The organism is Bradyrhizobium sp. Kon56, from assembly GCF_055807635.1.
In genome coordinates this window covers 57,672-113,794 of sequence record NZ_JBVVOU010000006.1, presented here as the reverse complement: position 1 = coordinate 113,794, position 56,123 = coordinate 57,672, and the positions used below count along the sequence as shown (strand labels likewise).

Sequence of the window (56,123 nt, the reverse complement as noted above, 5' to 3'; positions counted from 1 at the left end):
CCAGGACGACCACTCACTCCAGATTGGTATTGAACTCGTACGACTTCTCCGGTCCGACCAGCGTGAACTTCAGCGCTGCGCCGCCGGGCTGGGCGCCCGGCGGCAGGCCGTCGAGTTCGAAAGAAAATCGCTTCACGCCCGGTGGGCTGGGCTCGACCGGCGCCGGGATGGGCAGCGCCCAATCGGGCGTCGGACCTTCCACGAACAGACTGACGGTGCGCGCATCCGGAACGACCACGTCGACCACCACATTCTTGGGCCCATCACGCTTCACGTCGCGGATGGTGAGCGGATTGGGATCGCCGATGGCGGCAGGTTTGGGCACGGTGTCGAGCGCTGCACGCAAATTGGCGTCCTCGGTCGAGGCGACGCTGTTGAAGCCAAGCTCGGCGCGGGCCTCGACGGGAATGCAAAGCTTTTCGCACACCGCATAATTGATCTCGGCGCGCAACGTCACCGGCTTGTCGGCCGCCTTGGCGATGATGCGCAGGGGCAGCACGATCTGGTCGTGATAGCCGATCGAATGGCCGCCCGCGCCGTCGTCGAATTTCTGCGGGGCCGGCCACATCACCGTCACCGCTTCGACATTGTCGGACTTCGAGAAATCGAAGCGCGGCGGAACGCCGGAATCGCCCGGCATGCGCCAATAGGTTTTCCAGCCGGGCTGGATCTGGAAGGCGATACCGCCGAGCAGGACGGCGCCGCTGCGCGATCCTGCCAGCAACCGCACCGCGGAATGTCCGTCGCGCTGCCACGGCGATGCGTCGTCGGCATGGGCCGCAAGCGCCAGCGAGGACGCGAGCAGGGTTGTCGCGACGCCAATCGCCGCACGCCGGGGAACTCTTGTCAGCATGGTACGTCTTTACAGGGTCGCCCGGCGGCAAACCATTGAATTGCTTGTGATGGATGCACTTGAATCAAGTCCCTGAAAGCCTTGATTTGACAGCGGCCCGGCCCGACATCAGGATAGGAATTGAAACCGGAGTGCTTCACCGATGGCTCCCACAGGCAAGAGGACGGGCGAAAGCACCCGCAAGCCAGCCCCCGCGCTCCCGAGTTCGGCGGGCTACCTCGACGGCCAGCTGTTGATCGCCATGCCCGTGATGGGCGACGAGCGCTTCGAGCGCTCGGTGATCTATCTCTGCGCCCACTCCGCCGAAGGCGCGATGGGCATCATCGTCAACCATCCGGCCGGCAGCATCGACTTCCCCGAGCTGTTGCAGCAGCTCGGCATCATCAACAAGGGCGAGCACATCAAGCTGCCGGAGAATGCCGAAAGCATGAAGGTGCTGCGCGGCGGTCCGGTCGATACCGGCCGCGGCTTCGTGCTGCATTCCAGCGATTTCTACATCGAGAATGCGACGCTCCGGATCGACGACGGCGTCTGCCTCACCGCGACCGTCGACATCCTGCGCGCGATCGCCAACGGCTCCGGCCCCAAGCACGCCATCCTGGCGCTCGGCTATGCCGGCTGGGCGCCGGGCCAGCTCGAGACCGAGATCCAGAGCAATGGCTGGCTGCATTGCGACGCGGATTCGGATTTGATCTTCGGCGACGACGTCGACGAAAAATACGGACGCGCGCTGCGCAAGATCGGCATCGATCCCGGCATGCTCTCGAACGAGGCGGGGCACGCGTAGCGCCTCAGTGTCGTCCTGGCGAAGGCCAGGACCCATTACCCAGGCTGCAATTGTTGAAGCAGGCTGGCAACCACCAGCCTTCGCCGAACTGGACACCGGTGGTAATGGGTCCTGGATCGGCGCTGCTTCGCTCGCTGGTCCAGGACGACTGGAGAACTACTCCGCCGCCTGCTGCTGCACCGTTGGCTCCGTGCCCGCCACCGTCGCGCGGCGCATGTCACGGGGCTGCGACTGGTCGTAGCGGCGGACGCGGTGCATGGTCTGGCGGTTGTCCCACATCACGAGGTCATGCAGCTTCCATTTGTGGACGTAGACGAACTCGCTTTGTGTGGCGTGCTCGTTGAGATCGCGCAGCAGCAGCCTTCCCTCGGGGACGCTCATGCCGACAATCTTGCCGGCATGCGATGAGAGATAGAGCGACTTGCGGCGATGGACCGGGTGGGTGCGCACGAGACGTTGCATCACCGGCTTGAACATCTCCTTCTCCTCGTCGGTGTATTCTGTGAAGCCCAGCGATCCCCGCGAATACATCAGCGAGTGCTCGCAGACGAGATCCTCGATCTCCGCCTTGGTCTCGTCGTCGAGCGCGTCATAGGCCGCCCGCATGTCGGCGAATTCGGTATTGCCGCCCTTCGGGTTGAGCACGCGGGCCGACAGCAGCGAGAATTTTGCCGGGATAGGGCGGAACGAGCTGTCGGAATGCCACAAGCAATTGCCGAGGTTGAACAGGTGCGCGCGGCTGTCCTTTGCCAGCGGCTTGCCGTCCTTGCCGAGATTGGAAACGTCGTTCAGGCCCGATTGGAGCCGGTAGTCCTTCTCCTTCGTGACCGTGCCGCCGCGCGCGTCCTCGCGCTGGCCGAAGTTTAGCGCAAAGGCCATCTGCTGTTCGTCGGTGATGTCCTGGTCGTGGAACACCAGCACTGCATATTTGTCCATGGCGGCTTCGATCTCGCGCGCCTCGGCCTCGGTGAGAGGTTGCCGCAGGTCGAGGCCCGAGACCTCGCCGACAAAATGTTTGTGAAGCTGCCGGATGGCGATCGTCATGACGTTTCTCCCGCGAACCGCGAGCGGTTGGTCCCGCTCTGTCGAGGAAAAAGTTACTCCCGTAACAAGCGATGTCAACGCTGGGCGCGCATAGCTGCCCGTAGCCCGGATGGAGCGAAGCGTAATCCGGGGAGTCTTCCTGCGATGTGAGAACCCCGGATTGCGCTGCGCTCCATCCAGGCTACGCACCTTTGGTGCCGCTTACGCGTTGCGCGCCATCAGGCCGCCGTCGACAGGGATGACCGCGCCGGTGAGGAAGGACGCTGCCGGCAGGCACAGGCTCAGCGTCATGTGCGCGACCTCTTCCGGATCACCGTAGCGGCCGAGTGCCGTGCGGCGCTTGGCGTAGATGGTCTTGTGCTCTTCCGAGATCCGGTCGGTGATGGCGGTGCGGATCGGCCCCGGGCAAATGCAGTTGACGGTGATGCCCTCGCGGCCAAGCTCCACCGCGAGCGAGCGGGTGAGGCTGGCGACGCCGCCCTTCGCCGCCGAATAGGGGCCGTGCAATGCGGTGGCGCCGAGCGCCTCGGTCGAGGCGATGTTGACGATGCGCGGGCTCTTCGACTTGCGCAAGTGAGGCAGCGCGGCGCGGATGATGCGCGGATGCGCCGTCAGCATCACCGCGAGGCCCTTGGCCCAGGCTTCCTCATAGGCGTCGTCGTCGATCGCGACGCGCACGGAGATGCCGGCATTGTTGACGATGATGTCGAGTCCACCGAAATGTGCAGCGACGTCGCCGACCACGCGCTTGATCTTATCGCCGTCGGCAACGTCGAGCTTCCAGGCTTTCGCGGCGCCGCCGCTTGCCACGATCTCCTTCGCGACGGCCAGCGCGCCCTGCTCGTCATAATCGGTGACGGCAACGTTCGCGCCCTCAGTGGCAAACACGCGCGCCGTCGCGCGTCCCATGCCGCTGGCCGCGCCGGTAACGAGAACGGTCAGGCCCTTCACGGACCGGCTGAGTTGTTTGAAATCGGCCATGCTGTTTCCTCTGAGCCCTGCTTGTTCTTGTTGTGATTGACAAGGCTGTCATCGATCCGCAGACAGGTCAAACAAGCAAGACAATGAGGGAGGCCAGCGATGACGAACGAGCTCGATTTCTCAGGCAAGCAGGTGCTGGTTGTCGGCGGATCCAGCGGCATCGGCAACGGCATTGCGCAAGCCTTTCGCGTCAGGGGCGCGCAGGTTGCGGTCTGCGGCACGCGTGCTCACGCGAAGGAATATTCGCAAGCTGAAGGCTCGGATCTCACCGGTCTTTCCTATGCGCAGCTCGACGTCGGCAATGCCGGAGCGGTCGAAGCGTTCAAGCCGTCGTTCGATCGGCTCGATATCCTGGTGCTCGCACAGGGCGCGGTGCTCTATCGCCGCGGCGAGTTCGAGATGGCGGGCTTTCGCAAGGTCGTCGAGGTCAATTTGATGAGCCTGATGGCCTGCGCCACGCGCTTCCATCCCATGTTGCGGGACGCGCGGGGATCGCTGATTATGGTGTCCTCGACCGCGGCCTATCATTCCACCATGGGCAATCCCGCTTACAACGCGTCGAAGACCGGCGCGGTCGGACTAACGCGGACGCTGGGCGAGGCCTGGGCCGAAGATGACATCCGCGTCAACGGCATCGCGCCCGGTCTGGTCGACACCAAGATGACGAAGGTGACGACCGACAATCCCAAGCGGCTCGAAGGTGCACTTTCACGCATTCCGCTGCGGCGATTGGGCACCCCGGCTGACATGGCGGGCGCGGCGCTGTTCCTGGCATCGCCGCTGTCGTCCTACATCATCGGCCAGACATTGGTCGTCGACGGCGGGCTGATTCTCTGAGTCCAATTTCAAGTCAGATGGAACTGCGCCGCTCCTGATCGGTTACTTGGGCTGACCCCCGAGGAGGAGCATCATGGATAAGGATCGGATTGTCGGATCGGCCAAGGAATTCGCCGGACGCGCGGAAGGCGCTATCGGAGATTTGGCTAGCGATACGCAGACACAGGCGTCCGGCAAGGCACGCGAAGCCGCCGGCAGTGTGCAGAATCTTTACGGCCAGGCCAAGGATGCCGTACGTGACGCCACGGACACCGCGGCAAGCTATGCCAAGGACGCCTACGACAAGCCGGCCGAAACCTTGCGTGACGGCTCGCAGGCGATTGCCCAGAAGGTGCAGGACAACCCGATGGGCGCGCTGCTGGTCGCCGGCGGCATCGGCTTTGCACTGGCACTGCTGATGGCGCGGCCTTCGCGCCGCCCGCCGCCGCGCTGGCGCTACTAGGCTAAAGCCAACGCGCGATAAGCATCAGGGCCCCGGACGCAGCGCGGCGCGTACGCCGCGTTGCCGAGCCGGGGCCCATTCTTTTTGTGACTGTCGGACGAGCTGGGTCCCGGCTCTGCGCAGCAGCGTTTCCCGCTGCAGCGCGTCCGGGACACGAGAGCTCAGCTTAGAAAATTATCGGAACACTTCCGCCGATCGCCCGACGTTGCCAGGCGGACGCGGGATCGCAGGGTTGGGATTCGGATTGCGCGGCGCCGGCGCCAATTGACGCGGCGGGGGCGGCGGCGAGCCAAAGCCGAAGAAATCGCGCATCGATGGCGCTGCCTGTGCCGGTTGCTGCGGCGCCGGTGGCTTCTTCGGCGCAAGCTTTGGCGGGGCGATCGCCGCGGCCGCACCCGGCGTACCGCCATCGGGTGTCGTCGTGGCGACCGGCGTATCGCCCTTGGCCTGCTCGCGGCCGACTTCGCGGCGCGGCCAGGCATAATCGTCGGCGCGGCCGGCGGGCGCAGCCAGTGGCTCGCCCTTCACCATCGTCTTCGCAGCGAGCGCATCGACGGCGGCAGGACGTGAGCCCGGCCCACCCAGCAATTGATCGGTCGAGATCGAGGCCGCAACCAGCGGCACGATCGGACCGGCCAGCGGCCGCGGCGCGGGCTTGCCGGGTTCGGCACTGGTGTCGGGGGTCGCCGGTTCGCTCGGCAGCGCGATCGGGCCGGAGCGCCCGGCGAGCAGGCGGGTGATCTCGCGCTCGACATAGTGGGCGAGCTTGCGCGCGCCGGGTTTCGTGAAATAGACGCCGTCACCGCTGCGGAGCTGACGGATCTGGCCTTCGAAGTCCGGGCCCTTCTGCAAGAAGCGGCCGGCTTCGTCGACAAAGCCGTCCCAGACGTCGACATAGGTGATGCCGGCCTTGGCCGCGCCTTCGCGATAGAGCGAATCCAGGAACAGCATGTCCGCGGTGCCCTTGGGGCCACGGATGGCGGGCAGGCCGACCCAGAGCACCGGCACGCCCTTGAACTTGAGGACGTTGGCGAGCTCCTCGATCTTCTTGCCGTAGAGCTCGACCCAGCGCTCGTCGCGGAATTCGTAGAGGCCGTTCGGGTTGCGCGCGGTCTTCTCGGGCGCGGCGACCGCCGGTGCGTCAGCGTTGTCGGCATCATCCTGCGGCAGGTCGGCATCGGCCGGCTTGTCATCCGGCTTCGCGGCGGTGTCGCCGGGCTTGGCATCGCCAGGCTTGGCCGGTGGTTTGCCGCGCGCGCCCTTGTCGTTCTTCTTGTCCTTGTCCGTCGCCTTGTCCGATTTATCGGGTGCTGCCGCCTCGCGGATCGCGATGCGGTCGTTGAGGCCGAGCATCACCACGATCACGTCGGGCTTCTCGGTCTCGAGAATGCCTTTCGCAGCAGCGGTCCAGTCCGAGGGCTCGCCCTTGGGCTGGTACTTGATTAGGCCCGACGTGGTCTTGTGCTTGCGGATCACGCCCATGTCGGGCTGCTCGGTGTAGGCGTCCTCCAGGCCGTAGGCGAGCCAGTCAGCCATGGCGTCGCCGATCACCAGCACGTTCCTGTCGGGAATGGTGTCGCGCTTGGCCGGCGCCGGTGCGCGCGAAAAATCCTGGCGCGGCGCTTGCGGCTGTTGCTGCTGGAACGGCGCGAAGAAGTCGCCGCCGAACCATCCGCCGCCTCCGCCTCCGCCGTTGCGCGGCGGCGGCGGAGCCGAGCGCTGCGGCGGGCCGCCGAAGCCGGGGAAGTTGAAGAACTGCGCCGAGGCGGGTCCCGCGACCGACACCAGAATCGCAAGCGCCGTCCCCAGCGCGATCAGCGGGCCGGTCTCGGTCAGCACCTTGAACAGGGACTTCTTCGACATGCGATCTCGGCACGTGCAATAGGGATCAGGACAGGCTCGATATAATAACGGAATCGGGCGCCAAACGGGCAGATTCTCTTTCAGATTCTCTTCAGATCCTTGAGATTCTGGGCCCAGATTCTCGGCCCAGAATTATTGGCCCATACACGGCGAACCGCCGCCCCGGTCAAGACTGCCGGCCAAAATCCCTGTTCAGGGTTACTTTCGGCGCGATTTTACTGCCCCCGCAGCCGATTCAGCGCGTCGGAGGAGGGAAATCCATCCGCGGGGACCCCGATCGAGGCCTGGAAGTTGCGCAGGGCTTCCCGGGTCTGGCCGCCGAACTGGCCGTCGGGGGTGCCCCTGTAGAAGCCGCGCTGGGCCAGCAGCTGCTGGAGTTCCAGCCGCTCGGTCCGGGACAGCTCCCGTTCCTGCCGCGGCCAGGGCTGAACGAACGGCTGGCCGCCGCGGAGGCGATCGGCGAAATGGCCAATCGCCAGCGCATAGGCCTCGGCCGGGTTGTACTTCATGATGACCCGGAAGTTCTGCAGCATCAGGAAGCCGGGCCCTTGGGCACCGGCCGGCGCCAGCAGATAGGCCTTCTCGGCTGGATGCGGGAAGGGCTGGTTGGTCGGGCGCTTGAGGCCGAGCTTCTCCCACTGCGCTACCGTCATCGCCTTGGCGCGGTCGGCCAGCATGTAGTTGAAGCCTTGGGGCACCACGACCTCGTAGCCCCAGGTCTGGCCGGCCTGCCAGCCGTCCTTCTTCAGATTGTTGGCGGTCGACGCAATCAGGTCGGAGGGATTGTCGACGACGTCACGCCGGCCGTCGCCGTCGCCGTCCACGGCAAAGCGCTTGAACGCGGTCGGCATGAACTGGGTCGGGCCGAAGGCGCCGGCCCAGGAGCCGCGCAATTGTTCGGGCCTGAGATCGCCGCGGTTGAGGATCTCCAGCGCGGAGAGGAATTCGTCCTTGAAGTAAGCCTGGCGGCGGCCGATGCAGGCGAGCGTCGCGGTCGATTGCAGCACGCTGCGGTCGCCCATCTGCGTCGAGTAGTTGGACTCGATGCCCCAGATCGAGGCGATGACATAACGATCGACGCCGGTGGCTTTTTCGGTGGCCTCGAACTGCGCCTTGTATTTGGCCAGGACCTCGCGGCCCTTGGCGAGGCGGTTGTCGTTCACGAGGATGTCGAGATAATCCCAAATCGACTTGGTGAACTCGGGCTGCGAATCCATCAGGTCCATGATGCGCAGATCGGGCGCGAGGCCTGCCGTGAAGCGCTGGAAATTTTCCTGCGTGATGTTGCGCCGTGCGGCATCGGGCCACATGCCTGCGACGCAATTGTTGAAGTTACCCGCGGCCTCTCGGATCGCGGCGGCTGTCATCAGCGGATGCCCGGAGGCGCCATCCTCGCCGGTCCAAGGTTGAACTCCCGTTTGAGCGCCGCTGGACCCGGGCGCTGCTGGCGAAGGCGCCTGGTTCGGGCCGGAGAAAATACCGCCGAACAGATTGGACAAACCGTTCTGAGCCTGCGCGCTGGCGGGAAGTGGGAACAGCAGGGCGGTCGCAATCATCGTCGCACCGGTCACGGACCCGCCCCGTTTTGCCAGCCCTGCCATTGATTGCATCATGTCCACACCTGTCCGGCCAAAATCCGCCCTCAGGAGGCCTGGTTACGGTTGCCAACAGCTTAACAAAGGTGAAATTTTGATGGTGGCCTTTTTCTTAACTCTGTGAGGATGAGGCCCCACATCCGCCTTTGTTGGCGGCTGCAAACAAGCTAGCAAGATGCCATTGCTCCCTTCACGTGTTCCTCAGGTATTCGATCAATCCCATGAAAATCCGCAAAGCCGTATTTCCCGTTGCCGGCCTCGGCACTCGCGTCCTGCCCGCCACCAAGGCGATGCCGAAGGAAATGCTGACGATCGTCGACAAGCCGCTGATCCAGTACGTCTATGACGAGGCGAGGGAAGCCGGCATCGAGCACTTCATCTTTGTCACCGGCCGCAACAAAAGTGTCATCGAAGATCATTTCGACCGGATGTTCGAGCTCGATGCGACGCTGGCCGCGCGCGGCAAGAAGACCGAGCAGGACGTTCTGGCGCAGAACCAGCCGGAGGCCGGCGCCGTCAGCTTCACCCGCCAGCAGGCGCCGCTCGGCCTCGGTCACGCGGTCTGGTGCGCGCGCGATATCGTCGGCAACGAGCCGTTCGCGGTCGTGCTGCCGGACGAGCTCGTGCTCAATTCGCCCGGCTGCCTGAAGCAGATGATCGACACCGCCAGCAAGCTCGGCGAAAAATCCAATGTCATCGCGGTCGAGGCGGTGCCCGACCATCTGACCCATCAATACGGCATCTGCGGCGTCGGCAAACGCACCGGCAAGATGTTCGAGGTCGACGGCATGGTCGAGAAGCCGGCCAAGGGCACCGCGCCCTCCAACCTCTCGATCACCGGCCGCTACATCCTGCAGCCGGAGATCTTCAAGATCCTGGAGACCCAGGAGCGCGGCGCCGGCGGAGAGATCCAGCTCACCGATGCCATGATCGGCCTCGCCAGATCGCAAAGCTTCTACGGCGTCGAGTTCGAGGGCGAGCGCCATGATTGCGGCTCCAAGCCCGGCTTCCTCCGCGCCAACATCGCCTACGGCCTGAAGCGGCCGGAGCTGCGTGACGGGCTCATTGCGGAAATGAAGAAGTATTTGGGGCAGTAGCGCTCCGCTCGTCATTGCGAGGAGCGAAGCGACGAAGCAATCCAGGCTGTCTTCGCGGAGACAGTCTGGATTGCTTCGCTTCGCTCGCAATGACGGAACGAAACCCTCACGCCACCAGCGACAGCTTCGGCAAGCTTGCGACCACCGACTGGTTGCGGCCGCCGGCTTTTGCGGCGTAGAGCGCCTTGTCGGCGGCGGCGACCAGGATCGGCCAGTCCATGCCGGTGGTGGGAACGAGGCTCGCGATGCCGCAGGACACCGTCGAGCTCGTGTGGTTGTCGGACCATCCCTGCACCTTGGCGCGGATCGTCTCGGCCACCAGGAGGGCGTCCGTGACCGAGGTGCCCGGCAGCAGCACGGCGAATTCCTCACCGCCATAGCGCGCGGCGCAGTCGCCGGCGCGGCTCACCGAATCGGAAATGCAGATGGCGATGCCGACCAGCACCTGGTCGCCGGCCTGGTGGCCGAACGTGTCGTTGTAGGCCTTGAAGTGATCGGCATCGATCATCAACAGCGCGATCGGCGTCTGCTGCCGCATCGCGCGGCGCCATTCGACGTCGATCACCTGGTCGAACTTGCGGCGGTTCTTCAGGCCGGTGAGCGCGTCGGTCGTCGCCATCTCCTCGAGCTTGCGCTCGGCCTCGGCGCGCCGGCCGATCTCGCGCGCGAGCACCAGCGTCGATGCCAGCATGAACAGGCTGAGCGCCACGACCACGGCGCCGATGCGGTAGGCTTCCCTCTGCCAGAGCTCGAACACGGTGTTCAGTGGCTTACCTGCCACCACGAATAGCGGGCTGGTCCCACCGCTGCGGACATAGAGCCGCGGCGTGCCGTCGATCGGCCCCTGTCCGGCGAATGCGCTGCCGACCTTCAGATTTTCGGCCTTCCAGACCGGCCGGTCGGCCAGATTCGTGCCGATCACGTCGAGATCAAACGGCCGCCGCATCATGACGGTACGGTCGCGCCTGAGCACGGTGATGGTATCGTCGGGATCGAGGCTCAGCCGCTCGAACAATTCGTGGAAATAGCTGAAGCGGATCGATCCGGCGACGACGCCGAGAAAGCCGCCGTCGGTATCGCTGATGCGCCGGCTCAGCACGATCGAATAAGCGCCGCGGAACAGCATGGGACGGCTGATGAAGAGCCCGGCTTGCGGATTGTCCCGATGGGCCTTGAAGTAATCCTCGTCGCCCCGGTTCACGACAACGGGATCGAGCGTCGAGGCGTCAATGGTCAACCGGCCGTCGGCGTCGAACACCTGGATCGCGCCGAAATGCCTCGCCGTGGTCGAATGGTCGAACAGGATGAGGTGACGGATCGGCTTCGAGACCGTGGCGATTTCCGGCAGCAGCATGTTGCTGGCGACCGCCTTAAGGGCCAGATCGTAGATCTCGATGTTGCGGCTGACGTCGGACTCGATGGTCGTCGCCAGGTTTTCCAGCGTCTGGCGGGCGAGCGCCTCCTCGCCTCGGCGCATGTCCAGCATGACGTTGACGCAAATGGCGGAAAAGCCGATCACCGTCACCACGGACGAGATGATCAGCAGCTTCGCCGAAAGCCGCCATGGCCGCCGGGCCGTGACGTCGCGCCATCGAGACAACATCGTTTGCTCCCGACACCAGTGAATGCGCCCGAAAGCTTGAGCAGTGTTTAAGCCGGGACGGCGCTGCCGGAATGAGTTAAAAATTGGTTTCCGCGGCTCACGTTTTTGGGCAAAGCGGAGCTTCGACCAGCGAAGAGGACAGCGGTGAACGACTACGACGCGTTGCGCGATTATCTGATGCGGCAGAAGCAGGCGGAATTCGTGCTGACCTATGAACAGATCGAAGAGATTATCGGCGCGGCCCTGCCGCGCGCGGCGAATCGTGCCTCATGGTGGGACAGCCTGCGCAGCCCGGATATCCAGATGCCGCAACGCGAAGCCTGCCTCGCCGCGGGTTTCAAGGCGATGCGGATGCCGGACGGTGCGAGCGTGCGGTTCACCAAGCTGAAGAGTGACCGGCGCAGGCCTGGGTGAGGCGAAGGGAAGCTAGCTCGCCGCTTCCAGGCGCACTTCCGTGAGCAGGCGCATCGCGGCGTCGGCATCCATGGGTTCGCCAAAGGCGAACCCTTGCGCGTATTCGCAGCCCATCTGGTAGAGCTCGACCGCGTCGGAATCGGTCTCGGCACCTTCGGCGACCACGTCCATGCCGAGGTCGTGCGCGAGCGCGATGATGGACTTCAGGATCACCGGGCGGGTGCCGCGGTTGGTGGTGCGCACGAAGGACTGGTCGATCTTGATGGTGTCGAACGGGAAGCGCTGCAGATAGGCCAGCGACGAATGGCCGGTGCCGAAATCGTCGAGCGACAGCCCGGTGCCGAGTTCGCGGATGCGCGTCAGCATCTGCGCCGCGTGCTCCGGATTCTCCATCACCAGCGATTCCGTCAATTCCAGCTTCAGCGTGCCGCGCGCGACCGAGGAGCGCGACAGCACGGTGCGGATGTCGTGGATCAGATCGTGGCGCAGCAATTGGCGCGAGGAGACGTTGACCGATGCGAAGATCGGCTCGCGCGAGCGCATCGCGCGCTGCCAGATCGAGAGCTGCTTGGCGGTCTGGTCGAGCACGAACATGCCGAGGTCGATGATCAGGCCGGTCTCTTCCGCGATGGTGATGAATTCCGAGGGCGCCATGCGTCCGAGCTTGGGATGATCCCAGCGCACCAGCGCCTCGAAGCCGGCGACCGAACGGTCTTCAAGCCGCACGATCGGCTGGTACAGGATCGTGAGCTCCTGCCGCTCGATGGCGCGGCGCAGTTCGCTCTCCAGCGTCAGCCGGTCGGTTTTTCGCGCGCGCATCGCGGACTTGTAGACGTCGATGCGGTCGCCGCCGATGCGCTTGGAGTGATACATCGCGAGCTCGGCGTCCTTGATGATCTCGTCCGTGAGCTGAACTTGCGGATCGGACAAGGCGAGGCCGATCGAGGCCGTGAGAAAGATTTCGCGTTCGTTGAAGGCGATCGGCGCGCGGATGGTCTTGCGGATGGTCTCGGCGAAGGCGGTGATGCGGGCGGGGTCCTGCTCCGAGAGCAGGATCAAGCCGAACTGGTCGCCGGCGAGCCGCGCCAGCGTATCCTGCGGCTTCAGGATGCGGGTGAGGCGGCGGGCCAGCGTCAGCAGGATGGAATCGCCGACCGCGATGCCGACGGAATCGTTGACCTGCTTGAAGCGGTCGAGGTCGATCACCATCAGCGTCGGCCGCAGCGTCGGCATGGTCTTGGCGAAATGCGCGACGGCGCCGAGCCGGTCCATGAACAGCTTGCGGTTGGGCAGGCCGGTGAGATTGTCATGCACCGAATCGTGCAGCAGGCGCTCCTCGGCGTTGCGCAGCTCGGTGACGTCGGTGAGGGTGCCGACCACGCGCGAGACCTCGCCGTCGGAGCCGACCACCGGGCGCGCCTTCAGCGCGAACCACATGAAGTGACCGTCCGGCGTGCGCAGGCGGAAATCCTGCACCAAGCGGCCGCGGCGCTGGTCGAGCACGCTGTCGAGCGCGGCGCGGAAACGGTCCTGGTCGAGCGGGTGCAGCACTTCGAGCCAGGAGGCGGCCGGGCCTTCCAGCGTGCCGCGCTTGAGGCCGAGCAGGGCCTCGGTCTCAGGGCTGGTAAAGACCTTGTCGGCGGACACGTCCCAGTCCCAGATCAAATCGCCGGAACCGGCCAGCGCCAGCGCGCGGCGCTCGATGTCGGAGACGACGCCGGTGGTGGCGCCGCCGCCGGCGAACGCATGCTGCATCACCGTGAAGCCGATCAGCATCACGATCAGCACGAGGCCGCCGAGCAGCGCAGGGCCGACGATGTCGTTGGTGACGGAGCCTGCGACCGTCATGCCGGCCGCGACCACCCAGACCACCAGCAGGAACCAGGTCGGGATCAGCAGCACAGCGCGGTCGAAGCCGTGGGTGGAGAGATAGACGATCAGCGCGAAGCCGGCGAAGGCAATCAGCACCAGCGATATGCGCGCGATGCCGGAGGCCACCGCAGGGTCGAACAGGGCCAGCGCCACCAGTGATCCCAGGAACGCGAGCCAGCCCACGGTGATGTGGGAATAGCGCACGTGCCATCGACTGAGATTGAGATAGGCGAACAGGAATACCAGCAGCGTCGCCGCCAGGATCGCCTCACCCGCCGCGCGCCAGATGCGCTCGGCGTTGTTCGACATGTCGAGCACCTTGCCCCAGAAGCCGAAATCGACGCCGATATAGACCAACACCGCCCAGGCCAGCGCCGCGGCGGCCGGGAACATGATGCTGCCCTTGACCACGAACAGGATTGTCAGCACCAGCGCCAGCAAGCCGGAGATGCCGATCACGATGCCCTGGTACAGCGTGAACGAGTTGACCTTGTCCTTGTAGGATTCCGGCTCCCACAGATAGAGCTGCGGCAGCTTGTCGGTGCGCAGCTCCGCGACGAAGGTGACGACCGCGCCGGGATCGAGGGTGACGCGGAAGACGTCGGCGGTCGGGCTCTCCTGCCGCTCCGGCCGGTCGCCGGTCGAGGGCGTGATGGTCGCGATGCGCGACAGCCCGAGGTCGGGCCACAGCAGCCCCGAGGAGACGATACGGTAATGCGGAGCGACGATCAGGCGGTCGAGCTGGTCGTCGGTGTTGTTGGCGAGCGCGAACACCACCCAGTTCTGGCCGCCTTCGCGGGCGCGCACCTCGATCCGGCGGACGATGCCGTCGGTGCCGGGCGCGGTCGAGACCTGGATGCGGTCGGCGTCGCTGCGCTGATGCTCGAGCACGCCGGTGAGGTCGATCGCGGGCGCGTCACCGCGGACGCTGACAGCGTCCAGCGCGCGCGCCGGGAACGCGCAGACGAGAATCATGAGGCCCAGCGCTATGGGCGCGAGGCATCTGATCAGACGCAAGGTCAGTTCTCCGCGTTCGACGCAAACTCTTCGGTGCAGGCTCTTCGGTGCACGGCGTTTTCCGAACGGAACAAAGTGGTTCGGTGCGTCGCGATAGATGCCACGAAAGCAAGGAAAATCAAAGGGTTTCCGGCTTGCCCTGTGGGCCGTTGGCCTAGACCTCCAACACAATTTTGCCAATATGTGCCGAGGTTTCCATCCGCCGGTGCGCGTCGGATGCCTTTTCCAGCGGGAAAGTGCTGTCCATCAGCGGCTTGACGCGGCCTTCGCGCAAAAGCGGCATCACTTTCGCCTCGATCGCGGCCACCATCGCCGCCTTGTCCGCATTACTACGGGGGCGCAGCGTCGAGCCGGTATGGGTCAGGCGCTTCACCATCACCTTGGCGATGTTGACGGTGACCTTGGGCCCGTTGAGGGTCGCGATCTGCACGATGCGGCCGTCGAGCGCTGCGGCGTCATAGTTGCGATCGACATAGTCGCCGGCGACCATGTCGAGGATCAGATTGGCGCCGGCATTGTTGGTCTCCGCCTTGACCACGGCGACGAAGTCTTCGGTCTTGTAGTTGATGGCACGATCCGCGCCGAGCTTGAGGCAGGCATCGATCTTGTCCTGCGATCCCACGGTGACGATCACCTTGGCGCCGAAAGCTTTTGCGAGCTGGATCGCCATGGTGCCGATGCCGGAAGAGCCGCCGTGGATCAGCAGCGTCTCGCCGGCCTTCAGGGCGCCGCGCTCGAACACATTGTGCCAGACCGTCATCAGTGTTTCCGGCAGTGCGCCGGCTTCCTTGATCGACAGCGACGGCGGCACGCTCATCGCCTGACCGTCCTGCGCGATGCAGTACTGCGCATAACCGCCACCGGCGACCAGCGACATCACCTTGTCACCGATCTTGTGCCGCTTGGCGTTGCTGCCGACGGCCACCACTTCGCCGGCGATTTCGAGGCCGGGCAGGTCGCTGGCGCCGGGCGGCGGCGGATAGGCGCCGGAGCGCTGCGCGACATCGGGCCGGTTGACGCCGGCGGCCTGCACCTTGACCAGGATCTCGTCGGGGCCGGGCTGCGGCAGCGCCCGTTGTTCCGGCACCAGCACCTCCGGTCCGCCGGGTTTCGAGATGGCGACCACGGTCATTTGCGCGGGCAGCTTGTCCATGATGTGTCCTTGAGCAAAGGTGCGGGATGGAACGAGGCCATTGCTTAGCCAGCGCGGTGCAGGCTGGCAACCGCCTCAGCCGCTTGTGAGGCGAACGCAGGAGGAACCAGGATGGCGATGGAAGACGACGACCGCCCGCGCAAGAAGATCAGCCATGACATCGGACAGGATCTCTCACTCTTGTCGGTGGAGGAACTGACCGACCGCATCGCGCTTCTCAAGGGCGAGATCGCAAGATTGGAAGAAGCCGCAACAAAGAAGCGCGCCTCGCGTGATGCGGCCAACAGCGTTTTCAAGAAGTAGCGGATTGGAAGAGGAGCGCCAGCCACTTCCACGGCGTCATGGCCGGGCACGTCCGAAGGACGGCGTCGCTTCCGCTCGCCTATGTCCCGGCCATCACGTTCTTGATCTTTCGCCGAAGGAGAGGACGTGGAAGCCCGGGCATGACGGGCAGTTTGTTCCGCGGGCCCACTCGGCCACTGACCGACATGGCTAACGAACCCTCAAGATAATCGCTCGTTTACTCCACATTAAGCTTTCGAGTTTATGACTGGGAACTGTCCTCGTTTGGACACCGAGTGGCTCCTGTCCACTCTGTTTGACGCCTCCCTGTTATCAACTTTCAAAGCCGCCGGTTTTCCGGCGGCTCTTTTTTTGCGCCCAGCTCCGCCTTTTTGCGTCTCGCCGCGGTTGAATTCCGGGCAAAGACCCGCGGAAACCATATCCGCGCTTGTCACTGGACTCGGCGTCTCGCCCGCGCAATGATTTGTTCATCATAAGCCGGTGCCAAAGCCGGGCAGTCAGACAGTTGCGTAAGGGGCGTTAACCATGGAACGTTTGCAAGCCGAAGGCGCTCTCGTTCAACTCAGCGAGCGGTTCACCAATTCTGCGGCGTTCGGCGTCCTGTTCCGCGAGGGCATGGACTTGGTCGAGGAGACCGCCGCCTATCTCGATGGCGCCGGCCGCACCGAGGCCAAGGCGCTCGATCGTGCCGTCAGCCTCACCTATGCGACCGAGAGCATGCGTCTGACCACCCGCCTGATGCAGCTCGCCTCGTGGCTGCTGCTGCACCGCGCCGTGAAGGAAGGCGAGATGACGCTGGGCCAGGCCAATCGCGAAAAGACCAAGGTCAAGCTCTCCGCCGCCGATCCCGGCTCAACCGACACCATCGAGAAGCTGCCGTCGCAGCTCCAGGACCTGATCCATCGCTCGATGAGCCTTCAGACCCGCGTGCGCCGCCTGGACAACACCATCCACACCCCGCCGGTCGATCATTCCTCGATCGGCAACCCGCTGGTGCCGCATCTCAACGCGTTGAAGGCGGCGTTCGAGCGGTAAGCTCCCGTCATCGCGACGAGCGCCCCCAAAACAAAAAACGCCTCCGGCTCTCCGGGGGCGTTTTCGTCTCCAGCCTCGAGGGGCCGGATCAATCCTTTTTGAGAAAGCCCGAAAACTTCTTCTGGAAGCGCGAGACGCGGCCGCCGCGATCCAGCAGCTGCGCGTTGCCGCCGGTCCAGGCCGGGTGCGACTTGGGGTCGATGTCGAGGTTCAGCGTGTCGCCTTCCTTGCCCCAGGTGGAGCGGGTCAGGTACTCGGTTCCGTCGGTCATCACGACCTTAATCGTATGATAGTTCGGGTGAATTTCGGCTTTCATGGCAATTCCTCGGCGCCCCGGCGCCTCACTTGAGTGGCTATCGAATGACGGATTTGGCGGGGTCTATACCCCACGGGCCCCTGTAAAACAAGCCATTGCAAGCCTTTTGAGGGCCTTAGCGGGCCGGGCTGCCCCCTAAGGGACATCCCGGATTTGCCACTCCCGCTCGCCCGGCCTATCTGGAGCGGAGCACCTCTCTTTGTCTTTTGGTCGGATCTCATGAGCGCAGTAGAACGGCTTGAAACCGGGTCCGCGGAAGCCCCGTCGATCGAGGCCGACCTGATCGAGGCGCCGGCGAAGAGCCGCGCGAAGCTGCGGCCGCTGTTGGCGCTCGCGCCCTATGTCGCCCGCTATCGCGGCCGGGCGGCGCTGGCCTTCGTCGCGCTGACGATCGCGGCACTGACCACCCTGCTGGTGCCGGTCGCGGTGCGCAGGATGATCGATTTCGGCCTGACGCCTGAGGGCATCGAGCTGATCAACAGCTACTTCTCGGTGATGATCGCCGTCGTCGCCGTGCTCGCGCTGGCGAGTGCCGCGCGCTACTACCTCGTGATGACGATCGGCGAGCGCATCGTCGCCGATCTCAGGCGTGACGTCTTCGCCCATCTGCTGTCGCTGTCGCCGGCCTTCTTCGATTCCGCGCGCAGCGGCGAGCTGGTGTCGCGCCTCACCGCCGACACCACCCAGATCAAATCCTCCGTCGGCGCCTCGGTCTCGATCGCGCTGCGCAATCTGATGATGTTCTTCGGTGCCGCGGCGATGATGGTGATCACCAGCCCGCGGCTGTCGGGCTTCGTGCTGCTCGCCATTCCCCTGATCGTGCTGCCGCTGGTCGCCTTCGGGCGCTGGGTGCGGCGGCTGTCGCGCAATGCGCAGGACACGCTGGCCGAGGCCTCCGCCTATGCGAGCGAGCTGGTCGGTGCGATCCGTACCGTGCAGGCCTATACCAGCGAGAGCCTCGCCGAGAAGCGCTTCGGCGGCGAGGTCGAGCAGGCCTATGAAGCCGCGCGCACCTCCACGCAGGCCCGTGCCGTGCTCACCGCCATCATCATCTTCATCGTGTTCGCAAGCGTGGTCGCGATCCTCTGGATCGGCTCGCACGACGTGCTGACCGGCACCATCACGCCGGGCCGGCTCGGCCAGTTCGTGCTCTATGCGGCCTTCGCCGCGGCCGGCCTCGGCCAGCTCAGCGAAGTCTGGGGCGAGATCTCGGCGGCATCAGGCGCTGCCGAGCGCCTGTTCGAGATCCTGCATGTGCAGCCCGACATCACGGCGCCCGCTTCGCCGCGCGCGCTGCCGGTGCCGGCGCGCGGCGAAGTCGGCTTCGACCATGTCAGCTTCGCCTATCCGGCGCGGCGCGACGTCAATGTGCTCGATGCCGTGTCGTTCGCCGTGCGTCCCGGCGAGAAAGTCGCGATCGTCGGTCCGTCCGGCGCCGGCAAGAGCACGATCTTTCATCTCTTGTTGCGCTTCTACGATCCGCGCAGCGGCGCGATCTCGCTCGACGGCGTGCCGGTCAAATCCGCCGATCCCCGCGAATTCCGTTCGCGTATCGCGCTGGTGCCGCAGGAATCCAACGTGTTCGCGGCCAGTGCCCGCGACAACATCCGCTTCGGCCGACCCGATGCCACCGATGCCGAGGTCGAGCGCGCGGCCGAGCTCGCGCACGCCGCCGAGTTCATCCGCCGTCTGCCCGAAGGTTTCGACACCCCGCTCGGCGAGCGCGGCGTGACGCTATCCGGCGGCCAGCGCCAGCGCATCGCGATTGCGCGTGCGATCCTGCGCGATGCGCCGCTGCTGCTGCTCGATGAAGCCACCTCCGCGCTCGATGCCGAAAGCGAGACGCTGGTGCAGACCGCGCTGGAAGAGCTGATGCGCCACCGCACCACGCTCGTCATCGCGCACCGCCTCGCAACCGTCCTGTCGTGCGACCGCATCCTGGTGATGGATCAGGGCAGAATCGTCGAGCAGGGCACGCATGCCGAGCTCGTGGCTGCGAACGGGCTCTATGCCAGGCTGGCGAGGTTGCAGTTCGAGGGGGCGTGAGGCGGAGTACTCCGGACTGCTGCCCCACTCACAGTGTCATCGCCCGCGAAGGCGGGCGATCCAGTACTCCGAGACGGAAGGGATCAAGGGATAAGCCGCGGCGTACTGGATTCCCCGCCTCCGCGGGGAATGACAGCGGAGCTTTTGGCGAGAGCGTCGCACCACGTGGTCTCCCTTCGTAGCCGGGTCGATAGCGGACATTTGTCGATCTGATCGGCTGCGCGATTCGAATCGGCCACATCGTAAGGTGATCGATGGAAGCGGCGCTGCTGGCTGTCGCAGAACATGGGCGTCGTCGTTTTGATGAGTTTCGGAATGCTCGTCGTTGGCTTCAGGAATTTCGGACAGCGTTGGCGCGCGCGGAGGGAGTGGACGGCCGCGGCTGCTGAAGCTAGGGTTCGGGCCGACCCAGGAGACGCCAAATGCCTTATTCGACAGCCGACCAGACCCGAGGCGAGCGCAACGGCAAGCTTGTCGCCGACGTCTTCTGCGCGCTCTTGCTTGCTACCTTTTCCGTGGTCTTCTTCGGTTGGCTCGGCGGTCTGGCCGCCTTCATTGTCGTCGAAAGTTGCCTGCTCGCAATCGATTGGGTGGTTCCTAGCAAGAACGATGCGGCAGGCGTTGTTCGTTGAGCTGACGGAGTGGACGGTGTTGTGAATGATTGTTCTGATCGGTCCGGTACTGTTCATCCTCCTCATCCTGTTCGCTATTCGACAGCAAAAGCGCGGCCTTGCGGGGTGGAAAGCGGCGCTGCTTGTTGTCGCTGGTAGCGGCGTCATCGTTGTGCTGAGTTTCGGATTGCCCATCGTGGGCTTCCGGAATTTCGGATAGGGCAGCCCGCGCCCCTGAGCCGAGTGGATGAACCTTGCAGTTCCCCCGGATGTGGCGCCTAATCAGGTATCGCCGGCCAAAGGCTCGTCCGTAGGCGTCGGTGCCTGAGAGATGATTTGTGCTCCCGCCTCAATGGGAGTGCGCCTCATGGCCCCGCCATTCAGCAAGGAAACCCACGAACTTTTGGAGCGGGCGCAGCGAGCGATCGATGAGTCGATCCGGCTTCGCGAAGACAGCCAACGCGCGATCCGCCAAGCCGAAAGCTGGCAGTTCGAGCTTGAACTCCGCTTGAGCCGAGAGCGCACCGCGGCGAGTTGACGGCAGCACTGCTTAACAGCACTTCGGCGACAGCGCCGGCACGTTCGGCCATGGCCAGTTCTTCCAGCTCCCGTCCTCATCAACGCAGGCCGATGGCCCAAGGCCATTCGTCGGAGCACTCGTCGTCTTGACCGGCGTGGCGAGGTGCTGGTCGACATAGCTCGTCGAAACATATCCGGCGACGATGACGCCGAGCAGGACCGAAGACCCCTTGGCCAGATCGCTCAATTTCATCGGTCATCTCCATCCGCTTGCCGGCGCAACTTGCGGGCACAACGACTAGCTGACGTCCTGGGATCCCGACGTGACGGCCGTCACGCGTCCAGAATCAAGATCGCCAGAATCTAAGGTTGCCAAATCATCTTCAGCACCGGACGTCCCGAGGTCGGGTTCACCTCGTCGCCGGCATGCGCGAAGCCTTTGCGCTCGTAGAAGCGGATGGCGCGGCTGTTGTCCTTGTTGACAAGCAGCGTCACGCCCGCCGGTGACAGGCGCTTGGCCTCATCCACCAGCAGCCGCGCCGCGTCCGAGCCCCAGTGCGCGGGATCGACCACGAGCTGGTCGAGATAACCGTCGCCGTCGATGGTGACGAAGCCGGTCAGCGCGCCGTCCTGCTCCGCGACCACGATCGAAGCCTTCGGCACCAGCTCCTTGCGCCAGCGCTCGCGCCACCAGTCCAGGCGGGCCGCGAAGTCGATCTGCGGATAGGCCTGCTGCCAGGTGCGATGCCACAGGTCAATCGAAGCGGCCTCGTCCTCGGGACGGTAACGGCGGAGGTGGAGGGCGCTCACTACCGCTCCGTCAGCTTCAGCTCGATGCGGCGGTTGCGCTTGTAGGCTTCCTCGGTGTTGGCCGTGTCGAGCGGCTGGAATTCGCCGAAGCCGGCGGCGACCAGGCGCTGGGCCGGCACGCCGAGCGAGATCAGGTACTGCACCACGGAGATCGAGCGCGCGGCCGAGAGGTCCCAGTTCGACTTGAAGTTCGGACCGTTGACCGGGCGCACGTCGGTATGGCCGTCGACACGCAGCACCCAAGGGATCTCGTTCGGGATTTTCTTGTCGAGATCGATCAGCGCGGTTGCGAGCGTGTCGAGCTCGGCGCGGCCTTCGGGCAGCAGCACTGCCTGTCCGGTGTCGAAGAACACTTCGGACTGGAATACGAAGCGATCGCCGACGATGCGGATGTCGGGGCGGTTGCCGAGGATGGCGCGCAGGCGGCCGAAGAATTCCGAGCGATAGCGCGACAATTCCTGCACGCGCTGCGCCAGGGCGACATTCAGGCGAGAGCCCAGGTCGGCGATGCGATTTTGCGATTCCTTGTCGCGCTTCTCGCTAACGTCGAGCGCCTCTTCCAGCGCGGCCAATTGCCGCCGCAGCGCGCTGATCTGCTGGTTCAGCACCTCGATCTGCGCCAGCGCCCGGGCCGAAACCGCCTTCTCGGAATCCAGCGCCTTGCCGAGCTCGGAGGACTTGCCTTGCGCATCGTTGCCGGCCGCGGCGAGCCCCTCATAGAGGCCCTTGATGCGGTCGCGCTCGCTCTCGGCCGAAGCGAGGCCGGCTTTCAGCGACGAGACCTGGTCGTCGAGCGTGAGCTTGCCGAGCTTCTCCAGCGACAGTAATTCGTTGAGCTGCGCGATCTTGGCGTTGAGCTGCTCCAGCGCCTTGTCCTTGCCGGTGACCTCCTGCGACAGGAAGAACTGCACGACCAGGAACACCGACAGCAGGAACACGATCGACAGCACCAGCGTCGACAGCGCGTCGACGAAGCCGGGCCAGTAGTTGAAGGAGGTATCGCCGCGGCGACCGCGCGCCAGTGCCATGTCGCTAACCCTTCTCGGGCTGACGCGCGATGCGCTCCAGCAGGCGCCGGATCTCGCGGTTCTGCTCGCCCTGGCCGTCGGCCCATTCGCGGATCATCTGCTGCTCGGTCCGCATATGCGAGACCAGCGCCTGAATGGCTTCGGCGAGGCTCGCCATCGCCGCGGTGGTGCCGCGGCTGCCGCTGCCTTCCTCGAGCACGGAGCGTAAGCGCTCGACGACGGCCTGAAGCTCGCCGCTGGCAATGCCACCGCCAGTGCCGGCAACAGCCACCTCGCCGCTGCCATATTCGCGCACGGTGGTGGCAAGCCAGTCTTCGAGGTCGGTGTAGAAACGGTTCTGCGCCTGGCTCGATTGCAGGTCGAGGAAGCCCAGGATCAGCGAGCCGGCGAGGCCGAACAGCGAGCTCGAGAACGAGATGCCCATGCCGCCGAGCGGGGCGGCCAGCCCCTCCTTCAGCGTGTCGAACAGGGCGCCGGAATCGCCGCCGACCTTGAGCCCGTCGATCACCTTGCCGACCGAGCCGACCGTTTCGATCAGGCCCCAGAAGGTACCGAGCAGGCCGAGGAAGACCAGAAGCCCGGTCATGTAGCGGGAGATGTCGCGGGCCTCGTCGAGGCGGGTCGCGATCGAATCGAGCAGGTGCCGCATGGTGGTCTGGGTGATCGACATCCGCCCGGTGCGCTCGCCGCCGAGGATCATCGCCATCGGCGCCAGCAGCTTGGGGTGGCGGGCGGGCGCAAGGCCGGGATCGGCGATGCGGAAATTGTTGACCCAGGAGACTTCGGGATACAGCCGGATCACCTGGCGGAAGGCCAGGATGATGCCGATGAACAGCACGCCGCCGATCAGGGCATTGAGGCCGGGATTGGCGAAGAAGGCCTGGATGATCTGCTTATAGAGCACCACGCCCACCAGGGTGCAGAGCACCAGGAAGACCAGCATCCGCACCAGGAAGACGCTGGGCGAGGATAGCTTGGTGTATTCGATGTCGAGGGAGGAGCGGGGCGAGGCGCCTGGCGGCATGGCCGGTATCATCCGTTAACTTGCTTGCGGCGCGCACTATGGCACAGCGCCAGCCCAAAAAAAGCGCCGGATGCGCCGATTTCGGGGAGAGCTGGGGAACCCAAGGCTGAAACCGGCTTTGGTAAGGACGTACTTTGCAAATCGTCGGCATTCCACAGGTTCAAGTCGCACTTTTCCCCTGGCGCCAAAACCCGCCGCCCAAGACGGAGTCGTCGCATGAGCGTCGTGTCCGCGATCATCGGGACTGCCGAACGGGTGCCGTTGCCTGATGTCGTGATCCGCGCGGCGATCCAGCGCCTGTGCTCGCGCACGGTGACGCGCCTGTCCGCGCTGGGCGGGGCGGACGATGCCGCCTTCGCCGGGCGGATGATGCTGCGGCCGATCGCCGAGGACGCGGATGCCGGGCACGACGAGGTGCCCGCTTCGTTCTTTGCGAAGGTGCTCGGCCCCAACCGCAAATACTCCTGCTGCTTCTACAAGACCGACGCGACCACCTTGCGGGAGGCCGAGGAGGAGGCGCTGCGCCAGACGGCCGAGCATGCCGCTCTCGCCGATGGTCAGACCATCCTCGAGCTCGGCTGCGGCTGGGGCTCGCTGTCGCTGTGGATGGCGCGGCAGTTTCCGCACGCCAAGGTGACGGCGGTGTCGAGCTCGCAGGCGCAGCGCGCCCATATCGAGGAAGAGGCGCGGCTGCGCGGTCTTCTTAATCTGCGGGTGGTCTGTGCGGACATCAACGTGTTCGCGCCCGACGGGCAATTCGACCGCATCGTGTCGGTCGAGATGTTCGAGCACGTGATGAACTGGCGCAAGCTGATGACACGCCTGCGATCATGGCTCGCGGCGGAGGGGCGGTTCTTCATGCACATCGTCGCTCATCGCTCCGGCTCTCACCTGTTCGACCGGGCCGATCGCGACGACTGGATCGCGCAGCGCGTCTCCACGGGCGGGCTGATGCCGAGCCATCACCTCGTCAGGCAATTCGACGATATCTTCACGGTCGAGAAGGAATGGTGCTGGAGCGGCACGCACTATCAGCGCACCGCCAACGACTGGCTCGCAAATTTCGACGCGCATCGCGACGCCATCGAGGCGGCCTTACGCAACATCCATGGCGAGGAGACCGCCCAGCGAATGCGACGCTGGCGCTGGTTCTTTCTCGCGACCTCGGGCCTGTTCGGCTATGCCGACGGAACCGAGTGGGGCGTCAGCCACTACCGGATGAAGGCGGCGGGGTAATTGCGGTCTTCTGACGCAGCACGCGGTGATGGAACCGGACTCACAATCGGGTGAGACGCGAAAAACGCCGTGAACTCAGCACCCTAGGCCGTGTGACATTGGGCCGCCCGCAAGGTGCGTTGCGTCGCAGCACGTCCGCTCTATTTTGACCGCATCAGCCGCGTGCCATGGCCCAGAACGGGCCTCGCGCGGAGCGTGATCGGTTTCAACAATATCGGGGCACCCCATTTCATGTCAGGACTTCGCGCGCGATCGGCATGCGTTGCAATGATGCTCGCGGCCTTTACGCCGCTGTTGGCGGGCTGCGACGAATCCAGCTCCGCCATTTCAGCCGCCCAGCCCAACGACCCCGACGTCAGCATCGTCATCGTCAAGCCGCAGCCGCGTGCCGTGGTGCGCGAGCTGCCGGGCCGCATTGCGCCGACGCGCGTCTCCGACGTGCGGCCGCGCGTGTCCGGCATCGTGGTCGAGCGCCTGTTCCGGCAGGGCAGCGAGGTGAAGGCCGGCGATCCACTGTATCGGATCGATCCGCGTCCGTTCGAGGTCGAGGTGATGGCCAACGAGGCTGCGGTCGCCAAGGCCGAGGCCGCGTTGATGCAGTCCCAGCAGCAGGCGCGCCGCATCGCCACGCTCACCAGCCAGCGCGCCGCGCCCGAAGCCGAGAACGAGAAGGCGATCGCGGCCGAGCGCCAGGCCCATGCCGAGGTCGAGGGCCGCAAGGCCGATCTCGCGCGCGCAAAGCTCAATCTCGACTATGCCACCGTACGCGCGCCGATCGACGGCGTCGTCGGTGCCGCCCTGGTCAGCGAGGGCGCGCTCGCGGTTCAGAACGAGACCAATCTGGCCACCATTCAGCAGCTCGATCCGATCTACGCCGACTTCACCCAGTCGGTGAACGAGCTCAACCAGCTCCGCCGCGCCTTCGAGAGCGGTGACCTCGAGCGCATCGCGCCCGACGCCGCCAAGGTGCATCTCGTGCTCGACGACAACACCCTCTACTCGCTCGACGGCAAGTTGCTGTTTTCGGATGCCAAGGTCGACGCCAATACCGGTCAGGTGACCTTGCGTGGTGAGTTCCGCAATCCGAAGCGCGAGCTGCTGCCGGGCATGTATGTCCGCGTCCGCATCGACCAGGGTCTCGATAGCGATGCGATCGCCGTGCCGCAGCAGGCGATTCAGCGCAATGGCGGCGGCGGCAGCGAGGTGTTCGTCGTCAAGGACGACAATCGCATCTCGGTGCAGCCGGTGCGCACCGGTTCGGTGCAGGACGGCATCTGGTTCGTCACCGACGGCCTGAAGGCTGGCGACAAGGTCGTGGTCGAAGGCTTCCAGAAGTTCGCCGCCGGCGACAAGGTCAAGCCGCAATCCTGGTCGGAAGCGGATGCGACCGCCGACAACCGGCACGCCCAGAAGCTGATGCGGTAATAGACCATGGCGAGCTTCTTCATCGACAGGCCGATCTTCGCCTGGGTCGTCGCGCTGTTCATCTGTCTGGTCGGCGCAATTTCGATTCCGCTGTTGCCGATCGCGCAGTACCCGATCATCGCGCCGCCCTCGATCTCGATCTCGACCAGCTATCCCGGTGCCTCGCCCGAGAACCTCTACAACAGCGTCACGCGGCTGATCGAGGAGGAGCTCAACGGCGCCTCCGGCATCCTCAATTTCGAATCGACCAGCGACTCGCTCGGCCAGGTCGAGATCATCGCCAATTTCGTGCCGGGCACCGATACCAGCGCCGCCTCGGTCGAGGTGCAGAACCGCATCAAGCGCGTCGAGGCGCGGCTGCCGCGCGCGGTGATCCAGCAGGGCATTCTGATCGAGGAGGCCTCCAGCGCGGTGCTCCAGATCATCACGCTGAACTCGACCGACGGCAGCCTGGATGAAGTCGGCCTCGGCGACTTCATGATCCGGAACGTGCTCGGCGAGATCCGCCGCATCCCCGGCGTCGGACGCGCCACACTGTATTCGACCGAACGCAGCCTGCGCGTCTGGGTCGATCCGGCAAAGCTGGTCGGCTATGGCCTGACCGCCGACGACGTCAACAAGGCCATTGCCGCGCAGAACGCGCAGGTCGCTTCCGGCAGCATCGGCGCCGAGCCGTCGACCTCGACCCAGCGCACCTCCGCGCTGGTGCTGGTCAAGGGCCAGCTCTCGTCCCCGGATGAATTCGGCACCATCATCCTGCGCGCCAATGCCGACGGCTCGACCGTGCGGCTGCGCGATGTCGCGCGGATCGAGGTCGGCGGCCTCAGCTACCAGTTCAACACCCGTCTCGATGGCAAGCCGACCGCCGGTCTTTCCGTGCTGATGTCGCCGACCGGCAATGCGCTGGCGACCGCGAGCGCCGTCGAAGAGAAGATGAAGGAGCTGTCTCGCTTCTTCCCGGCCAATATCGGCTACGAGATTCCATACAACATCACGCCCGTGGTCGAGGCCTCGATCAAGAAGGTGTTGTCGACGCTGGTCGAAGCCATCGTGCTGGTGTTCGTGGTGATGTTCCTGTTCCTGCAGAACATCCGCTACACCATCATTCCGACCATCGTGGTGCCGGTGGCGCTGCTGGGCGCCTGTACCACGCTGCTGCTCGCCGGCTATTCCATCAACATGCTCTCGATGTTCGGCATGGTGCTCGCCGTCGGCATCCTCGTCGACGATGCCATCGTCGTAGTCGAGAACGTCGAGCGCATCATGGCCGAGGAGGGCCTACCGCCCAAGGAAGCGACCCGGAAAGCGATGTCGCAGATCACCGGCGCCATCATCGGTATCACGCTGGTCTTGATGGCCGTGTTCGTGCCGATGGCGTTCTTCCCGGGCTCGGTCGGCATCATCTACCGCCAGTTCTCCGTGACCATGGTCGCCGCGATCGGCTTCTCGGCCTTCCTCGCGCTGTCGCTGACGCCGGCACTGTGTGCGACGCTGCTCAAGCCCGTCGCGGCCGGTCATGGCCATGCCAAGAAGGGCGTGTTCGGCTGGTTCAACCGCATGCTCGACGGCAGCAAGGAGGGATATTCCCGCACCGTCGGCTTCTCGCTGAAGCGCACCGGCCGCTTGATGCTGGTCTATGTCGCGCTGCTCGCCGGCCTGTCCTGGGCCTTCGTCAATCTGCCCGGCGGCTTCCTGCCCGTCGACGACCAGGGCTTCGTCACCACCGACGTGCAGACGCCGTCGGACTCGTCCTACGGCCGGACCGAGGCGGTGATCGAGAAAGTGGAAAAATACCTGGCGCAGCGTCCGGGCGTCGACAACGTCACCTTCCTCACCGGCTTCAGCTTCTCCGGCCAGGGCATGAACACCGCGCAGGCCTTCATCACCCTGAAGGACTGGTCGGAACGCGGGCCGAAGGATTCTGCGGCCGCGATCGTCGCCGGCATCAACCGCGATTTGTCGTCGTCGATCCGCGACGCAAAAATCTCCGCGCTGCAGCCGCCGCCGATCGACAATCTCGGCAACTCCTCGGGCTTCTCGTTCCGTCTCCAGGACCGCGGCCAGAAGGGTTATCCGGCCTTGATGCGCGCCGCCGATCAGTTGATCGCGGAGGCCAATGCGAGCGCTGTGCTTCAGAAGGTCTATGTCGAAGGCCTGCCCGAGGCCGGCGTGGTCAATCTCGTGATCGACCGCGAAAAGGCGGGCGCCTTCGGCGTCACCTTCGAGGACATCAACAATACGATCTCGACCAATCTCGGCTCGAACTACATCAACGACTTCCCGAACCGCGGCCGCATGCAGCGTGTCGTGGTGCAGGCCGATGCCCGCGACCGCATGCGGACCGAGGACATCCTCAACTACAACGTCAAGAACAGCCGCGGCCAGCTCGTGCCATTCTCGTCCTTTACCACCGTGGAATGGGCGCGCGGACCGACGCAGATCGCCGGCTTCAACTACTATCCGGCGGTGCGCATCTCCGGCGAGGCGAAACCCGGCTTCACTTCAGGCGATGCCATCGCCGAGATGGAACGGCTCGCCGGCAAGCTGCCGCGCGGCTTCGGCTATGAATGGACCGGACAGTCGCTCCAGGAGAAGCTGTCGGGCTCGCAGGCGCCGTTCCTGCTCGGGCTCTCGGTATTCGTGGTGTTCCTGTGCCTGGCCGCGCTCTACGAGAGCTGGACCATTCCGCTCGCGGTGCTGCTCACCGTGCCGCTCGGCATCGTCGGCGCCGTGGTCGCAGCGATGCTGCGCGGCCTGCCCAACGACGTCTATTTCACCGTCGGCCTGATCACCATCATTGGCCTTGCGGCCAAGGACGCGATCTTGATCATCGAGTTCGCCAAGGATCTTCGAAAAGAAGGCAAGCCGCTGGTGGACGCCACCATCGAGGCCTGCCGCCTGCGCTTCCGCCCGATCCTGATGACCGGCCTTGCCTTCATCTGCGGCGTGCTGCCGATGGCCATCGCCCATGGCGCCGGCGGCGCCAGCCAGCAGGCGCTCGGCAGTGTCGTGATGGGCGGCATGATCGCGGTAGTGATCCTGGCGCTGCTGATGGTGCCGGTGTTCTTCGTCTCGGTGCAGCGCGTGCTGGGCGGGGATCGGGAGAAGGCGGCGAAGCAGGGCGAGATGTACGGGCCGCCGGCGCCGGCCAAGCTGTAAGGTGAGGTGTCATGCCCCGCGCAGGCGGGGCATGCCGTACCCCGCGGCCTTTCCGTATCCGAGCGGCGTCTCTGGAATACTGGATCATCCGCCTTCGCGGATGATGACCGTCGGGTTTGCGCTGGTGAGAGTCGGCCATTGAACGCCGGATCGGTCGGCTTGATTTCTCGGAGGCCTCAATCCAGACTGCACCCCTGGATTGAAACATCGTATTCGCACCTTACTGCGAATGCGGAGATAGCCCGCCGATTGAGAGCATGTGATGCGTCCGACCGACATTGCGATCTCGAACTATCGCTCCATTCGGCGGCTCTCCATACCCATCCATCCCCTGTCGGTGTTCGTCGGCGAAAATGGAGTCGGCAAGTCCAATCTCTACAAGTCCTTGTCGCTGTTGCGCGACGCGGCGACCGGTCAGATCACCCGCACGATCGCCGATGAAGGCGGTTTGAATTCGGTCTGCTGGTCCGGCATACGCAAGCGAGGCGAAGACGGGCGGCTGCGGCTGTCGGCGACATTCGACGGCATGAGATATTCCATCGAGCTCGGATTTCCCAGCCCGCTTCAGGCGGCATTTTCCGGCGAGCCGATGATCAAGGCTGAAACGATCGAAACGACGCGCGGCAAACGCACGGTCAAGCTGATGGAGCGGATCAATTCGCTCATCAGCGTCCGCGGCGAGAGTGGCGCCTGGAACGCTCACAAGGATGCGGTGCTGCCGTCAGAGACCGCGCTTGCGGCTTTTTCCGATGGCAAGCAATGCCCGGAAATCGACCTGATCAGAAATGCAATGCTGGGCTGGCGATTCTATCATGACTTTCGCACTGATCCGGCGTCACCGATACGAAAGCCTTGTCTGGCGATCGCAACGCCCTCGCTCAGCGCCGATGGCATCGATCTGGCTGCCACCCTGGCGACCCTCTATGTCATTCGGGAAGACGCCGACGACCTGCAGGACGCGATCCAGGATGCATTCCCGGGTGCCGAACTCCGCGCATGGGAAGAAAATGGCAGGTGTGAATTCGATCTGCAATTGCCGGATATGCCGCGGCCGTTCAGGGCTCATGAACTATCCGACGGGACGCTGAAATACATCTGCCTGCTCGCGGTATTCATGGGCTATCGGCTGCCGCCGTTCATTGCGCTGAACGAACCCGAGACCAGCCTGCATCCGTCGCTGCTTGCGCCGCTGGCCCGGCTCATCGCCAAAGCATCGCGCCGCGCCGACATCTGGATTGTCACCCATTCGGAACAGTTGATGGACGCACTGCGAAGCGAGAGTTCGGTCCCGCTCCGCCGGGTGATCAAGTCGAAAGGCGCCACGGCGATCGAGGGCCTGACCATCGGCGGTGAATATCGCGACGACGAAGCCGACGAGGACGATGAGGACGACGATTCCTAACCGTCGTCGATCGAGCCGTCGTGCTGCTGCGGCCTACTTCCGCAAGATCTTCACCAATTCCCCGTGCACGTATTCATTCCCGCACACGACATTGCCTGTCACCAGCGCGTCGCCCGGCGTATCGATGTCGGTGATCGTTCCGCCCGCCTCGCGCAGCATGATCAGACCCGCCGCGATGTCCCAGGATTGCAAATTGCGCTCCCAGTAGCCGTCGAGGCGGCCGGCGGCGACGAAGGCCAAGTCGAGCGAGGCGGCGCCGAAGCGGCGCAGGCCGGCGACGCGCTCCTGCATCGCGGTCATCTCGCGACGGAATTCCTCGTGGTCGCCGCGGCCGATATGAGGCAGGCCGCAGGCCACCACGCATTCGTTGAGCTGACGGCGGCCGGCCACGCGCAGCCGCTGGTCGTTGAGGAAGGCGCCCTTGCCGCGCTCGGCGATGTAGAGCTCGTCATTGGCGGGATTGTAGATCACGCCGGCGATGATCGTGCCCTCGCGCGAAAGCCCGATCGAGATCGCGAATTGCGGGATGCCGTGCAGGAAGTTGGTGGTGCCGTCGAGCGGATCGACGATCCAGGTGTGGCTCTTGTCGGAGCCCTCGCGCGTTCCGCCTTCCTCGCCGATGAAGCCGTAGCCGGGCCGCGCCTTGGCGAGGTCCTGGTAGAGGATCTCCTCGGCGCGCTTGTCGGCCAGCGAGACGAAATTCGCCGGTCCCTTCAGCGAGACCTGGAGATGCTCGATCTCGCCGAGATCGCGCTTGAGGCTGCGGCCGGCGCGGCGCGCGGCCTTGACCATGACGTTGATAGTTGCGGAATACAGCATGAGCTTCCGGTCTTGATCGGGGGAAATGGCGCGAAATCGCGCCTGTTTGAGGGATGGGGTGCCCTGCGGGGGCCTCAACGTCAAGTCATTTGGCCCCGAGCCATTTCCTGGCGGCGGCCTCGGCCTTGGCCCGGTCCTCGGCCGGCAAATCGGACAATTGCTTGTCCAGCTCCGGATCGCCCTTGCCGGAGGTCTTGGCCACCAGATGCCATTTGAAGCCCTCGACCTTGTCCACGGCCGTGCCCATGCCGTTGATCAGCACCCAGGCCAGCCGGTTCTGCGCGATCGCGCTGCCCTGGCGGGACGCCTTGCGGAGCAGGGCGACGGCCGCCGGCTGGTTCTTCGGCGTGCCTGTGCCGTTGAACAGCGCAATGGCGTATTCGACCTCGGCATCGACATTGTCGGTCAGCGTGGCGACCTGGAGCAGACGCACCGCCCGTTCCAAATCCTTCGGCACGCCAGTGCCTTCCTTGTAGAAGGTCGCGAGCGCGTATTGCGCCTCGGGCAGGCCGGCATCAGCCGCCTGGCGCAGCAGCTCGGCGGAGCGCTTGACGTCCTGCGGCAGGGTCTGGCCGTCGAGATAGAGCAGCGCGAGATTATAGGCCGCCTTGGGTTCGCCGAGCTTGGCGGCGGACGCCATCAGCTTGACCGCCTCATTTTTGTCGACCGGACCGCCGCGGCCGGTCATCCTGAGCATGGCGAGCGCGAACATCGCTTCGCGGTCGCCGGCGTCGGAGGCGCGCTTGTACCATTGCAGCGCCTTGGTGTAGTCGCGTCGGATGCCCATGGCGTTGGAATAGAGCTCACCCAGCATGGTCATCGCTTTGGCATCGCCGGTTTCGGCACGGGCCGTGGCGAGTTCGAAGGCGGTCTTGTACTGGCCGCGCTGATAGGCGCCGTACACCAGATCGACGTTGGGGTTGTCGGTCGGCGGCGCCGGAATCACGGTCGCGGCCGGAGCAGGCTTTGGGGACGCGGAAGGTTTGGGGGAGGCTGAAGGTTTGGGTGCCGGCGGCGCTTCCTTCTTCTTGGTGATGGTGTGCGGCGTGGCCTTCGGCTTGTCTTTGGTTTTCTCGGCCGAAGCGCCCGGCGTTGCCACCGGCGGCGTGATCTGGAGCTGCGCGGCCGCGGGCGCCGTCAGCAGCAGCGTGGCCAGCATGATGATGCGCGGGAGCTTCATGTCGGGCGCTAGCCGTGCTCCTGGTCTGCAAGCGCAGTCGCATGAGCCTTCTTGATCGCAGCGTCGGCCTCGATCAGCGCAGCCTTGGGTCCGCGCGGATCGGCCCAGATGAAGTCGCCCACCAGCACGAAATCGGCGCCGCTGGCGGCGAATTCGTGGGCCTCCTCCAGCGAGATGGCAAAGCCGACGCAGGGCGGTTCGAACAGCTCGGCCCACCAGTCCAGCCGCTCAGCGATCGCTTGCGACGACGGCCGCTGGCCCTTTGCGTCGGGTTCGCCGAACAGCACGTAATCCGCGCCAATCTCGCCCGCATCCATCGAATGGTGCCGCGTCGTCAGCCCGCCAACGCCCGCGATGCGATCGGGCTTCAGCGATGGCAGCGCCTCTTTCAGCGCGGCGATGCCGGGCAGATGCGCGCCGTCGGCGCCGCCGCGTGCGACGAGCTCAGGATGGCCATCGACAAGCAGCGCCGCGCCCGCTTTCTGAGCCGGCGGCGCCAAGGCCTTGATCCGCGAGATCATGGTGCGCTGATCGGTCTGCTTCAGCCGCAGCAGCACGGCCGCGACATCGGCGGCGGCGAGCAGGCCGGGCAGCTCGGCCAGGAGCGAAGCGGGATCGTCGACGACAGGCGTCGCGAGATAAAGGCGCGGCGCCGGGCGCGGCGGAGGAGATTTGTTCGACAAGATCTAGGCCGCTTTCTGTTCCAGGCTGCTTTGCCATTCGCCTTTGCAGGCGAGGCCATTCATGCGCGCGCGGTGACTGAATGCGCTTTGTCCGGCCGCGACGTTTTCGGCCTTGCCCGACCAGGCCTTCTGCGGCGCGGCCTGGAGTGCGCGACCATAGGAGAAGGTCAGGCCCCAGGGCAGCGGGCCGAGCTTGTGCATGGCGTTGAGATGCGCCGTTGCCTCTTCATCCGATTGGCCGCCGGAGAGGAAGGCGATGCCGGGCACCGCCGCGGGCACGCACGCCCTGAGCAGCCGTATCGTCTTCTCCGCCACCTCCTCGACGCAAGCCTGCTTCGCGCACTTCTTGCCGGAGATGGCCATGTTCGGCTTCAGCACCATGCCCTCGAGCGCGACGCGCTGCACGCGCAATTCCTGAAACGTCTTGTTGAGCACACGGCTCGTCACCTCATAGCAGCGATCGATGTCGTGATCGCCGTCCATCAGCACTTCGGGTTCGACGATCGGCACGATCTGCGCGGCCTGGCACAGCGCTGCGTAGCGCGCCAGCGCGTGGGCGTTGACGCTGATCGCAGTCATGGAAGGGATGCCACTGCCGATGTCGATCACCGCGCGCCATTTGGCGAAACGTGCGCCGCGCTCGTGATATTTCTTCAGCCGTTCGGCGAGCTTGTCGAGCCCGACGGTGACGAGCTCGCCCGGACACATCGGCAGGGCTTGGGTGCCTTCGTCGACCTTGATCCCGGGGATGGCGCCGCTGCTCTCGATCAGCTTGACCAGGGGCGTGCCGTCCTTCGCGTTCTGCCAGATCGTCTCGTCATAGAGGATGACGCCGGAGATGTAGCGGCTCATGGCTTCGTTCGAGCGGAACAGCATCTCGCGATAGTCGCGGCGGTTCTCTTCGGTCGATTCCACGCCGATCGCGTCGAAACGCTTCTTGATGGTGCCGGAGGATTCGTCGGCGGCAAGGATGCCCTTGCCGGGCGCGACCAGGGCGGTCGCGATCCTGTTCAGCTCAGTCAGATTCATCGAGATGTCCTCCCAAAACGATTCTGCCCTTGCCGGTGAAAATAGACCGTTCTCGGGCAAATGCCGAGTTAACGTTCGTCGCAGGGTAAGGGGGGAGGGGCCTGTTACCTCGCCCCGTTTGCGGGGAGAGGTCGGATTTTACGCGCCGCGTAAAATCCGGGTGAGGGGGTACAGGTCGATTGATAGGGCACAACGCGCCGAGAGAGCCCCTCACCCCAACCCTCTCCCCGCGAAGGGCGGGGAGAGGGGAAGGATAGAGCAGCTTACGCCACCTTCGGGGCGAGCTCGCCCTTGGCGTAGCGCTTGGCCATCTCGGCCGTGGTCAGCACCTTCTTGATCTTGGAGGCTTGGCCCGCGGTATTGAATTCCTGGAGCCGCTGCTTGCACAGCCTGGTCATCGCTTCCATCGCGGGCTTCAGGTACTTGCGCGGATCGAACTCTTCGGGATTGTCCTTGAGCACTTTCCGGATCTGGCCGGTCATCGCCATGCGGTTGTCGGTGTCGATGTTGATCTTGCGCACGCCGTTCTTGATGCCGCGCTGGATCTCGGCAACAGGCACGCCCCAGGTCGGCTTCATCTTGCCGCCATAGGCGTTGATGATGTCCTGGAGGTCCTGCGGCACCGAGGAGGAGCCGTGCATGACGAGATGCACGTTCGGCAGCTTGCGGTGGATCTCCTCGATCACGTTCATGGCGAGGATGTCGCCGTCGGGTTTGCGGGTGAATTTGTAGGCACCGTGAGACGTCCCCATCGCGATCGCGAGCGCGTCGACCTGGGTCTCCTGGACGAACTTCACGGCTTCATCCGGATTGGTCAGGAGTTGGTCGTGGCTGAGCTTGCCCTCGGCGCCGTGGCCGTCTTCCTTGTCGCCCATGCCGGTCTCGAGCGAGCCGAGCACGCCAAGCTCGCCCTCGACCGAGATGCCGCCGAGATGGGCCATGTCGGTTACGGTCTTGGTGACGCCGACATTGTAGCCCCAGTCACCGGGGGTCTTGCCGTCGGCCTTGAGCGAGCCGTCCATCATCACCGAGGTGAAGCCGGCCTGGATCGCGGTCATGCAGGTGGCCGGCTCGTTGCCGTGGTCGAGATGCACGCAGACCGGGATGTGCGGGTAGATCTCGGTCACCGCGTCCATCATGTGCTTGAGCATGACGTCGTTGGCGTAGGAGCGCGCACCGCGCGAGGCCTGGATGATGACGGGCGCGTCGACCTGGTTGGCCGCGTCCATGATCGCCAGCGCCTGCTCCATGTTGTTGATGTTGAAGGCCGGGACGCCGTAATCGTTCTCCGCCGCATGGTCGAGCAATTGACGCAACGTGATCCGAGCCATCTGTGTTTTTCTCCCGTTTGGGCCTGCAAGGCCACTGCTTGAAGGCGGCTGACGACTTGCCGACCGATTACTTGGTGCGCAGAACTTCGACGCCGGGCAGGGGCTTGCCTTCCATCCATTCAAGAAATGCGCCACCGGCGGTCGAGACATAGGTGAACTGACCGGCCACATGGGCCTGGTTGAGGGCTGCCACGGTGTCGCCGCCGCCCGCAATCGAGACCAGCTTCTTGGCCTTGGTGCGCTCGGCGGCATGCTTGGCGGCGGACATCGTGCCGCGGTCGAACGGCTGCATCTCGAACGCACCAAGCGGTCCGTTCCAGACCAGCGTCGCCGCATCGTCGATGGCGGCATGGACACGTGCGATCGACTGCGGACCGACGTCGAGGATCATGCCGTCGGCCGGGATCGCGTCGAGGCCATAGGCGTGCGACGGCGCGTTGGCCGCGAAATGATAGGCGACGGTAGCGTCGACCGGCAGGATGATGGCGCAGTTGGCGGCTTCGGCCTTTTCCATGATGCGCAACGCGGTCGCGGCGAGATCCTTCTCGGCCAGCGACTTGCCGATGCCGACGCCTTGGGCGTGCAGGAAGGTGTTGGCCATGCCGCCGCCGATCACGAGCGCGTCGACCTTAGTCACGAGGTTTTCGAGCAGGTCGATCTTGGTCGAGACCTTGGCGCCGCCGATGATAGCGATGACAGGCTTGGTCGGTGAGCCCAGCGCCTTCTCCAGCGCGACCAATTCGGCCTGCATGGTGCGGCCGGCATAGGCGGGCAGCTTGTGGCCGAGGCCTTCGGTCGAGGCGTGGGCGCGGTGCGCGGCCGAGAACGCGTCATTGACCCAGATGTCGCCGAGTTTTGCGAGCTCCGCGACAAAGGCCGGATCGTTCTTCTCTTCCTCTTTGTGGAAGCGGGTGTTTTCGAGACAGAGGATGTCACCGTCCTTCAAGCCGGCAACGGCCTTGACCGCGGGCTCGCCGATGCAGTCGTCGGCGAAGGCGACGGTCTTCTTCACGACCTTCGACAGCGCCTCGGCCACGGGCTTGAGCGAGTCCTTGGCATCGCGCCCTTTCGGTCGGCCGAAATGCGCGAGCAGGATGACCTTGCCCCCCTTGTCGGAGATTTCGGTGATGGTCGGCGCGACGCGCTCGAGCCGGGTCGCGTCGCTGACGCGGCCGTTCTCCATGGGCACGTTGAGGTCAACACGCAGCAGCACGCGCTTGCCCTTCACATCGACGTCGTCGAGGGTACGGAATTTGTTCGTCATCGGAGGCCCTTGTCCCGGGCGCACTGCGGCGCGTAGTGCCGCCGTGCAGAACCGGGACCCAAATTGCGGCGAGTCCCGCGGTTAGATGGGTCCCGGATCTGCGAAGCAGCGTTTCACGCTGCATCGCGTCCGGGCCACGAGAGTGGAGTTAGATCACCTTCGACATCGCGACGGCGGTGTCCGCCATGCGATTCGAGAAGCCCCACTCATTATCGTACCAGGACATCACGCGCACCAGCGTGCCGTTCTGCACCTTGGTCTGGTCCATGTGGAACGTCGAGGAGTGCGGGTCGTGGTTGAAGTCGATCGAGACGTTCGGCGCGGTGGTGTAGCCGAGGATGCCCTTGAGCTGCTGCTCGGAGGCACGCTTCATCGCCTCGTTGATTTCCTTCGGATCGGTGGCGCGCTTGGCGACGATCTTGAGATCGACGACCGAGACGTTCGGGGTCGGCACGCGGATCGCGACGCCATCGAGCTTGCCCTTCAGTTCCGGCAGCACGAGGCCGATCGCCTTGGCGGCGCCGGTCGAGGTCGGGATCATCGACATCGCAGCCGCGCGGCCGCGATAGAGATCCTTGTGCATGGTGTCGAGAGTCGGCTGGTCGCCGGTATAGGCGTGGATCGTGGTCATGAAGCCGGTCTCGATGCCGACGAGGTCGTTCAGCACCTTAGCGATCGGCGCAAGACAGTTGGTGGTGCAGGAGCCGTTGGAGACGACCAGATGTTCCCGGGTCAGCGTGTCGTGGTTGACGCCGTAGACGATGGTGGCGTCGGCGCCGTCGGCGGGCGCAGAAACGAGAACGCGCTTGGCGCCGGCAGTCAGATGCGCGGAGGCCTTGTCCTTCGAGGTGAAGATGCCGGTGCATTCCATCGCGATGTCGATGCCGAGATCTTTCCAGGGCAGCTTCGAGGGATCGCGCTCGGCGGTCACCTTGATCTTGTTGCCGCCGAGGCTGATCGTGTCGCCATCGACGGTCACGGTGCCGGGGAAGCGGCCATGGACGCTGTCGAAGCGAAGCAGATGGGCGTTGGTCTCGACCGGGCCGAGGTCGTTGATGCCGACGACCTCGATGTCCTTGCGGCCGGACTCGGCGATGGCCCGCAGGATGTTGCGGCCGATACGGCCAAAACCGTTGATTCCGACGCGGACTACCATGTTTCGTCTCCTTCAATGACCGTTGTCATCCCGCACAACGCGCTAGCGCGCCTGCGAGGGTTTTTTTAGGGCGGACGCCCGGTTCGGCCGGGCGGGGCTTGATCATATGGGACGTTAGGTAGTCCTTTTTTTCGGCAATCTCAACTCTCAGGAAACGCGTTTCAGAACGGCGTTAACCGCGGCCTCGGCGGTAATGCCAAAGTGCTGGAATACCTTGCTGAGAGGGGCGCTGGCGCCGAAGGAGTGCATGCCGATAAACTCGCCATCCTGGCCGATCACGGCGTCCCAGCCCCAGCGCACGGCGGCCTCGATTGCGACCTTGATGGGGGCATTGCCGATGATCTCGTCGCGGCGCTCCTTTGGTTGCGCTAGCAGGAGCTCGAGCGAGGGAACCGAAACCACCCGGGTCGGAATGCCGCGCTCGGCGAGCTGCTTCTGGGCGGCCACGGCCATCTCCACTTCGGAGCCCGAGGCGAACAGCGTCGCCTTGGCTTCGCCCTGGGCGGCCACCAGCTCGTAGGCACCGAACCGGCAGGGGCTCTCGTTCGGTGCGGTGGTGCGCAGTTGCGGCAGGTTCTGACGGGTCAGCGCCAAGACTGTCGGGCCGTCGATGCGGTTGAGCGCGAGCTCCCAGCACTCGGCAACCTCGATGGAATCGCACGGACGGAACACGCGCATGTTGGGAATGGCGCGAAGTGCTGAGAGATGCTCGACCGGCTGGTGGGTCGGGCCGTCTTCGCCGAGGCCGATGGAATCGTGGGTCATGACATAAACGACCCCGGTCCCCATCAATGCGGCGAGCCGCATCGCGGGCCGCGCATAATCGGTGAACACCAGGAAGGTCGCGCCGTTCGGCGCAAAACCACCGTGCAGGAAGATGCCGTTCATCGCCGCGCACATGCCGTGCTCGCGGATGCCGTAATGGATGAAGCGGCCCTTCGGCGTCTTGGCCGAGAACGCGGTTGCGGACTTCGCCTTGTTGTTGTTGGAGCCGGTGAGGTCGGCCGAGCCCGCCAGAAATTCCATCGGCATCGCGCCGGCAATCACTTCGATCACGGCTTCGGAGGATTTGCGGGTCGCCGCATTCATCGGCTTTTCCAGCAGCTCCTTCTTGTAGGCGCGCACCGCCTTCGCGAGCGCGGCCGGGCGCTCGTGGCGCAGGCGACGCTCGAACTCGGCGCGCTTGCGGCTGCCGAGTTCACCGAGCCTTGCTTCCCATTCCTGTCGTGCCGCCGCGCCGCGGCTGCCGGCCGCGCGCCAGGCCTTGAGCACGTCGTCGGGCACCGAGAACGGCTCCAGCGAAATGCCGAGATTTTCCTTGGCGGCCTTGAGCTCGTCGGCGCCGAGCGCTTCGCCGTGCACCTTGTTGGTGCCGGCCTTATGCGGGGCGCCGAAGCCGATGGTGGTGCGGCAGGCGATCAGCGTCGGCTTGTTTGATTTCTGCGCGCGCGTGATCGCGGCGGCGATTGCGGCCTGGTCGTGGCCGTCGATCTTTTCGGCGGCCCAGCCCGCCGACTTGAACCGCTTCACCTGGTCGACGGAGTCGGAAAGCGAGGTCGGACCGTCGATCGAAATGCCGTTGTCGTCATAGAGCACGATCAGCTTGTTGAGCTTCCAGTGCCCGGCCAACGCGATCGCTTCCTGCGACACGCCTTCCATCAAATCGCCGTCGGAAGCGATCACATAGGTATGGTGATCGACAATCTTCTTGCCGAACTCGGCGGCGAGCATCTTCTCGGCGAGCGCCATGCCGACGGCGGTGGAAATGCCCTGGCCGAGCGGACCGGTGGTGGTCTCGATGCCCTTGGTGTGGCCGTGCTCGGGATGTCCGGGTGTCAGCGATCCCAACTGGCGAAAGTTCTTGAGCTGGTCGATCGTCATCTCGGGGCTGCCGATCAGATACAGCAGCGAATAGATCAGCATCGAGCCGTGCCCGGCCGAAAGCACGAAGCGGTCGCGGTCCGGCCAGTCCAGCGCGGCGACGTCGAATTTCAGGAATTGGGTGAACAGTACGGTCGCCATGTCCGCGGCGCCCATCGGCAGGCCCGGATGACCCGATTTCGCCTTCTCGACGCCGTCCATGGCAAGGCCGCGGATCGCATTGGCCATACGGTTGTGATCGACCTGCGTCATGTCTGAAAATCCGTCTGAAATGAGGCGCTTGTGGCTGGATTTGGCCGCGCCGGAAGGAGCCTTTCGGCCGCTGGGGTCGCGGCTGGGATAGCATCTCGGTTCCGACAGGCCAAGGCAATCAAACGCCGGTTTGGCCGCAAAAGTTGCTTAGCAGTGCATAGGTTTCGCGGCGGCGTTGCGATTCCCTAGCTTGCCACGTAAATTTCTGCTTCTAACCGCTTGCCGAACCGAGTCTTTTGCCGGACGGCAAGCCCCAGGAAAAGCCCAAAGGAAAACTCCAAGGGCAAGGCCACAGGTTCCGCCGCTGACTGCATGAACGATCGCGTATCCAACAGCTCTGCCATGACCGAGTCCTCGGCCGTCGAGATCGAGATCGCGACCCGCAGGCTCATGGCGGCGCTCGACTCGCTCGAAAGCGCGGTGGAGCGGCGGCGCGATGCCGATCGCGACGAGAACGAGCTCGCGGCGCGGATTCAGGCGCTCGGCGCGGACCGCTCGCGGCTTGCCGACGAGCTCGACGGCGCGCTGGTGAAGGCACGCAAGCTCGAGCGCTCCAGCCGCGAGATCTCCGATCGGCTGGATTCCGCGATCGTCACGATACGTTCGGTGCTCGATACCGGAGAGGACGGATGAGCCACATCAACGTCACCATCAACGGCCGGCAATACCGCATGGCCTGCGAGGAAGGCCAGGAGGTGCGGCTGCTCAAGCTGGCTGAAAGCCTGGAGACGCGGATTCAGTCGCTGCGCGGAAAGTTCGGCGAGATCGGTGATGCCAGGCTCACCGTGATGGCGGCGCTGACCGTCTGCGACGAACTGGTCGATGCCGGCAACCGCATCCGGACCATGGAGCAGGAGCTGACCGAACTGCGGGATTTCCGCAACGCCGCCGTCGAGCGCGCCCGGTTGACCCAGACCGCGGTCGTGAACGCACTGAACTCTGCCGCCGAGCGCATCGAGAAGTCGACCCAGGTCCTGAACCGCACCGTCGGCAACGGGATCGCCATCGGCTGACCCTTCACCGGGCTGGCGATTTGTCAGCATCGTTGTTACATTGCCCAAGCGGGGCTGCGACGCGCGTCAGGAGCCATTATCCCCGGGGCCTTATCGATCCTTTAGGGAACTGTCCCTGGCCGGGCCCGTGGGCTCGGACATATGGTGCCCACCTACTTTCGTAGGGAACTCCGGGATCGAGTGCTTCAACGGCGTTCGCGGCTTCGCACTTTTGTTTTTCTTCCTTCTGGTTCGTGCCTGTCGAAATTGCGTCCCCGACACGCTCGCGGTTTGATTTCGGTGTCATGCCCCGCGCAGGCGGGGCATCCAGTACGCCGCGCTGTCGAGGTTTTTGCATTGGCGTCTCTGGAATACTGGATCACCCGCCCCAGTGCGCAAGGGCGCACAAGGCGGGTGATGACGGCGGAGCAAGGCTCAGCCTTCGGAGCAAGCGCGCATGACCAACACCAAAGCCGAACTCCGTGCCAAAGCCCTCGCGGCGCGCGATGCGCTGAGCGAAAAGAAACGCATCGCCGCCGCCGCCAAGCTCGCCAAGCGCGGGCTGCCGTTCCAGCTTCTGCCTGGCAGCATCGTATCGGGCTATTCGCCGATCCGCAGCGAGATCGATCCGATGCCGCTGCTGAAGAAGCTCGCCGAGCAGGGCGCCAGGCTTGCGCTGCCTTGCGTCACTGCGCGGGGCCAGGCGCTGATCTTCCGCATCTTCCATCCGAACGATCGCCTGATGCTCGGCCCGCTCGGCATTCCCGAGCCGTCGCCTGGGGCCGCTGAAGTCATTCCCGACATCATGCTGACGCCGCTCGCTGCCTTCGATCGTCTCGGCCATCGCATCGGCTATGGCGCGGGGCACTACGACCACACCTTCGCGCATCTGCGAAAAACCAAGACCATCGTCGGCATCGGGCTCGCTTTTGCAGCGCAGGAGATCAAGGCGGTTCCGGCACTAGCCCACGACGTGGCGCTGGATTATGTGCTAACGGAATCGGACGTATTCGATTTCCGGAGTTCTGAAGTTGCGCATTCTCTTCGTGGGTGATGTCGTCGGCCGTGCCGGGCGCAATGCCATCGCCGAATATCTGCCTGGCATGGTCAAGGACTGGTCGCTCGATTTCGTCGTCGTCAACGGCGAGAATTCCGCCGGCGGCTTCGGCATCACGGAAGCGATCTATCAGGAGTTTCTCGACGCCGGCGCCGACGCGGTGACGCTCGGCAATCACTCCTGGGATCAGCGCGAAGCCCTGGTGTTCATCGAGCGCGCGGAGCGCCTGGTGCGGCCGGCGAACTATCCGCGCGGGACGCCCGGCCGTGGCGCCGCGTTGGTCGAGACCAAGAACGGCAAGCACGCGCTCGTCGTCAACGCTTTGGGCCGCGTCTTCATGACCCCGTTCGACGATCCCTTCGCGGCCCTCGAGCGCGAGCTCGGCGCCTGCCCGCTGGGCATTGCCGCGGACGCCATCGTCGTCGACTTCCATTGCGAGGCGACCAGCGAGAAGCAGGGCATCGGCTTCTTCTGCGACGGCCGCGCCAGCCTCGTCGTCGGCACCCACACCCATGTGCCGACCGCCGACCACCAGATCCTGTCGGGCGGCACCGCCTACATGACCGATGCCGGCATGACCGGCGACTACGATTCCATCATCGGCATGCAGAAGGAGGAGCCGTTGCGCAGGTTCACCTCCGGGATCCCCTCAGGCCGCTTCGAGCCGGCAGCGGGCGCTGCGACGCTCAGCGGCGTTGCGGTCGAGACGGATGACGCGACGGGGCTTGCGCTCCGTATTGGGCCGGTGCGCGCCGGCGGCAGGCTGGAGCCGACGACGCCGAAATTCTGGCTGAGCTGAATTGCAGCGGCAGATCCCGCTGCACCTTCTCCCCTTGTGGGAGAAGGTGGCGCGAAGCGCCGGATGAGGGGTCGCTTCCGCGAATTCAAATGCGAGTTGGACGCGTGGAGACAACCCCTTACCCGGCTTCGCTTCGCGAAGCCACCCTCTCCTGCAAGGGGAGAGGGTGCAGCGTCAGTCGGCGCGAGAATTACTCCGCCGTCTGCTCCCGCAACTCCGCAACATCCTTCGCCGTCAGCTTCGAGCCCTTCGCGCCGAACCGCGCTGTCACGTAGTTCGCCACCGCCGCGATCTCGTCGTCGCTATAGGCGTTGCCGAACGCCGGCATCGACAGCGCGCCGTCCGGCGTGTCGCGCTTGGTGCCTGACAGCACGATTTGCGCGACGTTGGTGGCGGCGGGGTCGTTGACGGCCCAGGTGCCGGTCAGCGTCGCCATCGGCGAGACCGGGCTTTCGCCGCTCCAGCCATGGCAACTGGCGCAGGCGCTGGCGAACACCATTTTGCCGCGCGCATCCGCCGTGACGCCGTCCTTGTGCGAGGCGGGTGCGACGGGCGCGGTGATTGCGGGCAGGTCGGGCGAGGTCTGCGGCGGCACGCTGCGCAAATAGGCGACGACGCTGCTTATGTCCTCAGGCGCGAACTGGCTAAAGCTGTGGTCGACCGCTTCACCCATCGGACCCGAGGCCGAGCCGTGGCCCGGCGCATGGCCGAGCGACAGATAGGAGACCAGGTCCTCGTCACGCCAGCTGCCGAGGCCGGTGGCCTTGTCCGAGGAGATGTTGAAGGCGCGCCACCCCGCCGTGATCGCGCCTGCGAATTTCTTGCGGTTGTCCAGCGCAAAACCGAGATTGCGCGGCGTGTGGCATTCGCCGCAATGCGCCAGCGCCTCCACGAGATAGGCGCCGCGATTCCACTGCGGGCTCTTCGACGTATCGGGCGCAAAGCGCGTGTCCGGATTGAACACGGCCGACCAGAACATCATCGCCCAGCGCTGGTTGAACGGGAACGACAGCGTGTTCTCCGGCGGCTTCGCGCGCACCGCAGGCAGGCTGAACAGATAGGCCTTCACCGCCAGCACGTCGTCGTCGGTCATGTAGGTATAGGACGTGTACGGCATCGCCGGATAGAGCCGGGCGCCGTCGTGGCGCTTGCCGCGCTGGACCGCGTTGAGGAAATCCTGGTCGCTGTAATTGCCGATGCCGGTGTCCTTGTCCGGCGTGATGTTGGTGGAATAGAGCGTGCCGAACGGCAGCTTGAAGCCGAGCCCGCCGGAATAGTCCGTCCCGCCGGGCTTGGTGTGGCAGACCATGCAGTCGGCCGCCTTGGCGAGGTATTCGCCGCGTTCGACCAGGCTCGCCTTCTCGAGCTTGGCCGGCACGCCGGCCGGCTTGCCCGCGCGGTAATCCGCCAGCGCCACCTTGGTGCCGCCGGCAAAGTCGAGCGGGCGGGGGCCGCGGATGAACCAGACGCCGAGTCCCGCCAGCACGATGGCGATCACGACGATGCCAGTGAAGATACGCATCTTGCCGCTCATGCCTTTTTCCCCGCAGCCAGCAGTTTCCGATCGATCGGCAGGCGCCGCAGCGCGACGCCGGTTGCCGCGTAAATGGCGTTGCGCAGCGCCGGCGGGCCGGCATTGACACCGGCCTCACCGATGCCGCCGGGCGCTTCGCCGCTCTTGACGACGAAGACCTCGATCTTCGGTGTCTCATTGATGCGCATCATGCGGTAGTCGTGGAAGTTCGACTGCTGCACGCGGCCCTTCTCGATGGTGATCTCGCCATAGAGCGCGGCGGTGAGGCCGAACACCAGGCCTCCCTCGATCTGCGCCTTCACCGTGTCGGGGTTGACCGCGATACCGGTGTCGACCACCGAGACGATGCGGCGGAGCGCGATCTCGCCGATATCGTCGATCTCCGCTTCCACCACGGTGGCGAGGAAGCTTGCAAACGACGGTTGGACGCAGACGCCGCGGCCGACGCGCGGTGGCAGCGGTTGGCCCCAGCCGGATTTCTCGGCGGCAAGATTGAGCACCGCGAGCATGCGCGGATTCTTCGTCAGCATCGAGCGGCGGAATTCGACCGGATCCTTGCCGGCCTTGCGCGCGAGTTCGTCCATCGCGCATTCGACCGCGAACACGTTGTTGTTCGGACCGACGCCGCGCCAGAAACCGGTGGGCACCGCCGGCGGTTCGGCGCGGACATATTCGACATGGAAGTTGGTGAAGTCGTAGGGTGCATCCACGGCGGCATCGACCGCGTCGATGTCGATACCCTTCTGGAACGCCGGCGGCAGCCAGCGCGCCAGCACGGCGGAACCGGCGACCTTGTACTTCCAGGCCGCGACCTTGCCGTCGACCAGCGACGCCGTGACCTGGTCGCGATAGACCGGACGGTAGACGTCGTGCTGGATGTCCTCCTCACGGGTCCATATCACCTTGACGGGATAGTCGACCTGCTTTGCGATCTTCACGGCGGCCACCACCATATCCGGCTCGAGCTTGCGGCCGAAGCCGCCACCGAGCAGATGCTGGTTGACAATCACCTTGTCGACCGGGAGGCCCGCAGCCTTCGCCGCCTCCGACTGCACGCGCGTCATGATCTGCGTGCCGGTCCAGATCTCGCAGGCATCCGGCCTGACGTGAACGGTGGCGTTGATCGGCTCCATCGAGGCATGCGCAAGGAACGGCAGTTCGAAGCTTGCCTCGAACCTGTCGCCGCTGGCGAGCCCCTTGGCGATGTCGCCGACCGATTTCGCGACCACGCCGTCCTTCTCGCTGGCGGCGCGCAGATGCTGCCAGACGTCCTTCGTGCTGAGCTTCGCGTTCGGTCCCTCGTTCCACTCGATCTTGAGCGCATCGAGGCCCTTCTTTGCGGCCCACGTGTGATCGCCGATCACCGCGACCGCATCCTCGAGCACCACGACCTTGCGTACGCCCGCAATTTTGACCGCCGCGCTGTCGTCGACCTTGCCGACCTTGCCGCCAAAGACCGGGCAATTGGCGATCGCGGCGATCTTCATGCCGGGCAGGATCGCGTCGATGCCGTAGACGACCTTGCCATTGACCTTGTCCGGCGTGTCGAGCCGCTTCAGCGGCTGGCCGATGATGACGAAGTCCTTGGGGTCCTTCACCCGGACGTCCTTCGGCGGCGTTTGGCCCTGTGCGGCCAGTGCCAGTTCGCCATAGCCGAGCTTGCGGCCGCTTGCGGCATGCACGACCTCGCCTTTCGATGTCGTGCAGCTTGCCGGCTCGACCTGCCATTGCGCCGCTGCGGCCTGCACCAGCATCGCCTTCGCGCTGGCGCCGGCGGCGCGCAACGGATTCCACCAGGCGCGGATCGAGGTCGAACCACCCGTGGCCTGCAGGCCGAACGCCGGATTGGCGTAGAGCTTGTCGTTGGGCGGCGCGTGCAGCACCGCAACCTTTGCCCAATCCGCGTCGAGCTCTTCGGCCAGGATCATCGCAATCGAGGTATAGACCCCCTGGCCCATCTCGACTTGCGGCATCAGGAGCACGGTGCGGCCGGTGTCTTCGACCCGGATGAAGGCGTTCGGCGCGAATTTGCCGTCGGTCGTGTCCTTCGGCTGCTCCGGCTCGTTGACGGCGGCGCGGAGCGGCAGATGGAAGGCGAGCAGGAAGCCGGTGGCGAGACCGCCGGTCAGAACCGCACGGCGGGAGACGTCAGGAAGAGTCTTGTCGGTGATCATGGCGGACCTCACGACTGACGGCCGGAGGCGGCTTGCTTGATGGCCTCGCGGATGCGCACATAGGTGCCGCAGCGGCAGATGTTGCCGGCCATCGCGGCGTCGATGTCGGAATCGTCAGGGCTGGGCGTTGCCGCCAGCAGTGCCGCGGCCGACATGATCTGGCCGGACTGGCAGTAGCCGCACTGGATCACTTCGGCATCGAGCCAGGCCTTCTGCACCTTTGCGCCCGCTGGCGTGCTGCCGACATGCTCGATCGTGGTGATGGCGCGGTTCGCGACCGCGCTGACCGGCAAGACGCAGGAGCGGACTGCCTTGCCGTCGACGTGCACGGTGCAGGCGCCACACTGCGCAATGCCGCAGCCGAACTTGGTGCCGGTCATCCCAAGGACGTCGCGCAGCACCCACAGCAGCGGCATGTCAGGTGGCGCGTCGAACGATTTCGTTTCGCCGTTGATGGTGAGAACAGTTGCCATATGCATCCCCTTGCTCGCTCGATCGCTTGCGGCGATCTAGTCAGCGAATTTGCGCGCACAATAATCATATCGATGCGAAACGATGAAGCGTCGACATGTCCGGCAATGCATTTTTGCGCAGTGAGCGCGTCAGGCCATGACGTTCACGAAATTGTGCGGCGATCACTGCAGTAATTTTGGGCTAATTGATATGATAATCGTCATTTTCTGACGCATTTTGCTCACAAGCGTCATTGATGGCCACAGATGATCGTGCGAATGCGCAAAATCATGCGATGACGAAACTCGTGCGATTATGGAAGTCGATCGACGGCGCGGACTTCTGACGCCATCAATTGCAGCGACTCATTGTTGTGCCCTCTCCCCTTGTGGGAGAGGGCAGCGACGCTGGTAGACGCAGGCGGGTGAGGGGTCCGTCTCCGCGTACGGGCGCCGTTTTGGATCAAGCGACAAAGGGAAGCCTGATCGTGAACGAGGCACCGCCATGCTCCCGATTGCTCGCTGATATGAACCCGTTGTGTGCTTCGATAATGGTGCGCGCAATGGACAAGCCCATGCCCATGCCTTCCGCTTTACTGCTGTAAAACGGCTCGAAAACCTGTTTCAATTTGTCTTCTGGAATGCCGGGTCCGCGATCTGACACGGATAGCTCGGCGAATTGATCGACGCGCGCAGTCCGGATGCTGATAGTGCGGCTTTCGTGAGACGTGTCCTTCATAGCCTCGACCCCGTTCAGCACAAGGTTCAAAATGACTTGTTGAAGCTGAATGCGGTCGCCGAGGATCGGTAGCGCATCGGGCGTGATCACGTTGACCATTTCGAATTTTCGGCTGACGGTTAGCGCCAAAAGAAATCTGACCGTCTCTTGCACAACCTCATTGAGGTCCAGTTGCTTCAATTCGAACGGCGCCTTTTTTAGGAGGCTGCGCATCCTGCGAATGACCTCGGTGGCACGCCGGTCATCCTGTAGAATATCGTTCACAATTTCCCTGAGTTCAACGACATCGGAAAGTGCAGCGATATCGGGACGCTGCGATTGCAGGATCGCGGCTGCGGTTTCGGCGTTCGTCAGAATAGACCCAAGCGGCTGGTTGATCTCGTGAGCAATCGAGGCGGTCAGTTCGCCAGCGGTCGCGAAGCGATTAACGTGGGCGAGTTCAGTCATGCGCTGTCGCGACTGTACTTCGGCGAATTGACGACGGCGATGCTCACGTAGCAGGATAGCAATAAGCCCGGCTTGTATGAGAAAAACCGCGACGACGGATGCGATCAGCCATAAATACCGTTCCCACACCGATGGCTCGCGGAAGTAGACCGTGCTGCCGGGCGGCAGGTGGCTGTCGCTGATCCCGAACCGCTGCATTTGCCGCCAATCGAACCTTGGCAGCTCGAATTGGCTGGGTGCGACCTTTACGTCGCCAGCTTTTTCACCGTTTAGAATACGGATTGCCGCCGCGGCTGCGATAGTCATGCCCTTCTCAGTCGAATGCATGGAGCCGCCGACAATCGAGCCATCAAAAAATCCGTCAAGATAAGAAAATATGGGAGCATTGGCGGCAGCCGAGAGCCTGTGCAATGCGGCAGCGCCCTCATGTGTAACACCCGCCGCATCAACGCTCATCAGATGCCAGAAGATGGCGCTGTGAGGTGGAAGATGTGCCGCGTCTTTCAGGATATCTTCAAATGACAGCTTGTTATACCATCGTAGTTCAACCCGCCCGCTGAACGGTGCGAGTTCTCGCTCCAATACCCCTTGCCAAAATGTTTCATTGGGCGAAGCCCCATTCACGACGGCGATCACTTTCGTGTCGGGCAACACCTTCAGAATAGTTTCGATGGCGGCAGGAAAATTATGAGCCGCAGCGGCCACGGTGTCATACTCGGTCAGCTTGTCGTATTGGACCCGTCGCGCCTCGACGGAAGTAAACATCATGGGTGTCTTGGGGAAAAGCTGAGCGCGATACCGCTGCACAAACTCGGCAGCTGGCGCACCGAGGGCGACAATGAGGTCGGGAGGTTTGGCCCCGTACAATGCTTGGAGGTAACCGATAAAGGGTGCGAGCGCCTTGTCGTCGTCCACACGGGCGCTTAGCAGCGAGTGGTCCTGAAAGTCGATTGGGACTTTCGATTGCTTGATCATTTGGGGGCGAAGAAACTCAGCGAAATCGGTCCACGGTTTGAAGCGGAGGCCGAATGATTGCAGCATCAAAACGCGCTTGGGCTCAGGATCAGCCGCCCGACCCGGCCCCAGTGTTGCCAGCAACAATGCGACGACCAGCGGGGCGGCGAAGGTCCGCCTGCAAAAGGATCGCCAGGATAGTGAGAACAGGCAAAACCGCATTGCCATCCTAGTCCCCTCGGTCCCGGAGCCTAATGGCACGGCCGAATGTTTAATAGGCCGAAAAACGGCTGTCGGCGGCTTGGCCGGGGAGAGCGATCAGGTCTGGACCCAGCGGCAGCGGACCGCAACGATTCCGGGGACAATGAATTCCAGCCGAAATCTTGGTTTTACTGCACGCGCTAACGGTGGCTGAAAGTTGAAGCTCGGGGTTCGCCCGAGCTTCAACAGGAGCAAGCCATGCGAAGCCCGAAGCCGTTCACCGTCTATCAGCCGGTCCCGGCTAAAGCCCGAAGCCCGCTCTTCGCCGTTCACGCCTATTCGCTCGATCAGGCGCGGACTTGAGCGCGAGGCGATGGAAGTCGCGGTCGACGGGTTAATAGGCGCAAATATAGTTTCCGTAAGCATCGTAGCAACTGCGGCGGTACGCAGCAGTGCCAACGGCAGCCGCGCCTACCGCTGCCGCTCCCACACCGTAGCCCCGATAGCCGTAGCCGCGATAGCCGCCCCGGTAGCCGTAGCCCCGGTAGCCTGCGCCGCGCACCGCAACAGCGCCGCCGCCTCGCGGTCCTCGAACTGCGACCGCGCCGCCGCGATAACCGCCGCCACCCCGATAGGCACCTCCGCCGCGCCGAGCCTCGGCATCATCGGGGATCAAGCAGGCGGTGAGCAAAGCGAAAGCGGCAAGAGAAGCAAGAATGAAGCGGAGCATGACAGAAACCCTTCCATGAATTCCTTAAGCCCCGCTCGCGAGATTGCGGCTCTCTCCGCGCAGGAGCTTGATGTAGATCAATCGAACCCGCCCACTGCGGCGACTACGCTATGTTCTGCCGCACCTGAGAAGGCGATGAGCCTCAGTTGCGCAAGTTCCAAGAGAGAGGTCCGCCATGCATCCGAGCAAGCGTCTTTCGATCAGGTCAGCGACTGTTGCCGGGATTGCTGCCAGCGCCCTGTTGGGCCTTGCAGGTCTCACGCTCAATCCAGGCCCAGCCAATGCGGTCGTGTATTGCCAATACACTGCCTACCCAGCGGGTTGCGTTGCTCGGGCAGGCGTCGTGCTCAGGCCCCGCCCGGTGGCGCGCGCCGCAGTCCGTCATAACGCCGGCGGCAATGCGAATGGTGGCGTCAATCGTGTCGGAGCCAGGCGGTAAAGGCCGGTTTCGCAAGCCAGGAAGAAGCCGCCATCGCTTCGTCCCGGTGGCGGCTTTGCTTTGTCTGGCGGGGATAGGCCACCGTACCGACGGGGCGGCTTTAGGCATGAAACACACTTGGTACGTCACTTTTGAAGTGCCGCTGGATGGCACACTGTCAAGACGGCGACATCCGCGGCTAACCAACACGTTTGAAAGCGAAGCAGCAGCCAAGGATTTTGCGCGAACCAAATTCAACGACGGACTGATCGTCAGTGCAGGGACTGTCATCCCTCACTTTGCGAGAGTGTCGATCCCATCGGCCGAAATCCCAACGTGGCTCGAAGCACCGAACCAAGTTGATCCAGATCAATAACTAGGCCACCGACGCTGGTGACATGCTCTAAGGGGCAGCAACCGGGAGCCTGACCATGAATGAACGTTCGGAGCCGAAACAGGTCTGTCGTCGCAACGCACTAACCTTCCTTGGATGCGCAGGGGTGTTTGGGCTTGTGGTTTCGTCCTCAATTTTGGCGGCCTCAGAGGCTGTTGCTCAAACCACTGCGCCAGCCGCCGCGCCTACCACGCCGCCAGCGGACGCGCCGAAGTCAGGCACAGAACGCCGCCAGGAGCGGCGCAGCGGGCGAACAGAGCGCCGCCAGGAACGCCGCACGGGACGCACAGAGCGGCGCCAAGAGAGGCGTACGGGACGCGACGAGCGACGGGACGCTCGCGACGGCACCCCGGCCGCCACGACGACCACCGAGCAAAAGAAGTAGTCCGTTCATTGCCAAGCACAGCTACCGGGCCGCCCAAGCGTAGGCCCGGAAGGCCGTACAGCGCGCCGCCAGCGCCGTCTACGGAAAGCGGGGCGGGGCTATGGAAATCGGCTTCTCTCGCGAGGGGAGAAGAGGAGGGGTGGAGATTTCGGAATAATAGCAGTATACGCCTGTTTTGCCCGACGGCGCAAGCGCTTCAGAGGCGTCTGGATCGAGGGATTCATCAGGCGCTTAAGCCATTGATTCTGCCCGCCCCGGCTACTGTGCATGGGGTTGTTTTCGAGGTTTCTGATTCAGGGAGACCATGCGCCCCCGCCGCAAGCGCGTCGCGACGACCCTCAGCTCTGCCGAAAGCCCATCCGGAAGGCGCCCCAGTGCTTGCCGCGGATCATGATCGGCGAGGACAGGTCCTTCATCAGCACGAACTGCCCGCCGCCCATGTCGCGGCGATAGGTCTGCAGCAGGAACGGCTTGGTGTTGGCCGCGACCTTCTGCACCGCGCGATCGGTGAACAGGCGGCGGTTGCGGCAATTGGCGTTATTCCAGACCGGGTCCTTGCCCTGCGGCAGGCGGTAGTTCGGGTTGTGCGTCGGCAGATAGCCGCCCTTGGCCCAGGCGACGCAGAACACGATGCGGGGATCGGATTTCTGGATCGGGTCCTGGATCGCGGGCAGCACGCGGTCTGTGAAGTCGACATAGTTGGTGTTGTACTGCTTGGGATCGGTGCCGGGGATTTCCCGATAGTTCTCGTCCATGAACTGGTCGAGCGTGATCTCGCCGCGGCCGATGGCGGCTTCGAACTCGTCCGAGATCCGCTTTGCGGTCTCGACGACAATTCGGATCAGCGGCGCATCCGATGTCTCGACGCCGCTGTCGGCGATCAGCGCAATCAGCCCTTCGGACGTGTCGAGCAGTTTGGTCACGCGTTGATCGGCGTTCTTGAGATCGCGTGAGGAGAGGTCGACGCCCTTGGCGAGCTCGTTGAGCTCGCTGATGACGGTGTCGCAATGTCCGAGGTTGGAGGTTGCCGCGCGCGTGACGCTGCCGATCTCGGCTTCCACGGAGGCGAAGCCCTGCTGGACCCGCGAGATGATGCCGGAGATCCGCTGGGCGCCTTCGCCGGCCGTCTTCGCGCGCTGCGAGGCATCGCTGCTCTCGCCGATCAGACCTTCGATCTGGCCGTCGAGATCGCGCACGGTGTCGGAGATCTGGTGCGTGGCCTGGCGGGTGGCTTCCGCGAGGTTCTTGACCTCGCTTGCGACCACCGCGAAGCCGCGGCCGGCATTGCCGGCGCGTGCCGCCTCGATGGTGGCGTTGAGCGCGAGCAGGTTGGTCTGCTTTGCGATCGCCTCGATCGAGCCGGACACTTTTGCCACTTGTGCCAGCGCGGAGCCGACGGCGCTCAAGCGCGCCTCGATCCGCTCCACCGCTGCAACGAGCTCGGAGATGTGGCTCACCGCGGCATCGACTGCGCCGCGCGACTGCGCGATCTCGCCGACCGCCGCTGACGTGGTCGTTTGCACCGCCTGTGACGCATTGGCGATGTCGTGATTGGCCGACACCATCGTTTCGGCAGTTTCCTGGAGGTGGTGGAAACGTTCCGACTGGTTCGCGACGCGGCTTGCGACTTCCTGGACGTTGCCGGCGATGTCAGCGAGTTCCACGCCGAGTCCGCCGATGCGGTCGGCGAGCTGATCGATCAGCCGTTCGGCAAGCGTTCGGTTGGAGCCAGTGTCCAGTACTGCAAGTTGTACGACGGACATGTCTTGAGAGTCCTCCAGTCAGAGCCGTTCGCCGGCTCTCCGCGGCATTCCCATTCCAATATCGATCTTAGGAGGTGATTCGCGCTTTGGCGTCTTGCCTGAGCGCGCACTAGAGCTTGTAGGCCGTCCTGAATCCGCCCCAGTGCCGGCCTTGCACGCGGATCGGAACGTCGATCTCGCGCATCATCACCGTATTTCCGTTGCCCATGTCGCGTGCATAGCTCTGCACCAGATACGAGCGCAGGTTGCGCGCGGCAGCCAACCCCGCCGGATCGTTGAACATCCGCCGGTTGCGGCTGTTGGCCGTGTTCCAGGCGGCATCACCCGGCCGCTGCGGGTGCGAATAGATCCTGTTGTGCACCGGCAGGAAGCCGTTGCGATCGACCATGGCGCAGAATGCCATGCGCGGGTCCTTCGCCAGAAAGGCTTCCTGGAACGCCGGCAGCGCGCGGTCGGCCCAGTCCAGATATCTGGTGCGGTACTGCTGCGGATTGGTTCCGGCGATTTCGGCATAATCGGTGTCGAAGAGGTCGTCGATCTTCACCTCGCCGCGGGCAACCGCCTGCTCGAAGATCGCGGTCAGCGCGTTACCCGCCTCCATGGCGCGGGTGACAAACTCCGTGTTCTCCTCGTGGATCGACCACAGCCTGTCCTCGATCTTCTCGCGGAGCTCGTCATTGGGACTAACGAATTGCGCGCGGGCACCGGCCTTGGATTGCTCGACCACGCGCAGGCGGCAGGCGCCGACGCCTTCGAGGGTGCCTTCGACCATGGCTTGCGATGCAAGGCGGCCCGCGTCCGCGCCGCCGATCAGCACGCCGTCCATCGCTATCTCGTAGACCGGCAGCACGCCGCGGGCGGTTTTTAGCTTGAGATGGCAGGGCAGCCGCTCGGTCTTGCGGCGGTCATCGTGCTCGCTCTGGCGCAGCAGCACGGCGCAGCGCGATTTCAGTTTCTGTGCGAAGGCGGTCACGGCCTTGCCTGCGCTGGCGACGCTCTCGCCGTGGCTCTCGGCCGCCTTGGTCGCAGCATCGATCTCGGCTGCGCTTTCGCCGACCGAGATGATGAACTGCGACGCGCTGGTCGCGTTGCCGGAGACTTCGCTGGTGGTGGCGTTCTGTTCGGCGACCGCGCCGTTGACGGTCTCGAACACCGGGCGGATGGCCTCAATCGCCTGCGAGATGCGGTGCACCGCATCCGCGGAGCCGGCGGCGTCGCGCTGCAGCGCGTCGATCTTCTTGGTGATTTCCTCCGTCGCGCCCTGGGTCTGCACCGCGAGTGCCTTGACCTCGGTGGCGACGACCGCAAAGCCTCTTCCCGCAGCGCCCGCGCGCGCGGCCTCGATGGTCGAGTTGAGCGCGAGCAGCGTCGTCTGCCGCGCGATCTGTGCGATCAGATTGACCACGTTGCCGATGGCGGCCGAGGATTCGCGCAAGCGATCGACATTGGCGCGGGCTTCCTGTGCCGCGGCGCTGGCCTCGTCGGCGAGCTTGCCGGCCTCGCGAACCTGCGCCCCGATGCCCAGCGCCGACTGGGTGAATTTGTCGGCGGCATGGGCGAAGGTGGAGGCATTCGATTGCGCGGCGTTGGTCCGGCCGGTCAGGGCGTCGGTGCGGTCGCGGATGGCGGCAAGTGTCGTGGCGGTCGCCTCGGCGCCGCCGGCCACCGAATTGGCGGCGCGCTCGAGCTGGCGAATCATGGCGCCCAGTTCGAGTTCCAGCAGTTCCAGGATTTCCTTGGCCGAATCGCTTTCGACGGCCGCGGCAGGCTCGGAATGGGCCGCCGGCTGCGCAGCCTGCGGGGCAGCCGCGGGTGCAGCCATGTCCGGCAGACGCTTCCGAAATAGTCCGAATGCCATCAGGTCTCTCTTGTCGCGGGACGGTCGGAGGCTATTTTCGCAGGCTGGAATGAAATCAGGGTTAACGATGCCTGACATCTAGGCACGGGCCCGTACGGTGTTACCTTAAAGTCGTAGAGCCTCTTTCTTTCCAAGGGGGTGGCGGCCTATAAGGCCGCGCTTCCCACGCTCACCTTGGCGCACGAGTCCCTAGAGAAGATCACGCATGGCCGGACATTCCCAATTCAAGAACATCATGCACCGCAAGGGGCGGCAGGATGCCCAGAAGTCGAAACTGTTCGGCAAGCTGGCACGGGAAATCACCGTCGCGGCCAAGCTGGGGACGCCCGACCCCAACATGAACCCGCGCCTGCGTGCCGCCATCACCGCGGCGCGCCAGGAGAACATGCCGAAGGACAATATCGAGCGCGCCGTCAAGAAGGCGCTCGGCAGCGACAGCGAGAATTATGACGAGATCCGCTACGAGGGTTACGGCCCAGGCGGCGTTGCCGTCATCGTCGAGGCGCTGACCGACAATCGCAACCGCGCGGCTTCCGACATCCGCTCCTTCTTCACCAAGTCCGGCGGCAATCTCGGTGAAACCGGCTCGGTCTCCTTCATGTTCGACCGAACCGGCATCGTCGAATACGACCGCAGCATCGCCTCCGACGATGCGGTGCTGGATGCCGCGATCGAGGCCGGCGCCGACGACGTGATCTCGAGCGAAGGCGGCCACGAGATCTACGCCTCGACCGAAGGCTATCGCGACGTCGCCAAGGCGCTGGAGGCCAAGTTCGGCGAGCCGCGCAAGGCCGCGCTGATCTGGAAGCCGCAGAACACGGTCGCAGTCGACGACGAGACGGGCGAGAAGCTGCTCAAGCTGATGGACCTGCTCAACGAGCACGACGACGTCCAGCACGTCTACGCCAATTTCGAGGTGTCGGACGCGCTGCTGGCGAAGATGGGCGGGTAGGGGGGCACTTCCCCTGTTACTTCCGTTCTGTTTCTGTTTCCCCCACGGCGGCCAGCCGCTATCACTGGCTCATGACGACGCTCCCGATTCGTGGCCCCGTTCGCATCATCGGCATCGACCCTGGCCTGCGCCGCACCGGCTGGGGCGTGATCGAGGCCGAGGGCAACCGCCTGATCTACGTCGCCTGCGGCTCGGTGGAGCCGCCGG

At 64.5% G+C, this 56,123-nt stretch carries 52 protein-coding genes and 1 other RNA gene (1 of these 53 only partly in view); 24 read left to right on the top strand and 29 right to left on the bottom strand.

The window, feature by feature from the left end:
- Positions 1-13 precede the first annotated feature (13 nt).
- Complete coding sequence (locus tag AC0L3B_RS12105) at positions 14-853, bottom strand: protein-disulfide reductase DsbD domain-containing protein (protein WP_018454637.1); 840 nt, start codon at positions 851-853, stop codon at positions 14-16.
- A 142-nt stretch (positions 854-995) separates the two neighbouring features.
- On the opposite strand from AC0L3B_RS12105, the gene AC0L3B_RS12100 reads away from it, so the two are divergent.
- Entirely contained in the window at positions 996-1,640 is a 645-nt protein-coding gene (locus AC0L3B_RS12100; RefSeq protein WP_018454636.1) for a YqgE/AlgH family protein, read from the top strand.
- Positions 1,641-1,796: 156 nt separating this feature from the next.
- Here the strand turns inward: AC0L3B_RS12100 and AC0L3B_RS12095 are convergent, their stop codons facing one another.
- Complete coding sequence (locus AC0L3B_RS12095; protein WP_018454635.1) at positions 1,797-2,684, bottom strand: TauD/TfdA dioxygenase family protein; 888 nt, start codon at positions 2,682-2,684, stop codon at positions 1,797-1,799.
- A gap of 201 nt (positions 2,685-2,885) precedes the next feature.
- Positions 2,886-3,665, bottom strand: coding sequence for an SDR family NAD(P)-dependent oxidoreductase (locus AC0L3B_RS12090; RefSeq protein ID WP_018454634.1), 780 nt, complete (start codon positions 3,663-3,665; stop codon positions 2,886-2,888).
- A gap of 99 nt (positions 3,666-3,764) precedes the next feature.
- Here AC0L3B_RS12090 and AC0L3B_RS12085 point away from each other — a divergent pair, with 99 nt between their 5' ends.
- Both AC0L3B_RS12085 and AC0L3B_RS12080 read left to right on the top strand, forming a co-directional pair.
- Positions 3,765-4,502 (top strand): SDR family NAD(P)-dependent oxidoreductase, encoded by a 738-nt coding sequence (locus tag AC0L3B_RS12085; protein ID WP_018454633.1) that lies wholly within the window; start codon positions 3,765-3,767, stop codon positions 4,500-4,502.
- A 73-nt stretch (positions 4,503-4,575) separates the two neighbouring features.
- Entirely contained in the window at positions 4,576-4,944 is a 369-nt protein-coding gene (locus tag AC0L3B_RS12080) for a CsbD family protein (RefSeq protein ID WP_018454632.1), read from the top strand.
- A 174-nt stretch (positions 4,945-5,118) separates the two neighbouring features.
- Here AC0L3B_RS12080 and AC0L3B_RS12075 read toward each other — a convergent pair whose 3' ends face one another.
- Both AC0L3B_RS12075 and AC0L3B_RS12070 read right to left on the bottom strand, forming a co-directional pair.
- Positions 5,119-6,807, bottom strand: a complete 1,689-nt coding sequence (locus AC0L3B_RS12075) for an SGNH/GDSL hydrolase family protein (RefSeq protein WP_473380420.1) — start codon at positions 6,805-6,807, stop codon at positions 5,119-5,121.
- Positions 6,808-7,022: 215 nt separating this feature from the next.
- The gene (locus AC0L3B_RS12070) at positions 7,023-8,420 is read right to left on the bottom strand and encodes a lytic murein transglycosylase (protein WP_473380419.1); all 1,398 of its coding nucleotides are present in this window, start codon (positions 8,418-8,420) and stop codon (positions 7,023-7,025) included.
- Between the two features lie 203 nt (positions 8,421-8,623).
- On the opposite strand from AC0L3B_RS12070, the gene AC0L3B_RS12065 reads away from it, so the two are divergent.
- A complete protein-coding gene (locus tag AC0L3B_RS12065; RefSeq protein ID WP_026232775.1) occupies positions 8,624-9,499 on the top strand; it encodes a UTP--glucose-1-phosphate uridylyltransferase in 876 nt (291 codons plus the stop codon).
- A 106-nt stretch (positions 9,500-9,605) separates the two neighbouring features.
- Here the strand turns inward: AC0L3B_RS12065 and AC0L3B_RS12060 are convergent, their stop codons facing one another.
- Complete coding sequence (locus tag AC0L3B_RS12060) at positions 9,606-11,102, bottom strand: sensor domain-containing diguanylate cyclase (RefSeq protein WP_473380418.1); 1,497 nt, start codon at positions 11,100-11,102, stop codon at positions 9,606-9,608.
- 144 nt (positions 11,103-11,246) lie between these two features.
- Between AC0L3B_RS12060 and AC0L3B_RS12055 the strand changes: the two genes are divergently transcribed.
- Positions 11,247-11,516 carry a DUF7662 domain-containing protein gene (locus AC0L3B_RS12055; RefSeq protein ID WP_018454627.1) on the top strand — a complete coding sequence of 90 codons (270 nt, stop codon included), beginning with the start codon at positions 11,247-11,249 and terminating at the stop codon, positions 11,514-11,516.
- 12 nt (positions 11,517-11,528) lie between these two features.
- Here the strand turns inward: AC0L3B_RS12055 and AC0L3B_RS12050 are convergent, their stop codons facing one another.
- Together AC0L3B_RS12050 and AC0L3B_RS12045 are read right to left on the bottom strand one after the other, a co-directional pair.
- On the bottom strand, positions 11,529-14,405 hold the full coding sequence (locus AC0L3B_RS12050) for an EAL domain-containing protein (RefSeq protein ID WP_026232774.1): 2,877 nt from the start codon (positions 14,403-14,405) through the stop codon (positions 11,529-11,531).
- Positions 14,406-14,559: 154 nt separating this feature from the next.
- The gene (locus AC0L3B_RS12045) at positions 14,560-15,558 is read right to left on the bottom strand and encodes an NAD(P)H-quinone oxidoreductase (protein WP_018454625.1); all 999 of its coding nucleotides are present in this window, start codon (positions 15,556-15,558) and stop codon (positions 14,560-14,562) included.
- 111 nt (positions 15,559-15,669) lie between these two features.
- Between AC0L3B_RS12045 and AC0L3B_RS12040 the strand changes: the two genes are divergently transcribed.
- The gene (locus AC0L3B_RS12040; protein ID WP_018454624.1) at positions 15,670-15,861 is read left to right on the top strand and encodes a DUF1192 domain-containing protein; all 192 of its coding nucleotides are present in this window, start codon (positions 15,670-15,672) and stop codon (positions 15,859-15,861) included.
- Positions 15,862-16,386: 525 nt separating this feature from the next.
- Positions 16,387-16,896 (top strand): protease adaptor protein RcdA, encoded by a 510-nt coding sequence (gene rcdA, locus AC0L3B_RS12035; RefSeq protein WP_018454623.1) that lies wholly within the window; start codon positions 16,387-16,389, stop codon positions 16,894-16,896.
- Between the two features lie 88 nt (positions 16,897-16,984).
- Here the strand turns inward: rcdA and rpmE are convergent, their stop codons facing one another.
- Positions 16,985-17,212, bottom strand: coding sequence for a 50S ribosomal protein L31 (gene rpmE, locus AC0L3B_RS12030; protein ID WP_018454622.1), 228 nt, complete (start codon positions 17,210-17,212; stop codon positions 16,985-16,987).
- A 219-nt stretch (positions 17,213-17,431) separates the two neighbouring features.
- On the opposite strand from rpmE, the gene AC0L3B_RS12025 reads away from it, so the two are divergent.
- The 4 genes from AC0L3B_RS12025 to AC0L3B_RS12010 all read left to right on the top strand — a co-directional run bounded on the left by AC0L3B_RS12025 (position 17,432) and on the right by AC0L3B_RS12010 (position 20,407).
- Positions 17,432-19,258: an ABC transporter ATP-binding protein/permease gene (locus tag AC0L3B_RS12025; protein WP_085351760.1), complete on the top strand. Its 1,827-nt coding sequence runs from the start codon at positions 17,432-17,434 to the stop codon at positions 19,256-19,258.
- Between the two features lie 422 nt (positions 19,259-19,680).
- Positions 19,681-19,890 carry a hypothetical protein gene (locus tag AC0L3B_RS12020; RefSeq protein WP_018454620.1) on the top strand — a complete coding sequence of 70 codons (210 nt, stop codon included), beginning with the start codon at positions 19,681-19,683 and terminating at the stop codon, positions 19,888-19,890.
- A gap of 25 nt (positions 19,891-19,915) precedes the next feature.
- The gene (locus AC0L3B_RS12015) at positions 19,916-20,089 is read left to right on the top strand and encodes a hypothetical protein (RefSeq protein WP_162847278.1); all 174 of its coding nucleotides are present in this window, start codon (positions 19,916-19,918) and stop codon (positions 20,087-20,089) included.
- Between the two features lie 147 nt (positions 20,090-20,236).
- Positions 20,237-20,407 carry a hypothetical protein gene (locus AC0L3B_RS12010; protein WP_157642917.1) on the top strand — a complete coding sequence of 57 codons (171 nt, stop codon included), beginning with the start codon at positions 20,237-20,239 and terminating at the stop codon, positions 20,405-20,407.
- A gap of 12 nt (positions 20,408-20,419) precedes the next feature.
- On the opposite strand, the gene AC0L3B_RS12005 is transcribed toward AC0L3B_RS12010, so the two are convergent.
- The 4 genes from AC0L3B_RS12005 to AC0L3B_RS11990 all read right to left on the bottom strand — a co-directional run bounded on the left by AC0L3B_RS12005 (position 20,420) and on the right by AC0L3B_RS11990 (position 23,250).
- Positions 20,420-20,641 carry a hypothetical protein gene (locus tag AC0L3B_RS12005; protein ID WP_473380417.1) on the bottom strand — a complete coding sequence of 74 codons (222 nt, stop codon included), beginning with the start codon at positions 20,639-20,641 and terminating at the stop codon, positions 20,420-20,422.
- Between the two features lie 110 nt (positions 20,642-20,751).
- Complete coding sequence (locus AC0L3B_RS12000) at positions 20,752-21,198, bottom strand: GNAT family N-acetyltransferase (protein ID WP_018454616.1); 447 nt, start codon at positions 21,196-21,198, stop codon at positions 20,752-20,754.
- On the bottom strand, positions 21,198-22,226 hold the full coding sequence (locus AC0L3B_RS11995; RefSeq protein ID WP_018454615.1) for a peptidoglycan -binding protein: 1,029 nt from the start codon (positions 22,224-22,226) through the stop codon (positions 21,198-21,200). Before AC0L3B_RS11995 ends, AC0L3B_RS12000 begins: the two co-directional genes overlap by 1 nt.
- Before the next feature lie 4 nt (positions 22,227-22,230).
- Positions 22,231-23,250 carry a flagellar motor protein MotA gene (locus AC0L3B_RS11990; protein WP_018454614.1) on the bottom strand — a complete coding sequence of 340 codons (1,020 nt, stop codon included), beginning with the start codon at positions 23,248-23,250 and terminating at the stop codon, positions 22,231-22,233.
- Between the two features lie 216 nt (positions 23,251-23,466).
- Between AC0L3B_RS11990 and AC0L3B_RS11985 the strand changes: the two genes are divergently transcribed.
- The 4 genes from AC0L3B_RS11985 (at position 23,467) to AC0L3B_RS11970 (ending at position 30,472) form a co-directional block, all read left to right on the top strand.
- On the top strand, positions 23,467-24,486 hold the full coding sequence (locus AC0L3B_RS11985) for an SAM-dependent methyltransferase (RefSeq protein WP_204513305.1): 1,020 nt from the start codon (positions 23,467-23,469) through the stop codon (positions 24,484-24,486).
- A gap of 231 nt (positions 24,487-24,717) precedes the next feature.
- Complete coding sequence (locus AC0L3B_RS11980) at positions 24,718-25,911, top strand: efflux RND transporter periplasmic adaptor subunit (RefSeq protein WP_085351844.1); 1,194 nt, start codon at positions 24,718-24,720, stop codon at positions 25,909-25,911.
- 6 nt (positions 25,912-25,917) lie between these two features.
- Positions 25,918-29,070: a multidrug efflux RND transporter permease subunit gene (locus AC0L3B_RS11975; RefSeq protein WP_473380416.1), complete on the top strand. Its 3,153-nt coding sequence runs from the start codon at positions 25,918-25,920 to the stop codon at positions 29,068-29,070.
- A 262-nt stretch (positions 29,071-29,332) separates the two neighbouring features.
- Positions 29,333-30,472 carry an AAA family ATPase gene (locus tag AC0L3B_RS11970; protein ID WP_018454610.1) on the top strand — a complete coding sequence of 380 codons (1,140 nt, stop codon included), beginning with the start codon at positions 29,333-29,335 and terminating at the stop codon, positions 30,470-30,472.
- A gap of 33 nt (positions 30,473-30,505) precedes the next feature.
- Here the strand turns inward: AC0L3B_RS11970 and AC0L3B_RS11965 are convergent, their stop codons facing one another.
- The 9 genes from AC0L3B_RS11965 to AC0L3B_RS11925 form a co-directional block, all read right to left on the bottom strand.
- On the bottom strand, positions 30,506-31,291 hold the full coding sequence (locus AC0L3B_RS11965) for an inositol monophosphatase family protein (protein ID WP_018454609.1): 786 nt from the start codon (positions 31,289-31,291) through the stop codon (positions 30,506-30,508).
- Positions 31,292-31,376: 85 nt separating this feature from the next.
- Entirely contained in the window at positions 31,377-32,471 is a 1,095-nt protein-coding gene (locus AC0L3B_RS11960; RefSeq protein WP_018454608.1) for a tetratricopeptide repeat protein, read from the bottom strand.
- Positions 32,472-32,479: 8 nt separating this feature from the next.
- On the bottom strand, positions 32,480-33,154 hold the full coding sequence (locus AC0L3B_RS11955) for a thiamine phosphate synthase (protein ID WP_018454607.1): 675 nt from the start codon (positions 33,152-33,154) through the stop codon (positions 32,480-32,482).
- A 3-nt stretch (positions 33,155-33,157) separates the two neighbouring features.
- Complete coding sequence (locus tag AC0L3B_RS11950; RefSeq protein WP_204513310.1) at positions 33,158-34,183, bottom strand: class I fructose-bisphosphate aldolase; 1,026 nt, start codon at positions 34,181-34,183, stop codon at positions 33,158-33,160.
- A 263-nt stretch (positions 34,184-34,446) separates the two neighbouring features.
- Positions 34,447-35,514, bottom strand: a complete 1,068-nt coding sequence (gene fba / locus AC0L3B_RS11945; RefSeq protein ID WP_085361603.1) for a class II fructose-bisphosphate aldolase — start codon at positions 35,512-35,514, stop codon at positions 34,447-34,449.
- Positions 35,515-35,581: 67 nt separating this feature from the next.
- Positions 35,582-36,778: a phosphoglycerate kinase gene (locus tag AC0L3B_RS11940; RefSeq protein ID WP_085361602.1), complete on the bottom strand. Its 1,197-nt coding sequence runs from the start codon at positions 36,776-36,778 to the stop codon at positions 35,582-35,584.
- 148 nt (positions 36,779-36,926) lie between these two features.
- A complete protein-coding gene (gene gap / locus AC0L3B_RS11935) occupies positions 36,927-37,934 on the bottom strand; it encodes a type I glyceraldehyde-3-phosphate dehydrogenase (protein WP_085361601.1) in 1,008 nt (335 codons plus the stop codon).
- A gap of 147 nt (positions 37,935-38,081) precedes the next feature.
- Positions 38,082-40,067 carry a transketolase gene (gene tkt / locus AC0L3B_RS11930; protein WP_473380415.1) on the bottom strand — a complete coding sequence of 662 codons (1,986 nt, stop codon included), beginning with the start codon at positions 40,065-40,067 and terminating at the stop codon, positions 38,082-38,084.
- 185 nt (positions 40,068-40,252) lie between these two features.
- Entirely contained in the window at positions 40,253-40,411 is a 159-nt protein-coding gene (locus AC0L3B_RS11925) for a hypothetical protein (RefSeq protein ID WP_018454601.1), read from the bottom strand.
- On the opposite strand from AC0L3B_RS11925, the gene AC0L3B_RS11920 reads away from it, so the two are divergent.
- The 5 genes from AC0L3B_RS11920 to AC0L3B_RS11900 all read left to right on the top strand — a co-directional run bounded on the left by AC0L3B_RS11920 (position 40,380) and on the right by AC0L3B_RS11900 (position 42,915).
- Positions 40,380-40,700, top strand: coding sequence for a DUF4164 domain-containing protein (locus tag AC0L3B_RS11920; RefSeq protein WP_026232773.1), 321 nt, complete (start codon positions 40,380-40,382; stop codon positions 40,698-40,700). The two genes, AC0L3B_RS11925 and AC0L3B_RS11920, sit on opposite strands and share 32 nt — an antisense overlap.
- Complete coding sequence (locus tag AC0L3B_RS11915; protein WP_007599950.1) at positions 40,697-41,080, top strand: cell division protein ZapA; 384 nt, start codon at positions 40,697-40,699, stop codon at positions 41,078-41,080. The genes AC0L3B_RS11920 and AC0L3B_RS11915 overlap by 4 nt, the downstream gene beginning before the upstream one ends.
- 48 nt (positions 41,081-41,128) lie before the next feature.
- Positions 41,129-41,288, top strand: a non-coding RNA gene (ssrS, locus tag AC0L3B_RS11910) — 6S RNA.
- Between the two features lie 228 nt (positions 41,289-41,516).
- Positions 41,517-42,113, top strand: coding sequence for a 5-formyltetrahydrofolate cyclo-ligase (locus AC0L3B_RS11905; RefSeq protein ID WP_018454600.1), 597 nt, complete (start codon positions 41,517-41,519; stop codon positions 42,111-42,113).
- Complete coding sequence (locus AC0L3B_RS11900) at positions 42,091-42,915, top strand: TIGR00282 family metallophosphoesterase (RefSeq protein ID WP_018454599.1); 825 nt, start codon at positions 42,091-42,093, stop codon at positions 42,913-42,915. Before AC0L3B_RS11905 ends, AC0L3B_RS11900 begins: the two co-directional genes overlap by 23 nt.
- A gap of 190 nt (positions 42,916-43,105) precedes the next feature.
- Here AC0L3B_RS11900 and AC0L3B_RS11895 read toward each other — a convergent pair whose 3' ends face one another.
- From AC0L3B_RS11895 to AC0L3B_RS11875, 5 genes are all read right to left on the bottom strand, one after another.
- Entirely contained in the window at positions 43,106-44,449 is a 1,344-nt protein-coding gene (locus AC0L3B_RS11895; RefSeq protein WP_377828339.1) for a c-type cytochrome, read from the bottom strand.
- A complete protein-coding gene (locus AC0L3B_RS11890) occupies positions 44,446-46,623 on the bottom strand; it encodes a xanthine dehydrogenase family protein molybdopterin-binding subunit (RefSeq protein ID WP_473380414.1) in 2,178 nt (725 codons plus the stop codon). Before AC0L3B_RS11890 ends, AC0L3B_RS11895 begins: the two co-directional genes overlap by 4 nt.
- 8 nt (positions 46,624-46,631) lie before the next feature.
- Positions 46,632-47,096 carry a (2Fe-2S)-binding protein gene (locus tag AC0L3B_RS11885; protein WP_018454596.1) on the bottom strand — a complete coding sequence of 155 codons (465 nt, stop codon included), beginning with the start codon at positions 47,094-47,096 and terminating at the stop codon, positions 46,632-46,634.
- Between the two features lie 442 nt (positions 47,097-47,538).
- Positions 47,539-49,443, bottom strand: coding sequence for a sensor histidine kinase (locus AC0L3B_RS11880; protein WP_085351773.1), 1,905 nt, complete (start codon positions 49,441-49,443; stop codon positions 47,539-47,541).
- 367 nt (positions 49,444-49,810) lie between these two features.
- Positions 49,811-50,146, bottom strand: coding sequence for a hypothetical protein (locus AC0L3B_RS11875; protein WP_377828337.1), 336 nt, complete (start codon positions 50,144-50,146; stop codon positions 49,811-49,813).
- Between the two features lie 175 nt (positions 50,147-50,321).
- Here AC0L3B_RS11875 and AC0L3B_RS11870 point away from each other — a divergent pair, with 175 nt between their 5' ends.
- A complete protein-coding gene (locus AC0L3B_RS11870; protein WP_368508787.1) occupies positions 50,322-50,585 on the top strand; it encodes a hypothetical protein in 264 nt (87 codons plus the stop codon).
- Complete coding sequence (locus tag AC0L3B_RS11865) at positions 50,551-50,940, top strand: hypothetical protein (RefSeq protein ID WP_473380495.1); 390 nt, start codon at positions 50,551-50,553, stop codon at positions 50,938-50,940. Before AC0L3B_RS11870 ends, AC0L3B_RS11865 begins: the two co-directional genes overlap by 35 nt.
- A 741-nt stretch (positions 50,941-51,681) precedes the next feature.
- Here the strand turns inward: AC0L3B_RS11865 and AC0L3B_RS11860 are convergent.
- Both AC0L3B_RS11860 and AC0L3B_RS11855 read right to left on the bottom strand, forming a co-directional pair.
- Positions 51,682-53,106 (bottom strand): methyl-accepting chemotaxis protein, encoded by a 1,425-nt coding sequence (locus tag AC0L3B_RS11860; protein WP_377828336.1) that lies wholly within the window; start codon positions 53,104-53,106, stop codon positions 51,682-51,684.
- A gap of 109 nt (positions 53,107-53,215) precedes the next feature.
- Positions 53,216-54,964 (bottom strand): methyl-accepting chemotaxis protein, encoded by a 1,749-nt coding sequence (locus AC0L3B_RS11855; RefSeq protein ID WP_368508785.1) that lies wholly within the window; start codon positions 54,962-54,964, stop codon positions 53,216-53,218.
- Positions 54,965-55,169: 205 nt separating this feature from the next.
- Here AC0L3B_RS11855 and AC0L3B_RS11850 point away from each other — a divergent pair, with 205 nt between their 5' ends.
- The gene (locus AC0L3B_RS11850; protein WP_085361596.1) at positions 55,170-55,916 is read left to right on the top strand and encodes a YebC/PmpR family DNA-binding transcriptional regulator; all 747 of its coding nucleotides are present in this window, start codon (positions 55,170-55,172) and stop codon (positions 55,914-55,916) included.
- A 71-nt stretch (positions 55,917-55,987) separates the two neighbouring features.
- A protein-coding gene (gene ruvC, locus AC0L3B_RS11845) for a crossover junction endodeoxyribonuclease RuvC (RefSeq protein ID WP_018454591.1) crosses the window boundary here: on the top strand, positions 55,988-56,123 show its start. 392 nt of this gene lie beyond the right edge of the window; only the first 136 of its 528 coding nucleotides appear in the window; the start codon lies at positions 55,988-55,990; its stop codon lies beyond the right edge, outside the window.

Coding starts and splice junctions, on each gene's coding strand:
- AC0L3B_RS12105 (WP_018454637.1), bottom strand. CDS start 853: ATGCTGACAAGAGTTCCCCGGCGTGCGGCGATTGGCGTCGCGACAACC.
- AC0L3B_RS12100 (WP_018454636.1), top strand. CDS start 996: ATGGCTCCCACAGGCAAGAGGACGGGCGAAAGCACCCGCAAGCCAGCC.
- AC0L3B_RS12095 (WP_018454635.1), bottom strand. CDS start 2,684: ATGACGATCGCCATCCGGCAGCTTCACAAACATTTTGTCGGCGAGGTC.
- AC0L3B_RS12090 (WP_018454634.1), bottom strand. CDS start 3,665: ATGGCCGATTTCAAACAACTCAGCCGGTCCGTGAAGGGCCTGACCGTT.
- AC0L3B_RS12085 (WP_018454633.1), top strand. CDS start 3,765: ATGACGAACGAGCTCGATTTCTCAGGCAAGCAGGTGCTGGTTGTCGGC.
- AC0L3B_RS12080 (WP_018454632.1), top strand. CDS start 4,576: ATGGATAAGGATCGGATTGTCGGATCGGCCAAGGAATTCGCCGGACGC.
- AC0L3B_RS12075 (WP_473380420.1), bottom strand. CDS start 6,807: ATGTCGAAGAAGTCCCTGTTCAAGGTGCTGACCGAGACCGGCCCGCTG.
- AC0L3B_RS12070 (WP_473380419.1), bottom strand. CDS start 8,420: ATGATGCAATCAATGGCAGGGCTGGCAAAACGGGGCGGGTCCGTGACC.
- AC0L3B_RS12065 (WP_026232775.1), top strand. CDS start 8,624: ATGAAAATCCGCAAAGCCGTATTTCCCGTTGCCGGCCTCGGCACTCGC.
- AC0L3B_RS12060 (WP_473380418.1), bottom strand. CDS start 11,102: ATGTTGTCTCGATGGCGCGACGTCACGGCCCGGCGGCCATGGCGGCTT.
- AC0L3B_RS12045 (WP_018454625.1), bottom strand. CDS start 15,558: ATGGACAAGCTGCCCGCGCAAATGACCGTGGTCGCCATCTCGAAACCC.
- AC0L3B_RS12040 (WP_018454624.1), top strand. CDS start 15,670: ATGGCGATGGAAGACGACGACCGCCCGCGCAAGAAGATCAGCCATGAC.
- rcdA (WP_018454623.1), top strand. CDS start 16,387: ATGGAACGTTTGCAAGCCGAAGGCGCTCTCGTTCAACTCAGCGAGCGG.
- rpmE (WP_018454622.1), bottom strand. CDS start 17,212: ATGAAAGCCGAAATTCACCCGAACTATCATACGATTAAGGTCGTGATG.
- AC0L3B_RS12025 (WP_085351760.1), top strand. CDS start 17,432: ATGAGCGCAGTAGAACGGCTTGAAACCGGGTCCGCGGAAGCCCCGTCG.
- AC0L3B_RS12020 (WP_018454620.1), top strand. CDS start 19,681: ATGCCTTATTCGACAGCCGACCAGACCCGAGGCGAGCGCAACGGCAAG.
- AC0L3B_RS12015 (WP_162847278.1), top strand. CDS start 19,916: ATGATTGTTCTGATCGGTCCGGTACTGTTCATCCTCCTCATCCTGTTC.
- AC0L3B_RS12010 (WP_157642917.1), top strand. CDS start 20,237: ATGGCCCCGCCATTCAGCAAGGAAACCCACGAACTTTTGGAGCGGGCG.
- AC0L3B_RS12005 (WP_473380417.1), bottom strand. CDS start 20,641: ATGAAATTGAGCGATCTGGCCAAGGGGTCTTCGGTCCTGCTCGGCGTC.
- AC0L3B_RS11995 (WP_018454615.1), bottom strand. CDS start 22,226: ATGGCACTGGCGCGCGGTCGCCGCGGCGATACCTCCTTCAACTACTGG.
- AC0L3B_RS11990 (WP_018454614.1), bottom strand. CDS start 23,250: ATGCCGCCAGGCGCCTCGCCCCGCTCCTCCCTCGACATCGAATACACC.
- AC0L3B_RS11985 (WP_204513305.1), top strand. CDS start 23,467: ATGAGCGTCGTGTCCGCGATCATCGGGACTGCCGAACGGGTGCCGTTG.
- AC0L3B_RS11980 (WP_085351844.1), top strand. CDS start 24,718: ATGTCAGGACTTCGCGCGCGATCGGCATGCGTTGCAATGATGCTCGCG.
- AC0L3B_RS11975 (WP_473380416.1), top strand. CDS start 25,918: ATGGCGAGCTTCTTCATCGACAGGCCGATCTTCGCCTGGGTCGTCGCG.
- AC0L3B_RS11970 (WP_018454610.1), top strand. CDS start 29,333: ATGCGTCCGACCGACATTGCGATCTCGAACTATCGCTCCATTCGGCGG.
- AC0L3B_RS11965 (WP_018454609.1), bottom strand. CDS start 31,291: ATGCTGTATTCCGCAACTATCAACGTCATGGTCAAGGCCGCGCGCCGC.
- AC0L3B_RS11960 (WP_018454608.1), bottom strand. CDS start 32,471: ATGAAGCTCCCGCGCATCATCATGCTGGCCACGCTGCTGCTGACGGCG.
- AC0L3B_RS11950 (WP_204513310.1), bottom strand. CDS start 34,183: ATGAATCTGACTGAGCTGAACAGGATCGCGACCGCCCTGGTCGCGCCC.
- fba (WP_085361603.1), bottom strand. CDS start 35,514: ATGGCTCGGATCACGTTGCGTCAATTGCTCGACCATGCGGCGGAGAAC.
- AC0L3B_RS11940 (WP_085361602.1), bottom strand. CDS start 36,778: ATGACGAACAAATTCCGTACCCTCGACGACGTCGATGTGAAGGGCAAG.
- gap (WP_085361601.1), bottom strand. CDS start 37,934: ATGGTAGTCCGCGTCGGAATCAACGGTTTTGGCCGTATCGGCCGCAAC.
- tkt (WP_473380415.1), bottom strand. CDS start 40,067: ATGACGCAGGTCGATCACAACCGTATGGCCAATGCGATCCGCGGCCTT.
- AC0L3B_RS11920 (WP_026232773.1), top strand. CDS start 40,380: ATGAACGATCGCGTATCCAACAGCTCTGCCATGACCGAGTCCTCGGCC.
- AC0L3B_RS11925 (WP_018454601.1), bottom strand. CDS start 40,411: ATGGCAGAGCTGTTGGATACGCGATCGTTCATGCAGTCAGCGGCGGAA.
- AC0L3B_RS11915 (WP_007599950.1), top strand. CDS start 40,697: ATGAGCCACATCAACGTCACCATCAACGGCCGGCAATACCGCATGGCC.
- AC0L3B_RS11905 (WP_018454600.1), top strand. CDS start 41,517: ATGACCAACACCAAAGCCGAACTCCGTGCCAAAGCCCTCGCGGCGCGC.
- AC0L3B_RS11895 (WP_377828339.1), bottom strand. CDS start 44,449: ATGAGCGGCAAGATGCGTATCTTCACTGGCATCGTCGTGATCGCCATC.
- AC0L3B_RS11890 (WP_473380414.1), bottom strand. CDS start 46,623: ATGATCACCGACAAGACTCTTCCTGACGTCTCCCGCCGTGCGGTTCTG.
- AC0L3B_RS11885 (WP_018454596.1), bottom strand. CDS start 47,096: ATGGCAACTGTTCTCACCATCAACGGCGAAACGAAATCGTTCGACGCG.
- AC0L3B_RS11880 (WP_085351773.1), bottom strand. CDS start 49,443: ATGGCAATGCGGTTTTGCCTGTTCTCACTATCCTGGCGATCCTTTTGC.
- AC0L3B_RS11875 (WP_377828337.1), bottom strand. CDS start 50,146: ATGCTCCGCTTCATTCTTGCTTCTCTTGCCGCTTTCGCTTTGCTCACC.
- AC0L3B_RS11870 (WP_368508787.1), top strand. CDS start 50,322: ATGCATCCGAGCAAGCGTCTTTCGATCAGGTCAGCGACTGTTGCCGGG.
- AC0L3B_RS11865 (WP_473380495.1), top strand. CDS start 50,551: ATGGTGGCGTCAATCGTGTCGGAGCCAGGCGGTAAAGGCCGGTTTCGC.
- AC0L3B_RS11860 (WP_377828336.1), bottom strand. CDS start 53,106: ATGTCCGTCGTACAACTTGCAGTACTGGACACTGGCTCCAACCGAACG.
- AC0L3B_RS11855 (WP_368508785.1), bottom strand. CDS start 54,964: ATGGCATTCGGACTATTTCGGAAGCGTCTGCCGGACATGGCTGCACCC.
- AC0L3B_RS11850 (WP_085361596.1), top strand. CDS start 55,170: ATGGCCGGACATTCCCAATTCAAGAACATCATGCACCGCAAGGGGCGG.